Consider the following 51228-nt stretch of genomic DNA (forward strand, 5'->3'; position numbering starts at 1 on the left):
AGGAAAAATTACTTCCTAAAGGTCAAGGTCAAATAGGCAGAAAACTGGCCGATAGGTATTCGGCCAGTTTGCTAAAGGAAATGAGATCGCTAGGCAGAAGCCACAGCATCATTATCATTGGCAGGAAGATCAACAGGTAGGTTATTGATCAGTTTATGGAAGTAAGTTAAACCCTTCCCTGTGATAAGAGTTTTTTTATCTGCATGCAACTCTCCATGCCGATCTTTCCAGCTTCGAGGAATGACCTTAAAATACCCTTGATCAACAAAGCGCTGGTATGGCTCATTGTTGGCCATCAAGAAGCCGCGTTCACGAAGCCAACGGAAAAGCCTGTTTTGGCCTGTACCAAGCTCCTTTGCCACTTCACCTACAGTTTGGCAGTTGATTGCTGCCGCCACATCATCGTGAAACTGCACCTTCGGCGCCTGCTCAGCGACCTTGTGCTCCAACAATACCTTCTGCTCCTCAACCAACTGCCGTTGTTCGAATTGCTCGGCCCAGGCGCGTGCTGCGGCAGCAGGGTTGGAGAAGTCAGGCAAGGCTGGGGCTGCTGCTTTCTGCGCCAACTCCCAGAACGCTTTGACCAACGCTTTCTTGAACTGCCGCACGATGTCGCTGTTGCGCATGTAGGTCAGCAGCAGCGTGGATTGCTGTTCGTTGAGGATGGCAATCTCTCGTTTCTGAACTCCGCCTGGGGTTTCAAAGGGTCGCATTTCAAATGCGACCCCTCCAAACTCCTCAAGATCGCCCAGGTAGGTACGAGCAAGTTGGAGGACTGCACGGTGTTCATTCTGAGTGCCTTCAGCAATAGCCAGGGAGGTGGTGACGGCGGCGCCGTTGATTGTAGTAACCAAGTTCATGCCGCCCCCCTCTCTTGCTCGCGGCGGTCCATTTCGTCAAGCGAGGCCTTGAGCCAGACCAGCATTTTTTTGGTGTCCCCCGTGTACTCAAGACGGCAGGACTCGTCCTCATACATCTCCAGCGAGATGCCCGCAACACGCACCTTGGCCGGTGCGGCTTGACGCTCGTGGGGTTGATCGCTATATTTCATATAGGAATTCCTTTGACTTCGAATGCATTGGATTTCACCTGATGCCTCAGAAGTTGCCGCTTCTGGGGCATCGCTCTTTCTACTGCTTCATTTTGCCAAAGTGGCATACCCGCCACCAAGTGACCGTCACGCGGCTTTTTCAAGTTCCTCCTCCCTCTTCCTGCTATCTTCCAAACGAGCTTGGACCTCCTTGCTAAAGCTGCGGAAATTCAATCGAGCTTTCTCCTTCAAGTAGTGCTTTAACTCAATAGACATCGATACACTAGTGGGCTCTGCCCCTCCTTGAGCGATGCATTCTTTCATCGACCATGCTCCTTTTCGTGGCGAAAATTTTTGATACGATTTATGATCCTCATCATAGTTAGTCATATTTCACAGGTCAATACATTTTATGCGTTTTGATGAGAAATTTGCGTTTAGGTTGCAGTCAGCACGCGCGACCCGCGGACTGTCACAGCAAGATCTTTCTAAGCTCTCTGGCATTGCGCAGGCTCAACTTTCACGCTACGAAGCCGGAACCAACAAGCCTCGACCACAAGTCCTCAACAAGCTTGCAGAGGCATTAGAGGTAAGCCCAGGGTGGCTTTGCACTGGTATTGATACAACTGAGCATGACATAGATGTATATACAGTCTCTTTAAACATCCCATCTTCCCTGTATAGAGAGCTCCGCTCCAGCGCCACGACAAACCAAAGATCACTCAACGATGAAATCCTGCGGCGGCTTGACGATACCTTTCATCCAGATCACTCAGCTCCTGGCACGTCATACAAGTTTCAAGAGGCTGTCGAGGCGATGATGGAGCAAATGACTATTGAATTCAGTCAAAACCTACATCGTGCAATGAAAGATTTGGGGTACTCGGTTACAAGTAACCACCCAGAAGTTCCTGGCGAAGCCCCCCATCCTCCAAAGAAAACCTAGTCTAGCGCCCTGCTGACGCGACTTCCCTTCGGGAATGGGCCCTTTTTTGGGCTATATCCCAAAATTTTCGTTAAATCTGGGCGGCATCGAAGACGCGTGCAGGCAATCGTCAATACAAAATAGGTGTGATGTGGTATCGGCCTTGCTATCTTGATTTGCGTAATACATAATTCAAGTAACAAGCCGCCACATGGAGCAGGACATGGAACTGTTTCACACCTCGCAGGAAGCCATCAGCCAGATCAATGCCCACGGTCGCTATGGCTCGTTCCTGTTCTTCTCCAGCCATGTTTATGCAATGACCGCCGGCAGCTTCAAGGCTTACTCCATCGAACTGGACGAATCGGAATGCATCGGCGCCGGCGAACTGTTCTATCACGACGACGCCGCCAAGCTGGAAGGCCTGGTAGCAGAGCTGGCCACCCGCTACGGGATTGACGAAGACACCGCCGGGGCGCTGATCGATGAATCGAAATCCATCTACGACATCGAATCCAACGTAGAACCGGAAGACCTGGGCGACGCCTCTTGGGACATCCAGCACGCCACCGCCCGCGCCGCCGCTCTGCTGGGCTTCCGCGCGGTGCGCGTGTCCGACGAACAAGGCGCCAGTTATATGGTGGAGATGCTGGGTCGTGAGCAGGAGCTGAAAGAGATAGACGTCGAATGAAATCCAGCAAATCCCAAGCGGCCAAACGCGCTGCCGATCAGGCCTTCGACGTCGATCTAGAGCGCGAGGCCGCCAGACGTTTGCAAAACGCGGACCCTGCAACCCTCATCTCTCATGAAGCAATGCTGGAGCGTGTCCTCCATGGCGGCGCACGGCCAGGGGCTGGTCGCAAGACGTCGAAGAATCCGGCTCGGTCCGGCAGCATCCGTCTGACCCCGGAGCGCTGGGATAAGCTGCGGACGCTGGGCATGGAATGGCTCAGCGACCAGATCGACGCGGCCACATTGCCGGAAAGCGGACGAAAATGAAGGCTACATGGACGCCGGATGAAATAGCACTCCTCCGCAAGCACTACCGACGTATGCCGGCCGAAAAGCTACAAGCGCTCTTGCAGCGCTCGGCGCCGGCCATCCGGGCGAAGGCGAATAGCCTTGGCCTGTCTGGGGACCGACACCGTCCAGTCAGTCAGATCGAGTGGTCCGATGATGAACTGGCATTGCTGGGGAAGGTGTCCGATGCTGAGCTTGGCAAATTGAAGGGGGTAAGCCTGGACGTGGTGAGGCGAAAGCGAGTTAGCCTCAACATCCCGGCTACAGTGCCTGTGGTGTGGCATCAGTGGACTGACGAGGAAGCCGCGCAGTTGGGGACCATGCCCGATGCGAGTCTGGGCAAGAAACTAGGCCGATCTTTGGGGGCGGTTAGAGCCCAGCGTCTGCGGCTTGGCATCCCTGCGTTTGCTCCGCACACAAAGTGGACGCCAGAAATGGATGCCTTGCTCGGCAAAAGCAGCGACAAAACCGTGGCGCAGAAGTTGAGCGTGAGTCTTGACCTCGTCAGACAGCGGCGATCCCGTCTCGGGATTCCCGCACACCCCGAATCGCAGACAGCCATCCACTGGCCTGCATCCATTTTGGAGAGGCTCGGGGCTGTCAAAGATAGTGTGCTGGCAAGAGAGGCAGGCATTCCCGCTCGCACCATCACCCGCAAGCGAAAACAGTTGGGCATTCCGCGCTACCGCACATCGAAGAAACCTCGGCTAGCCCCGGCAAGCGCCAGACCAGAATGGCGCACCGTCATGGATTTGAGCCAGCCGGATTTCTATCGTGCCATATCCGCCCACCACCTGGCCGCCACCGGTCAGCCGCTAACATACGCGGCACTGTCCGAACTTTGCCTGTGGCCTGCCAGCCGCCTGCAAGAATGGCTTACTTCTGGCAGCAATCAACAGCCCATGGCACTGCCGGTCAGGCATCACATTTGGCTAGCGGTTTGCCACGGCCTTACCGCGCGCGATCCGAGTTGAGGATCACCTGGCAGGCACCGAGCCCCTTGGCTGCTTTGTCGGAGTCACTGGCGATTGAGTACTGCTCAACCCCAAATCGCTCAAGAGCCTCTGCAAGTTTTGCTCGCTGCGCTCCAGAAAATTCGGCGCTTGCTTCTCCATCACGCTGGCCGGCGCCGGCGGAAGCTTCGGGCAGACTTCCGGCACCGGCGGCGCGCTGGTCGCGCAGCCGGAGAGCAGCGCGCAGACGAGCAACAGCCCCCTGCTGTTCAATTTTCCCATTCTCCAGTTCCTTCTGGTATGCGGCTGCTGCCGCGTTGTCACTGCGAGCGGTTGCCTGTTCCTGTGCCCTGGCCGCCTTCTCGCCGGCCGCAACCCGCTCCGCCGCTACGGCGCGCTGGCCCGCGGCGTCACGCTCGGCCAGCACCTGGCGGTAGTGCCAGCCGGCAGCGGCCACGGCCGCCACCAGCCCCCCCCCAGCCAGCAGTTTCAATTGCGCAAACATAGATCCCTTTCCGCGGCACGCCGCTTGACCAGGCCCGGCAGTTGCACGCCCTTCGCGTAGCTCCAGCGGGGCAGCTCATTGCACGCGCCGCGCCAGTCGCCGGCGTTCAGCTTGCGCAACATGCTGGAGCGCGCGAACGCCGTTTCGCCGACGTTGTAGACGAACGAGCCCAGCGCCGCCTTGCGCGTGTCCGGCAGCGGCACCTTGACCAGGCGATCTACCGCGGCCATCGACTTACCCAGCTCCCCCGCCAGCAACTCCTTGCACTCCTCCACCGTCCGCGTCTGCCCCATCTTCACCCCGGCCGTGCTGCCGTAGCAGATCGTCGGGATACCCACCGGGTCGAGGTACGCCTTGGTCCTCAGCCCCTCGAATTGCGATACGATGGCCAGACCCAGCGCCAGAGCACCGGTCACGATGATTTTCGCCTTGCTCATTTCCCCGTCCTCCATTCCTTGATCACCGCCACGTAGCGCCGCGCCGCCGCGACGACCTTCGGTCCCGATGTAAAGAACAGCATCAGCAGGTAGGCGATGGTCAGGATACTGACCCAGTCCGCTACGCTGATGCCGTACAAGCTGACCGCGCTAATCGTCACCGGCGGCGCAGCCTTGACCGCTTCCGATGCGAACTCCCCCGCTTTGCCCATGTCCCGCATTTCCCCTCCCAGAAATAAAAAATGGGCCGGAGGCCCAGGTGGTGAATCTATTCGTTTGCGTGCATCTATTTCTCAAAAAGCCAAACAATCATATGTTGACAAAATAGAATCAATGAACATGTCTGCGTACTGTCTGACCAGAGACATTAAAGACGGGAAAGCTGCAGGAACCATTCAAGGAATAATTTATGCTGTTGAAAAAGAGACAGAACTTGAATCATTAAATGAAAGACGTAAATTATTCAAGAAGTATTTGTAAGCAAAAAACCCCGCTGAAACGGGGTTTCGGATGACAAGCCAAACTAGTTGGCAATGTTCCTGCAGGGGTGAGCAACTAGTTCATCCCACTTTTTTTGTACGAGAAAATCTTCAATCTTTCCTATTTTTTTAAATGCCAATCTATCACTAGGGTAGTAGCACACCGCATACAAATTACCCGCAGAGACATCTATATTCAGTTTGAATTTTTTAGTGTGAAGCCAGCCTGGGCCAGTAACTCCACCTGTAGTCCAAACCAAATCCACACCTAAAACATGCCTCCCAGGTAAAACTGTAGTTTGTATAGTGGATTGCATTCCGGTTGGAGCGACTTTGTTATTATCAACCGTGTCCATCATCATGTTGACAGAGCCTTCTTTTAGAGAAGTTATCCAGTCAAGTTGAATTAATGCAATCTCGCCATATGGTTTTTTCGCTCCGGGGTACATTTGAACAGGGTTTGGCCCGGTTGCACAGCCAGTAATCGCCAAGGGGAGGAGTAAGCCAAGCAATCTAAGGTTCATCATGGATCAAGTAGTTATTTTGAAGTGGTATTCTCGGTGTAAACCTCACAATTCGCAATAGAGGGTCAGGCAAAGCAGATTGGCGCATCGTCAAAAACAAGTTGCCTAGTCACCGGGTGGACCGCGACGTGCGTTGCTCCCGCAGGCCACAAAGTTCCGGTACCGGCGACAAGATCGACAACGCCGTATGTCACAAGCTCAAGCCCGATGCTGGTCGCAGCAGTTACTAATCCATCGCCAACTATCGTGAACTGAATGTCTCGGCTCCAAATAAAATTTGGGGCCTGGAGAACACCGGATTGAATCTGTCGCACCAAGGTAGTGATCATCCCCATCGGCGACGTTTCTTGTTCTGCCCAATATTGGCCCAGCTTAACCGAGCCGATCCTCCACTCGAACAATGCCTTGTAGCGCGTTTTAGCACCTGATACGCCTGGCACCTCGGGGATTTCCTCTACTGATGAGGATAGGATCACGGATTCACATATCGCGGGCACAACACCCTCCTCGTACACGAATCCAGCAACACCCAGCCTCCGCTCATACATGTGCCCGGACTGAGCGCCCCAGCCGCTGTGTTCTGCGATAGTGATACTTGCGCCATTTTGTGTAAGCTGCAGAGTTACCGCATAGATATTCAGTTTCCCGATGAACGAAAGCACCGCGGCATTGCCGCTGGGCGACACCGCGGCGAGGCCCCATTTCCAGCCGGTGTTCGGCTTGAATGCATCCGCCACCGCGCCCCAGTTCAAGGGAAACGACTTGGTGCCCGGCCGGTTCAGGCATTTAAGCGTAAGCCCGCTGGCGGTGATGCCAACCGCCCACACGTCGTTCACGCCGAACGCAACAAACCAGTCGCAGTTGTTGATCAAGCGGCCGTACAGATAGCAGCCGTCAAAGTTTTTGTAGCGCTGGTAAATCGCATACGGCAGCCAGCGATAGCCGGTGACCGGGTCGTATTGCTCCTGCCCCTCCCAGCCCGGCACCTGCAGCTTTGTCGAAATCCCCAGCACGCTGTACGGCACAACGCGGCCATTCGGCAGCGTCAGTCCCTGCTTAACAAGGCCATGGAATGGATGGCCGGCCGCGGTCGGCCGCGCCACCGGCAACGGCGAACGGGTGTCCAGCTTCATGGCGCGGCGTACTCCATCACCACCGTTTTACCGTTGGCGTCGGTCAGCGTGACTTGTTTGATGGGCTGGACTTTGATCACGAACAGCCCGTCGCTCGTCGTCATGTTCGTCTCAGCGTGGTACTGCCGCAGGCTCACGTCCTTCTCTACCAGCGGGCCGGCAATGGCGCCGGTAGACGCCGTCGGCGCGCTTACCGTACCGTGGCCGGCTCCGGTCTTAGCCGGCAGCGCTCCTGGGGCGGGCAGCTTCGGCAAAGCGGCCTTGGCCTGGCCCGCGCGCCGCGTCTGCTCCAGCGTCTGCGCCAGCATCTTAGCGTCGGACTGCTTCATGTCTGGATCACCTCCCCGAGCGTCAAAGTCACATTCGACCACGCGCCGTTGCTGCCGGCGTGGTCCCAGCACACCCAGATTTCGAGCGCGTTCTCCGCACCGCCCTGGAGCGGTGCCGGCAACTCCAGCGCGCCGCCGGGCGGCGCCGTTTCCAGCGCCGCTTCGGTCCTGGCCAACCGGATCGACTCAATCGGCTCCCCGCTGCCGGCGCTGAGAGGTGCCAGCTGCAGCGGCGGCGAGCCCGGGTTGAACGTGCCGGGGTCGGGCGAGCCCAGCCAGAACCGCGCGGCCAGGCGCTGGCCATCCGCCGCCATTCTCAGCGGCAGGCCGGCCAGCTTCACGGTCAGCGCCGCGTCGCTGTAAAACCCCAAAGTCACCGCCATGCCTAACCTCTCTTCAATGTGATGATGTCCGCCGGCACGCCCACCCGGTACGACACCGTCGCCGGCGCGGTCAGCGGGTCGCGCGTGCTGGCCGGGATCTCCGGAACGGTGATGCGGAACTCTGACGCTCGCGTTGCATCCTCCGTTGACGGCTTGTCCGAAAAGCCCAGGAAGCCGTCATGCGTTGCCATCGATGTGTTGCTGACGTCGAGCGTCGTCTGCCCGCTGCCGGTGGTACTCATCGGCGGCTGTGGGATCTCCGGCTTCTTCGGCGCTGGCAAAGGATCAACCGGCACCGTCCCCACCGCCAGCGCGCCGAACAGCACCATCGTGATTTCGTCGACCGCGCGGCCGCTGCCAGTGTCGAGGGTGGTCACCACCCGCTGCACTTTGCCGACGGCGTCGACTTGCGGATGCTCGACAGCTACGGTGTGGCACACGTCCAGCTCCGAATGCGCCGGCGCCTGAAACGTCAGGGTCGCATTACGGTGACTCGCGGCGATCTGCGCAGCGGACTCGGCAAGAAGGCATTGCAGCGCGACATTAACCTGCGCGCGGCCCTGGCCGGGCAGCCAATCCAGATCCGGCAGCGGGCCGTCAAACGTCGCTTCGCCTTTCTCCCAGCCGCTGGTATCGACCTCGACCGCCAGTTGCCCGCTGTTGCCTTCCTTCTTGCGGGCGCCATAGGCGGCCACTGAGTCAGGCGCCACCGCCACCACCTTGATTTCTTCCGTGATCTGCTGGGCGCATCGCCACTTGAGATCTACTTCGGCCCGGCTGCAGTAGGGGTCTGCCTCCGGGGTGCTGGTGAACGGGTTCTTCCAAAAGTACAGCACGCCGTTTTCTGAAAAATACTGCTGGGGCGGACTGGGCAGATAAGTCGTGTTCACCACCGTCCAGCCCGTACCGCTGGCGGCGCCGGCGACAGCTGATTTCTCCGGATAGCGGAATTTGCCAAGGAAGAAGTCCGCCAGCCGCTGGCTGTTCTCCCACGTGAACCGGTGCCGGCATTCGTTCAGCCGCGGGAAGCGAAATTCGAACTTCGCTTCCACGGTGTTGAACAGCTCCGCCAGCCGGTTCGTTTTCAACTGCAGCGACTGATCGAGGATCACTCCGGCGTCGAAGCGAAACGCCGGCGGCCCGGCGCGCCACGGCGTCACCCGCTGGTTTCCGTACACGTCCAGATCGAACGAGGCCTGCACCGTCGACAGCCGGTCCTCGGCGTAGCGCAGCGAATCCGCGTCCGGGCTGAACACTAAGTCGGACCAGTGTCCACCCAGCAATGCCGCCAAGTCCGCCCGCGGCTTGCGCGCCAGCAAATCGCGGCGGCCGTCAGTGGCGTGCAGCGTCAACACGCCGGTGGCGCTACTCAGCTCCGGCATTTCGATGCGCCCAGTGAATCGCCGATACCATGCGCCGCCGGGCTCGCACTGCAGGTCCACCGTGAGCCGCTTTCCGCTGACGCTGGCCAGCGTGTACGGCGCGCCGGGCAGCAGTTGGATTTCACAGATCCGCGCCAGCCCTTCCTCGGCTTCAATCCGAACGGAGCCGGTCAGCCAGGCGCTGACATCCTGCTGCTCCAGCACCGCGCGCACATCCCATTGCCCGGCGTGCCGCGGGCTGCCCAGCGCCACCAAGTGCAGCGGCAAGGACAGCGCCACCGCGCCTTTTGACAGCACCAGCGGCAGGCTCACAACGCCACGCTCGCCCGGGCTCTTGCTCGGGCCAGGCAGCGCCGCCAGCGGCGCGCCGGCAATGGGGGTCAGAATCATGGGAGTCTCAGCTCATTCAAAACGTAGGCCGCCGGCGGCGTGCTGGTATCGCCCCACATCGAGGGCACGTGCATCGCCAGATCCAGATACCACGCCCGGGTCTGGCCCGGACCCATCTGCGGCGGCACGACCGCCGAGCCGTCCTTGTTTTTGATCGTGCCGTCGTTCTGCAGCGTGAAGACGTTGCCGCTGTTGTTTGCAACAACGAAGGAGCAGCGCGGCCAGGCCAACGCCTTGGTGTTTGGTGCATAGACAAAGCACTCGGTGCCGGCCGGCAGCCCGCTCAGATCGAACAGCACCGCCGGCGCCGTCGGCATCGCTTCGGCTTCAAATGCCTGGGCCGGTCGTTTCAACAGCGCGCTCAGCGACGCTGCGGACTGCGTGACGAAGGCTTGGCAGGCCACGCCGTCCCAGTTGTGTTGCTGCTGCTGCATCTCTCCGCCGACGCGCACAGGCTCAGCGGCTCGGTTGATAAAGAACTCCTGAAAGTCCAGGTGCATCAGCTCGGCCTTGCTGCCGTCGTTTGCGCGAAAACACACCACCGTCCGCCGGTTTCGCTTATCCGCCGGCTGCATCGTGATGCCGAACGCCCGCAGCATCAGCATGTCCGGGTTTCCCATCTGCATCGGGGACAAGCCGGTGGGCAGATCCGCCTTGAGGTCGTTCCAGTAGATGTCCATCACACTTCCTCGCAGTTGAGCGTCCACTGAAAATTGCCGGCGGCCAGGTCACCTGTTTCCGTCAGCTCAGCAAAAACGGTCAGCACCGGCCAGTAGCTGACCTGATAGCCGACCGCGCCCGGCACCGGCGCGAGACTGGCCACCGCGCCGGATACTTCCACCACGGTTTCCACCGTCTCGCCGCCGACCAGCACCGCGACACCGTAAACGCCCATGTCCTGGCGATGCGCCGGCAGCGCGATACTGGCGGCCGGGCTGGCGATGGCGCGCGGCGACGCGCACCACAGCTCCAGCGGCTGGGACAGGTCCAGCGCGGACAGACCGGCCGGCAGCCAGCCGCCGCCCTGGAGCGTGGTCTTCAACCGTGTCCAGCGCGTTTGCCGGAAGCCGGCACCGCCGGCCGCGCGCAGGGTGACCCTGGCCGCCAGCTGCTCATAGCTCTGAGTAAAATCCAGATGCGACAACAGTGGGCAGACCAGCCCGCCAATCTGGAACATGGGTGCGTTCATACCACCTCTTTACATTTTGAGTTGCAGCCGACGCATGTCGGCCATGAAGTCGCCGGCTTCGCTGGGATCGGCCTGCACCGACAGTTGCCGGCCGCCTACTTGCAGGAGCAGCGTACCCAGAGCCTTGGCCGCCGGCTGCGCCAGCCCGCCAACACCCGGCAGACTGATGCGGTCGGCGAACGTCGGCAGCGCGGCGCCGACTAGGCCGCCGTTGGCGTAGCCGCGCCAGTCCTGCAGCGCGCCCATGCCGCGGCGGTGGAAGTCCCACATAAAAGCCAGCGCGCCGGGCTCGCGCATCCGCTCTTGCGTTTGCACGAACTCGCCGCCGTGGACGATGCCGGCCGGCTCGAACTTGCCGCCGGGTCCGGTCCAGCCGCCACCGGAGAAGCCGGGCCCTTTCTCTGGCAAACCAACTTGCCGGCGAGCTTCTGCCAATGAGGCAGGTGGGGGCATTCCATCACTGACGAATTTCACCGGGACTTGAACCGGTTGGTTCTGGGCCAGTTGCTGCGAATCGGTCAGCAATTTGTTGAGATCCGCTTTTCCTGCCTCTTGGTCGAAACCAATCGGCAGTTTGCTTGCCCCTGCGTCGCCGCTTGGTAAGCCAACCTGGCGGCGCGCTTCCGCCAAGTTCTGAGCCTCCTGCTGTTGCCTGGCTCTGGCCGCCTCCGCTTGTGGATCCGAAGCACCTCCACCGACAGAAACACCTGATGGTGGGCGTTCCGGCAAGCCAAGGGTCTGGCGCGCATCACTCAGATACTTGCCATCTGGCCCAACATACTGAACCGGCACCTTCACCGGCTTGGACTGAGCTGCTGCCTGGAACTGCGATAGTAAGCTATCCAGGTCTGCAATTCCCTTGGCTGCGTCGAAGCCGATCTGCAGCTTCTTGACGCTCTCGGCCGCTTGCTTAAGAGCTTCAACCTTTTCCATAGCCTGTTGGAGCTGATCTTTGGCTTTGTTGACGGTTTTTTCATCAAACCCGTCTTGGGCCCGGCCCGCCTGCTCATTGAAGAAGTTGAACTCCCCCTCTGTGATCTTGCCGGCCTCGCGCAGCTTGTTGATGGTGTCCATCAGGCTTTCGAAGGCCTTCTCCGTCGTCGTGGCGTCGCGCGCGGCCTGCCGAAGGTCGGCGTCCTTCCCCGTCTTGGCCGCCTGGGCTTGGCTCTCCTGCGCCTTCCGCCCGAGGGCATTCGCTTTCGACAATCCTTCGTAGTAGTCGGTGACGCCCATGGTCGCCGGGTCTTTGGCCTTCTTCGCCGGGTCCACGGCCTTGTTGCCATACCAAGAATCCTGATGCTTCTTGCGGCGGTCAACCGCGTCCTTGAATGCATCGTTGGCCTTGTCGTACAGCTGCTGCTCTTTGGCGAGCTTGCTGGCCAGATCATTCAGCACGCCGTTGCGTACCGCCTCCACCTTTTCCTTGAAGTCCTTCTCTGCAGCAATCCGCCGGGTGCTGTAGTTGTTGACCATGGTGATGGCTTCGCTGTAGATCTTGGCCATCTTGAAAGCTTCTTTTGCCTCCGGCGAGTCCCATTGTTTCCGGGCTTCAGCATCCAACTTTGCGCGCCAGTAGGTTTGCGCCAGCTTCAGCATTTCCAGGTAATGCTTGCGTGAGGCATCCGTCATCTGGTCAACAGCAGCAGCGCCTTCGACCACGACGTTTGAATAGCCCTTGGTCTGGGCCATGGTGCGCTGAAGCTTTTCAAGGCTCCTCTCCGTTGCATAAGCAGCCTCTGCATAGTTGTCCCAGGCGTACTTGGCTAGTTTGGTTATGGAGACGGCCCCAGCAATTGCTGCGCCGAAGATGCCAAGACGCGCGACCACCGCCCATAACCCCGCCGAAGCAGTAACGCCAAATGCTGTAAAACTGCCAGCCATCGAGGCCAAAGCAGTACGCACAACACCGGCAGTCGTTGTCAGCGCACCTTTTGCAGCAGTTGCTCCACCTTCAAGCGCAGCCCCAGCTGCTACGCTGGCAGCAGCTCCTGCTGCTCCAGTAGCGCCAGCACTCCCAGCGGAAGAGCTTGATTTTCTTTTACCAGCGGCCGCCGCGGCCATATCGCCGAGCGTTTCCGCATTCTTTACCTCCTTGATCAGTTTGGAAGCTTTACCCGCAGCTTCGGCAAACTTGATCAAGTCGGACGTTAAAGAAACGACCAGCCCTTTTGCCTTAAAGCCAAGGTAAATTGCCATCATGCTGGCAATCGCCTCCTTGTGCTCAACGATGAACTTGGCCGTACCGATGGCGATTTGCCCCAGCGCCTGCAACGATTCCGCAATATCGCGCGCCAGTTGGCCCAACTCTCCGGTTTCCTTCATCCTGTTGAGCGCTTCGGTCAAATCGGTGATCGCCTTTTTGGCGAACTCCAGCAGGCCGGCCTGACCGATGTCGTCCAGGAACTGTTGCCAAAGGTCAATGGCGTTGGACACCACGCCGTTCCAGGTCATCATCTGGGCTGCGGCGGCCCCGGCGGCATCCTGTTCCATTGTCTCCATCAAGGCATTGATGGCATTGCGCCCCAACTGACCTTTCTGAGACAGGTCCTGCAGTTCCGCGGTGGTCTTGTTCAACTTCTTGCCCAGCAACTCCCAAACGGGTACGCCGGCTTCAATCAGTTGTAAGGCCTCCTCGCCCTGCAGCTTTTCTTTACTCCAAGCCTGGCCCAGCGCCAACGAGATGCGTGTCAAGGTTTCCTGGCTGCCACCCAGCTTCGACGCCTGGTCGATCACCGCTTGCATGGAGCCGGCGGTGGGGTCCAGGCCAAAGTTCTTCAGCTGGATATAGGTTTTTGTCAAACCGTTTACTTGGAACGGCGTATTGACGGCCAGGTCCTTGACGTACTGGAATGCGGCCTTGCCCTTCTCTGCGGACTTCTCCACCGAGTTCAGTTGAGTGCGTAACGTCTCGAACTCCCCTGCTGTGGTCAGGATGCTTTTGGTCAGTCCAATGGCTGCATTCAACGAGATGAAGCCGGCTGCCATCGCCGCCAGCTTGCCGGCGCCCGTGCTCAAAAAGCTGGTGGTGGGAATGCCGCCGGCCAGTTCTGCCCGCAGTTCCGCGACCCGGGCGCGCGCCGCCTGTGCTGCCCTCATTTGCTCGGACATCGACATCGTTCCACTTTGCGCCAAGCGCGCGTAAGCCGCCTGGGTTTGCACAATCTCCCGCTCAATCTCTGGGTTAGAACGAATCCCGATTACATCACGCGCGGCATCAAGCCTGCGAGCGGGCATGACACGACGGGAGGTGGCAGCGACTTTTGCCGACATCTCCGCCTGGGCCGCGGCCAGATTCCGCGAGTCGACGCCGGCGGCGCTCAGCTCTTTGCGCAGACCCTGGACCGAGTCTATCTGCCGGCGCATGGATTTCTCGGCGCGGTCGAGCGCCTTGTCCGTGGTCGCCAAGGCCTTCTCAAGATCCTTGGTCGGCCCGGTCGCCATGGCGATGGCCTTCTGATACGCCTCGCTCTCCTTCTTCAGCTTGAAGAATTCGGCGGCTGCCTTTTTCGCGCTTTCCTGGGCCTTGCCAAGCAGTTCCATCTTGGCCGCGGTAGCCGACATACCCTGCAGCGCGCTGCCGAATTTCTGCTCCGCAGCCACCACCTCTTTCAGGAACGGTGATGCATCACCGGCCATCACCATCCGAATCAGCATGTCGTTATTGTTTGCCATGGGCGGCCTCGGCTTCGTCTATCGCGTGTTGGAACTGGGAATGGGTGTAATGCCAGGCCTCGCTATGACCCAATCGGATCAAAGCCGAAACCAGCATGTCGAATTGCTTCAGGACCTCGCCGCTGCGAGCAGCTTTTCGAGGCGGGCCTGCATGTCGAAAAAATACGGGTTGACCTCCCGGCAGTCGGCCAGGACTTTTTCAAGCTGCGACGGCGGCAGCGCCGCCATTTCTTCCAGCGACAAGTCGGTCATGGCGGCCAGCTCGGTCAGCGAGATGCCAGGCAGGAGAAACGCATCGACTTGATCCGCCGGCGTGTACTCAAACAACGCGCGGATCTCGGCGACTGTCAGTTCGCGGCAGACCACATCACGGTCGATATCCAGCGTGGTGATTTTGCTTTTTTTCATTTCGGGACCAGGTAAGAAAGCAAGCAAAGCAGGCAAAGGACAACAACAAGCTTGATGAACGACAGCAAGCTCAGCTCTTGAACCCGCCGGATCAGAAATAGAACGGAAACCATGAAAAGGACAATCATCGTCGTGACTTTCCAGTAAGCGTTAGCGCCGACTATCGCGTCACGACAAAACAAATTCCTATTGTGGGATTTCCGCTCCTTGCCCGGCGGCCTCGCCGGCACTGGCATCACGACGTCTTCGTCGCCATTACCACCTGGAAATACATCGACTTGCCGATAGGTTTGGTACGGTCAGCCAGCACTGCCCCCTTGAGTTTCAGCGTGGCGAAGTCGTCGCCGATCAGCGCCAGGTCGTCAATCGGGCTGGGCTTGAAGCGATGGATTGTGAGGTTGACCTTGGCGCCACTCTGCGCCTCGTTGAGACCTTCGAAGATCAACTTGTACTCGGTGCCCAGCTGGGTCAACGCCTCGATGGTCGCTTCCTTGCTCGTCGCGTCGATGGAGATGTCGCCCTGAACACCGAGCGCGATGTTGTCCGGCGACAGCTCGCGCAGATCCATTTCGACATCGACCGAGCTGATGCGAACGACCTTGTTGGCCGTGCCGCCACCGCCGCGGGTGTAGTCCACCAACTTCTTTTCGTCGGTACTGATTTTGAGGCTCAGCGCCGAGCAGTTGCCGAACTCGCGCGCGGGGTCCGCACCCTTTTGCACTTTCACCACGCCGTTGCCGATGTAGCTGAATTCCTGAATCGCTGCCATTTCCGTCTCCTGTAGGCATAAAAAAAACCGCCTGCCGGCGGTGATGGATTGTGTTGCTGGGTGGATCAGGGCTCCTCAGCCCTGCGTCTAAATTTGACCTCGATGGCAAGGTCTACAACGTAGGTCATCTCCTCGCGGTTGAAGCCGTAGCGCGTGCCCGTTTCGGTCAGTTCCAGGATGTGGTGGACGCCGCCCAGGTTGTGGTCGGCGAACAGCGCCTGGCGCAGCGCGCCCATGTGCGGCTCCAGCCGCGAATAGACCTGGCCGGGGATTGCGTCGACAACCGTCGTCAGCCGCAGCTGGGTCCGGTCATTGCGCACGGCCAGCCCCTTCTTATCTTCTGGCTGGTGGTCATCGAGATGGATAACCGTCATCGGTTCGGCCACGTCCTCGGGCTCCAGCACCAGCACGCCAAGTACCACCCGGCCGGGTAGCGCCGGTTCCAGCCGCTGGTAAACCGCGCGGGCAATGTCGAAATCTTTCACAGCCTGGCCTCCACCATTTTGAGCAGCACCTCGCGCGCGCCGGCGAGGACCGCCGCCTTCGCTTCATCCCCAACTTCATCCACCGCGCGCGATAGGTAGGGCTCTGGGTTCATTTTTCTGGTCCCCAATTCCACAAATCGGCCGTAGTACGCGGTCACCACATCGACCTTGCGCCCCTTGCTGGCCTTGGCCGCCAGCTTGGCGCGGCTCAACTCGCCGGCGCGGTTGCGCTTGGCTCTGGTTGCCACGGTGACAAAGCCGGTTAGCGGTGCATCGGTTTTGCGGACGTTGGTCCATGCGATGATCTGCGACCGCAGGAAACCACTGTCCCGCGGCACCAGTTGCTTGGCGCGCCGCATGATAATTTTGACGCCGGCCAGTAGCGGCCGGCTGAGTTCGCGGCGTTCTTCCACCGCGCCGGCCAGCCCTTCCAGTCGCGCGAAAATCCGGGACCGGGCGTCATCGGCTTTGAGGCTGACGTCCATCGTCCAACTCCAATATCAGTTCCATGTCGCGGCGCCGGCCGTCGCGGTCTATCGGCGGCGCTTTGACGGTGTAGGTTCTGGTCACGCCGTCTTTGACGTAGACCAGGCGCATGCCGGCCTCGATGCCTGACCGCCAACGCAGGAAGGCGCGGGCGTCGATTTGGTGCAGCGTGACATCGCCGATCCGGTCGCGGCCGGTGATGTCGGCTACGTTTGCCCGGGTCTTGCAGACCAACTCCCAGCCGCTGACGTTCTCGCCGTGGTCGTTTTTGCGCTTTACCTCGCGCTGGATCTGGACCAAGTGTCGCAGACGGCCGGCTCTCATAGCGCCACCACTTGCATTACGTAAGGCGTCAGCATCTCGTCAACGAACGATTTCGGCAGGTCGGTCACGATGGTCCCGGCGATGAACTGCTCGCGGAACTCGTAGAACGTGCCGACTCGGTACAGCAGCCACTGCTGAATATCCTCCGGGACACGGTCGCCAGCGGCTCCGAACCCTGCCATGTAGGTGATCTGGATCGCATCCGGCGCGGCGTCGATCTTCGGCCACGCCGCGCGCGGCCGGATGAACAGGTGCGGCCCGTCTTCCAGTGCTACGAAGTCGCGCCATTCCACCACTTGGCCGGCCTGGCGCAGCATGATGGATTGCACCGACTTGGCATTCGCGGTCTGCAGCAGCAACGAAGGGATCAACGGCCACTGGCCGAAGGTCTCGCGGTAGCTCGCCGTCAGCAACGGCCCCTTGAGCTTCCCCTCGCATGCGCGCACCGCTGCACGCTCCATCAGCGTCAGCAGCTCGTCGTCATCGGTCATGTCGAGATCGATGTTGCACTGCTGTTTGATTTGCCCCAGCGTCAACACCGCCGCCGCGCTGCGCTGGGTCACCACGGCGGCCATGATCAGTTGGCCTCGCCGGCAGCGCCACGGCGGCCGTTGCTGCCTTGCCGCTTGTTAGCGTCGCCGCCTTCGTCCGCCTTGTCGGCTTTATACGGCTCAACTACACCGGTCTTGGCCAGCCCCTCCAGCCACTCCACGCGCGACACATCGAAGCCGGCGATATCGCCAGGGGAGTAGATGCCGTGGGGCTTCAAGAATTTGACTCCGATTTTTTCCATCTCTACCTCCAGATTGAGTTGTTCGCGGCCGGATACCCGGCCGCTATTGCCTTACTTGCCCCACTTCACCCCGGTGCCGATGGAGACCGACTCGCGGTGACGCGGGCCAAAATCGTGTTTGGCGACCACGCGAATCAGGGTTTGGTTACGCTGGAATGCGCTGATGACGTTGCCGTCGCCGTCCTTGTAAGTCGCCTCCTTGGAGAAGTCGATCATCAAGGCCTGGTCCTCACCGATGAAGCAATCGGCGAAATCAGCGAAATACAGTTCGGATTCATCGAAGCCGGCGCCCAGGTTGTTCGGGATCTGGGTAGTCAGGCCGACCGGGTAGCCTTTCAACTGCTTCTGAGCCAATTCCGGGTATACCTTATTGCCCTTCATGTCGCGCAGGCCTTCCAGGAAACGGAAAGTGCGCGGCGACATCACCCAGCCCGGCTGCACCATGTTGGCGTCAACGCCTTCCAGCGCCAGGATCAGCGTATTGAGGAACAACTCGATGGCCTGCAGTGCAGCGGCGTCGATGGTGGCAATCACCGGCGCCGGGAATACATTGCTCGGCAGCACCCAGTGGCGCAGACCTTTGGGCAGGTTGCCGCTGCCGTCATCGCGCAGAAACGCCTTGTCCTCGCGCGCGCCGACGGCCGAGGTCAGATCGTCCACCACAACGCGGTCCACGTTGGGGGTGATACCCGAGTTGGCCAGCAAGTCATTGCTTATCGGCACCAATGCGGACAAGGTTTTGGAAGACAGCTTCAGGTCGTCGAACTGTGCGCCGGTGGCCGGGGCGTCGGTGTCGGTGCCGATGTAGCCGACCTGCGCACCGCCCTTCAGACGCGGAATGGTCAAGTTGCCGTTGTTGAGCGGCAGCGAACGGGCGCCCATTCGGCGGACCACGGCTTTTGGGCGCAGCAACTCAATTACTTCGCTCGACAGGTTGGTCGGCACCAGCACACCGCCGGCAGAGGGAGTGGCGGTATTCAGCGCAGCGGCCACTTCAGCGCCATAGCCACGCTGGTCAGCGATGTTGGCGGCCGATTGATAGTTGCCTTGCGCTTCGATCAAGGCAATCGCCATATGAGCGAGGGCAGCTCCCTTGACTTTCGGACCGGCGGGCTGGGCAAACGGCTTGTTCTCCGGCGGTGAGCCTTGAGCGTTCAGGCTCTCCACCTGGGCGGCAGCGGCCGCCTGCATCTGCTCGGCAGCTTCCAGCCGTTGCAGTTGCGCGCCGAGCTGGTTGAACTCGGCGTGCATAGCATTGATTTGCTCGATCTGCTCGGCGCTCATCACCTCGCCGGCAGTCTCCAGGGCGGCCATCTCGGCCACCTTGGCGGACAGCTCAGCACGGCGGCGCTTCAGTTCTACGATCTTCGACATTCGGTTTTCTCCAGACGAAAAAAAACCGCCTCTCGGCGGTAGAAATAAAAAAAGCTCCTTTCGGAGCTGGGTTGTCGTCGCCGTGCGGCGGCGCGTTGGATCAGAGTTTGAGGTTCAGGCTCATGGCCATGGATGCGGCAATGGCCTGAGAGCTGCCGCGTGCTTTCGGCGCACGGGCACGCTTGGCGGCGACGCTGGCGGCAATGCGGTTCACCGCCTGCTGCTGGCTCTCCAGGCCGTCGGCCAGACCGGCCTCAATTGCCTTGCCGCCGTAGAACAGCCCGGCTTCGGTATCCTTCACGGCGGACACCTTCATGCCGCGGTTCTGCGCGACGGTGTCGCAGAACATTTCGTAGTAGTGGTCCAGCATGCTGTCCGCGGCGGCCATGGCCTCCTCGCTCAGCGGCCCGGTCTGCGACATATCGTCTTTGCGAGCGCCGCGGTAGAGAGTCGTTACCTTCACCCCCTCGTTTTCCAGCTTCTGGCTAAAATCGGCGTGCTTCATGATCACGCCGATGGAGCCGACGCCGGACGTTTTCGACAGCACGATGTCGCTGCAGGCGCTGGCGATGGCGTAGCCGGCGCTGAATGCGTTGTAATGCACCAGCGCCGTAATCGGTTTGATGTCGCGGCCGGCGCGGATATCGTCCACGAACTCGAAGCAGCCGGACACCGCGCCGCCGGGCGTGGCCAGGTCGATAACGATGTGTTCAATGCTCGGGTCGTTGAGGCCGGCATTCAGCTGGCTGCGCAGGCCTTCATAGCTAGCCTGGTTCGAGCACAGCCCGACATCGTTGGTCCGCGGCACCAAGATGCCGGCGACTGGCATTACAAGCACGCCGCTGCCGCGCGCGGCCTCCATGCGCCGGTCCTCGGCGGACACTGCCTGCACTGCGCCGTGGTCGCTGTCATCCTTCCAGGCCGTCATCGGCAAACCGATGTTGACCTGTTGCAGGTTGACGCCCATGCGCTGGCCAGCCCAGGCCACCGCTTCATGCAGCATGTCCGGCAGCACCATGTGCGGCGTGTTGAACAGCTGGTGAAGGAAAAGATGCTTTCTCATTGGGTCTCCAGGATCTTGTGAATGGCGTCGATGGCTTCGGCCGAAGCCCCCGCCCCTTTCGGCAGCCCCGCGCCGGCGTGAACCATGTTCAGCGGTTGCAAATAGATGTCGCCGCCCGGGATCGGCGGCAAGTTCTCCAGCCGGCGGATGTCGTTGACCGAGAGCCAGCCCCATTGCCGCCCCACCGCATACGCGGCATAGCGGGTCTGCGTGTCGCCGCGCAGCAGGCCGCCCACGTTGAACTCGATGTAGTACTCGTCACGTTCATTCGGCAGCAGCAGGTCGCGCATCATGGCCTGCTCGTGCCGGCGCAACCACGGCAGCAGGCAGTAGACGACGAATTCAATCGCCTGGTGCTCGATGTTGTTGTTGGTTGCCCGGTCCAGCAACCCCACCTTGTGAGGAGGCATCTTGTAGATCTGGGCGATCTCCAGCGCCGACAGCTTGCGGCTGTCGATCAGTTGCGCATCCTCATTGGTCATCGACAGCGGCCGGAACGACATGCCGTCTTGCAGTACCGCCACCTTCATCGCGTTGCTGGTGCCGGCGTACTCCGCCCGCCAGCTATCTTTGATGTCCTGAACTCGGTCTTTCTTCAACGGCTCCAATGTGGTTTGCCCCACCACCGCCGGCCGCTCCAACACGCCGGCTAGATGGGTGCCGTTGGCAAAAACCTGGCTGGCGTGGTCTTGCGTTGCAAGGGCCAACCCGATGGTGTCGCAGTGCAGTTGCACCGGACTCACGCCGGTGTAGCCGTTGAGGGTGAACCAGCGGACGTGATGAATCATCCGCATCGGCATCGCCGGGTTGCTGCCAATCCGGTAGTACGGCAGCAAGTCCTCGCCTTTCAGGACCGTTACTTTGGGGTGGTCCAGCGGAATCAGCGCCACCGGGTAGCCTGCCGCATCACGCTCAATAAAGCTGTAAGCGGCACCACGCAGCCCTGCCGATATCTGCTGCTGCTCACGGTATTCAAACGAGGTCTGCCACTGGTTAGGCGCATGATGAATCAGCGGGTAAACCGGGTGCTCCGTTGCCCGAACTCGGTTTTCTCCATCACGCCGGTACAGCTCGCAGGGGAGCTGGGCAACAGATTCGGCGATCTGCGTCACGCACGCCTGCAGTGTGGTCAACGCCAGCGCCTTTTCAGGCGAAACCCGAACGCCAGCTGCGCTGCGCGCCCCGGCTCCCATCAGGCTGGAGATCCACCCGCGCTCCGGGTTGGCAGCGTCCTGAACGCCAAACTGCTGTGAGGAGAACATTAGCCAGCCCTCCCGGCAGCCGCCCGGGCCGTCATGAACGACCACACCAGGGCAAAACCGCCGCCGACCATCCAGCCCGCGGCGGAATGAAGAAGGGCCGCCCCGGTCGTAACCGCAGCGGCCCCCGCCAGGCCCACCAGCATGGTGAGCTTGTCCGTGTTGCTCATATATAAACCTCGTCCTCGTAGGCGGACTTGAAACCGCTGTCCGGCTGCTCCGGATTCATCGCGCGCGTCATGCCGATGATCAGCGCCACGGCGCCGTCGATCTTGTTCTGCGCGCTCTGCTTGTCCGGGAACAGGTTGTCGTTTTTGTCCGCCCGTGCGGTGACGTTGGACATCATCCACGCCAGCACCGGGTCGCCGTTGTGATGCAACCGGCCCGAGCGCAGCGCCGCCTCGATCTCGCGCATCGCCGGCGTCAGATACATGGCCTTCATCGGCACGTCCACCACGGTGGCGCCGCCAGCGGTCAGCTGCTGGGCGATCCAGGCAGCGCCGAACTTGTCCTGGCAGAACTCACGGACTTGGAACCGCGTCGGGATGTCCTCAAGATCCTGCAGGATCATGGCGAAGTCGTTCTCCGTCCCATCGTGCTGCTCGATCCAGCCGGCGTTTCGCCACCGCACCAAGGCAGCCCGGTTCGGGTTGTCCTCGGCCTCCAGTGTCGCCTCGGGCAGATAGTGGTGCGCGAAAACGTAGTAGTGAGTCCGTCCGGTTTCCGCGTGCTTGCGAGCAAAGATTTTCACCCGCGTTGCAAAGTCCAATTTGCTGGCCAGGTCATACGCGGCCACGCACTCTTCACCGAGGAAGTCTTCCTCCCTCAGCGTCTCGTCGCCGGCGGCGTGCCACTCCGCCATGTTGATCCAGGCCGATTTCGCCGAGCACCAGATGTTCAGGTGCTTCGTCTTGAAACGAACTTGCAAGCCGGCGTTCTGCGCGGCCTGTCTCTGCTGGCTGAGCATGAAATCCGGATCAACGGATATGCCCCAGTTCGGGTTTGCCTTGATCAGCGTTTCCGGCGCATAGGGGTCGTCATCCTCGTCGGCGCTGAACATGATGCAGAACAGTTCGTTGTTCTCCACCAGCCCCTGCAGCACCTTCTCGGCCTCCACCCTCTTCTCATAACACGGACCTGCCAGGTTGTAGCCTGCGGTCGTGATGATGAAGGCCAGCGGCTGCTCGCGTGCCCCCATGCCGGAAATCATTGTGTCGTACAGATCAGACGAGTCGTGCTCGTGGTATTCGTCGATCAGCGCGCAGGATGGCGACGCACCGTCGCCCGGCTTCCCAATCACAGGCTCGAATCGGCTGCCATCCTCAGGGATGGCCATGGCCTTCGCGTAGACCTCCGCGCCGGAGGCGTCGAGCAGATCCTGTGTCCTCTCCAGCATCTGCTTGGCCGGTCGGAAAACCTCCCAGGCCTGCTTTTCGCTGGAAGCACCCGAATACACCTCGGCGCCAAACTCCCCGTCCGCAACAAAGCAGTACAGGCCGACGCCGGCCGCCAACACCGACTTGCCGTTCTTCCGTGGGATCTCGTTGTACGCCTCGCGGAAGCGCCGGAGCCCAGTCTTTTTATGGACCCAGCCGAAGACGTTGACGAAGATGAAGCACTGCCAGGCGCCGAGCTTGATAGTCTCGGCCGACCGCGCCCACTTGCCCTTTGTGTGCGGAAGCTCTTCGACGAAGCAGCAGGAGCGCTCGGCCTCCGCCTTGTCCAGCTTGTACGGGAAGCCTTTGGTTTTTGCGCGGTCTAGGTCATCAAGGAAGCGCTGGGCGGCAAGCCGCGTCCACTTCCCGGCGGGGAATCGGCCTGCCACCACATCACGCGCCCACCTGGTAGCCGCGGTGACGTGGGGGTATGCCATCGTTTCATGACGCTTTCTTTTTCAGCAGCCCGGTAAACCGGTTGGTTGTCTTCGTGGCCGCGCCGGCCGTTCCCAGCCTGCTTCGGCTGGAAGGGTCCAGGCCAAGCATGGCGCCGAAGGCGGCCAGCTGCCGGCTGGTCTCGTTGATGACGGTGCAGGCCGGGTTCTTCTTCGGCCCGAACGGCGTGTCAACAATCACGCCATTCTTGCTGACGCTATCCTCGGCTTCCCGCCAGCGCGCATAGGCCTGGCAGAACACTTCGAGGTTGTGCAGGTCGACATCGGTCAACACCTTGGTGCCGGCCAGTAGCGGCGCCAGCTCTTCCCACTTCTCAACGGCTAGCGGCGAAAGCCAGTCAGGCGGCGGCGCGGCCGGCACGGATGAATACTCCGGCTCCGCCTTGTTCAGCGCGCGCTTACCCGGGTTGCCGGTGACGATTTTGAGATGGGTCGGCTTCGGCTTCCGCCCTCCCCCTGGCGCTCGGGCCATCGCACCCCCAAATTTATTATTTCGCGGGAAAAAATAAAGTCTGAAGCACGCGGTTCCGGCTGGCCGAATCCCGCGAAGGATTTACCCCCCCTACCCCCTGGCATGGTTCAAGCGCGAACAGTTCGCGCCGCAGCAGACTCAAGCGTCCGTCTTCCACCAGCGATCAACGCCATCAGTGCATTCGTGTCGCTCGACCTTGGCCTTGTGGGTGATGTACACCTTCCCGGCAGGCATCAGCTGCCACTGGTATCCAATCTCGCCCGTCGGGCGGCATGCAGGGGACTCACCGCAGCCTGCCAGCAGGGCCAAGACAATCGCCACGATCAACCGCATCAGCGTCTCCCATTCCCGAATCCACCATCCTCGCGGGCGGTCTTCTCCGAGTGGCAAGTCCCACATAGCGCCTGCCAGTTGGTCTTGTCCCAGAACAGTTCCTGGTCGCCACCATGCGGTTTGATATGGTCCACGCACTCCGATGGCACCAGCCGGCCCGCGCGCTTGCAGATCACGCACCATTTGTTCTTGCGGCGGTAGCCGATGGAGGCCTTGGTCCACGCGTTCGTATAGCCACGCTTGGTGCGGGTGCCGCGCCGCGCGTCAGCCTCGGCGGCCAGCTTACGCTCGCTCTCAGCATGCGTTGGGCAGTAGCGCGCCGGCGGCGTCACCAGGGCGCCGCAACCGGGCCGGCCACATAGCCGTTTGGGTGAGCCCGCCATCAGAACCTGACGCCCTGGCGGACCTGCTCCCGCGACAACTCGACCAGCTCGCGCTGGCGCAGGCCCAGGTACTCGAACACGATGGAGTGCAGCTTGATCTCGGCGACGCGCGCGGCCTGGCCGGACGGCATCAGGACATGCTGGCCGTGGGCCAGCCCCAGGGCGTCATGAACAACCCGCGTTTGCCGCATGTGCATACCGCCTCCGGAAATAAAAAAGGCCCGACAGAGTTAACTGTCGGGCCAGGTCGTCTTTGTTGTGCGTAGCTTCGCCACCACACCGTCAATATAGCGAATCCCCGTGGTTACTGGAATAGAGCTCCGCTTTCCGCATATATGCCGGTTCAGCGCCCATCCCAGCGAAATTCTTCAATTGAGCGGCCCTGAGTATCCTTTTTCACCAAATGGCACTGCAAACTCTTTGTAAGCGGCCTTACTGGCTGTGTTTCACTAAGTTCTGCTTTACAGATCAGTTCACCTTGCGCATTGAAAATCTCGTACGAGTAAATCTCGGTTTGACCAAGATGTCCTTTATCCCTGCGGCCAACTTGTTTGATTTCATCGGTGGGTTCCAGCTTGAGGTGTTCCCTGATTTTTTCCATGTCATTTCCTTTTGTCTGAGTTAGATGCACATGGAATTTTGCGCCAACATATAGGCTCTGGCAACCTTCCGCCCAGGTCCAGCCCGGTCCCGCAGCTCCGTCTTTGCCTTTCCTGCGCGTTGCAGCTTCACCAGCACCGACATAATCTCGGCCGCTCCATGCTGGAAGTCCAGGGCCGCCTCGATCTCCCCCAGGAACATGGGGCGCGGGGCGTCCGCCAGTACATCGCAGATCTTCGAGGCCAGGCCATTGCCGCGGGGACGCTTCACCTTACGCCGCCTTCCTGCTCTGCTCGCGCCACGCCCGGCCAAAGCGCACCGTGGCCGCCAGCAGCAGGGTGTCGAAGGCCCTGGCACTCATGGCCAGCCGGCGCGCGATGTCCTCGTCCGCCAGATGCGGGTAGTGGACGTGGCGCGCGCGGAGCGCTGCCTTCTCGCCCTGATGCAACTGGTTCACCATCTGCTCCACCTGGCTGGCGATCAGCGGGCTATAGCGGACCTCGCAGCGGCGCCTCGCCGTCTCGGCATCCTCGGCGAACCGGTAGCGTTCCGGGTCGCTGGCGTAGCGCCCCTCAATCGAAAACGTGGTGCCGCGCCAGCTGCCGCTGTCGTTCAGCCACTTGCCCCACTGCGCCAATGCTGCCGCCGGTTCGATCATAGCCGCCTCACGCCGCAAACAGCGCGCCGGCGATCTCGCGCACGGTCACTTCCACGCCGGGCTTATCCGCGTAGCGCTTCCGCACGACGATGTCGCACGCCTGGACGTCATCCACCCAGACCACGCCGTTGATGCCGTCGAAGATGGCCTTGATCACGTTGTCCGCGTCCGGCTTCTTCGTCGGGTACACCTGGCCCTGCAGCGCGGCCGCCTGCTTCTTCTTGCTCCAACTGGTCGGCACCGGCAGGAACATGGAGATTTCAACGTCAGCAGGGCCAGAGATCAGCGGGTTGCCGTCCATTGCCTCCTGCGCCGCCAGGGCGATGAGGGATTCATAGTTCGCGGTCTTCTCCGGCGTGTACATTCTGGCGAACTTGCCGCCGCGGCTGCTCACCTTGGGGCGGCCCTTGCCCACCGGCGCGCCTGGCACAAAAAACGAAATGTTCATCACTGCCCTTTCTTGTTCGTGTTGGCGTAGTGCTCCTCGCACCGCGCCATGTGATCCTGGGCCGGGCCGGCGCCAACCGAGAGCATGGCCCCCTCCGGCGTGAACGCCCGGTAGATCGAGTCGCCGCTGGCGCCGTGGCCGTACTTCACGACGCTATAGCCGCGCCACTCCCTCGTGTCGTCGGCGGTCTTGACCCATTCGGTCACGCGGCTTCCTCCCCGTGGTCATTGGCGGCATGCATCATGCTCGACCCCTGCAGGTACTGGACCAGCGCCGGCGGCACCTGCTTACCCGAATCCCGGATGGCCTCCGCGGCCATGCGCTTGCCGATCATCCCGCCGCGATACACGCCCCTGCCGGCCTCCTCGGCAATCCTGAACGCCCAATCCAACTTACGGGCGCTGTCTGCCGGGAAGGCCATGCTGCGAGCCGCGCGCTTGACCTCGGCCATATGAGCCACGGATTCTTCACGGCTCATCCTCGGCCCGGTGAGCTGGTTCGGGTTGTACTCCGGCGCCGGCGGTTGAAACTCTCGGGTGCAGCAGGCCATCACGAACTCATCCGCGCTTGGCGGGTACTTAAAGCGGCAAGTCAGGCCATGCTGGATGTCCGCGTTGTTCAATTTCCGGAGCTCGTAGGCCCAGACGTCCATGGCCTCCAGCAAGCCAGGGTCAACCATCCTCCCCGTGACGGAATCGAGCACCTTCTCGTCATCGGTCCGGAACTTGTCCACGAAGCCGTTTCCAAAGCGACCGCGCAGAGTGCGGAAGACGAAGCGGATGGTTTGCGAATCAGCGGAACTCATTGGCGGCCTCCAAGTACGGGACTTCACGGTATTGGGAACCCACGCCAAGCGCGGCACAGTCAGCGGCACGGCTGGATTGCTTGGTCTGCATTCGGGACTCGGTCACCTTGTCCCGGTCGGCGTTGTACTGCTGCTGGTCCAGCATCCACTTGCGGAACTGGGCCTCCCAGGCCTTGAGGTCGGCACGGGTTTCGCTTCTCGCCTGGTAGTGAGCGACGAAGCGCTCAACCTCGGTATCCAGGTTCAGGCCAAGGGATGGTGCCTTTGCCGCGTCAACCCTGGCCGGTTGAAAGTCATCAGGGACAGGGATGCCGGGTTGTCCCCTTGCCCGCGCGTCACCCACTACGGAAGACACGTTAGTGTCTGTAGTAGTGGGTTTATCTATATCCCTGTCCCTTGGATCGTGTTTCCCGAGGGACTTTGGCGGGACATCGACTGCTTGTCCCCCCTTATTATCTAGGATGTCCCTAGGGACATTTGATTGCTGTCCCTCGGGACGATTCTGGGACAACCACTCCTCAAAAGACGGGAGGTTGTATGGCTGCTTCTTCCGTTGGCAGTACTTCTTGATGCGTGCGCACTCTGTGGCCCAGCGCTGCTTCAGCTTTGACTTCCAGGCCTCTGCCGCCTTCTCTGCAATCACTGGATGGTAAAGGCGCCCATCGCTGCACTTGATCCAACCACGCAGGGCACCTTCGCGCACCTTTTGCCACTCCTTCACTACGCGACCATAGCCCGCAAGTCGAGCAAGGACCGTGTCGTCGTCAGGCAGGCTTGATGCCGGCACCTGATGCCAACTCGCGCACCATAACAACAGGCCTGCGCGAAACTCCTCGCCATCGGACAGGGCAGCGAAATCGCTATCCCGAAGCCGCGAGACATCAAGGGGCATGAACGCGAAATCGCGCAGGTCGCAATCTGGGGAGATTAAGGGGGCGTTGCTCATCATCGGCCCTCTCGTTATCCCCTTACCTGCTGGGCATCATCCACCTTCGCGAACTCCAGCTCCCAGCCGGCCAGCTGCCCGGCGATCTGGCGCATGGCCTGGCGCGCGTGCTTGATCTGCTCGCGGTCGTCGTGGTCCACCTTGCCGTCCGCGATGATCTCGGCGAGGTGTACGAACAGGTCCGCGGTGGTGCGCATCGTGGCGCCCAGCGTTGCCGCGTCGGCGGTGGTGTCGTTGGCCACCGCCAGCATGCCGTGGACCTTGAGGAGATCCGCCAGGCAGCCGTCGCGATATTTCCCCTCCAACGTGGCCACCCAGGCGTCCAGGATCTCCAGGGGAATCTTAATTGCCCGTTTGATCCATCGCTCCACCGCCAGCGCGTTCTTGGCCTTAATCGCGTAAAACTCATCCGTGCTGCCATCCAGAGGGATTTCGTCCAGCGGGCAAGTCCGGCGCGCCTCCGGCGTCATCGCCAGATAGTTGTCGGTCAGCGCCTCGGAAAACTTGGTCAGGGGCTGCTTGGTCTCGGCCATTTGCTGCTTGGCCCAGGCAATCAAGGTGTCAGTCGGGGACTGAAAGTGTTGGGCGCTCATCGTGGTATGCCTTGTTTGCGATGTCATAATTGGCTCATTGAGTTTGACTTGCGTTGCTAGCATCTACGCAGTCAGCCTTATCCAGGTCATAAAGAGCTGGAAATCGTTGGATCAATTGGTAGGCGCTTCCATCCGGGACAAACTCACGCCACTTAGCCACAGCGGCAGTTGAAACCCCGAGAGCTCGGGCGATTCTTGACTTTGCGCCGCGGCCACCACCGAAAAAGGAAACAACTGTAGAGGTCTTCATGAATAGAATGGTAACTTCAGTTCGCATGAGTTGCAACCCAAGGTTTTCACTCGATGCGCTAACCTTGGTTACCATGGAACACACACTCGGTGCGCGAATCCGCAGAGCGCTTGATGCGTTGACTGCTCGGAGCGGAGCAAAGAAGACTCCAAACTGGCTTGCAGGCCAAGTTGGAGTGTCGCGAAATGCTGCTTACAAATGGATGAACAACCCCAACGCGGGGATTGATGGAGAAAACCTATACAAAGCCGCAAAGGCGCTGCAGGTAAGTTCTGATTGGCTGGCTTCTGGAAAAGGAGAGATGGAGCCAGACGCCAACAACGGCAACTACGTAGTGGCCGAGACAATGGAAGACCTTGTTCGTCAGGTCAAAGCCCGTGGTCATGATGAAGTGCTGGAGCTGATCAAACTGCTGGCCGACAACAAGGATGAAATCCTCAACAAAAAAAGCGACTGAAGCCAGTCGCTTTTTCCGCTCTACCTCAACTCAATCCCCTTCAAAATCTCCCGTGCAGCAGCCAACATACCTGCTACATCTCCCCCGTAGTTCATGATCTTTTTCCCATCCCGTCTTACTGCAAGATAGAAAAAACTGACCAGATCATCGGCGCCGCCAGTTTGAGTCCGTGGCCTGAAGTGATGGCAGGAAACTGTGTGGACACAAGGCGCGCCAGGGTCGTGGGGTACATCGGTGTTGCCGCAGTGCATTTCTTACTCCGTTTCGTCGTCGAGCTAAGGGCCTATCTGTCATGTGTCAGTTCTGACATGTGAGGGTCATACTGATCTTGAATGCAAATATTGTCCCATCTGACATCGTTCAGAGTCACTGTGTAAAATTCTAGTTAACAGAAATATTCTGTACTGATCGCGAGTTTAGTAAAACTTAACAAGCTATGAGTTTTCCCCTGCTCCCAATTTGAACATCAGCTGTTCCATCCTGGTACATCCGTACTCGGCTTTCAGCTGGTCAAGGCTGTATCGCAGCCCATTCAAAGACATGTTTAATTGTAATGCTGCCTGCCTCTGTGTTAAGCCTTGGTTCAGTATCAGGTTTATTATCATTCTCTGATTGACTGTCATTTTTGCTAGTAATCTGTTTGAAGCAAAAACTCTATAGGCAACGTCGGCGAAATCAGGCATCAGTATTTCAAGCAGCTCGCGCGCCGGGCGCTGAGTCTCGACCTCTTCCCCGATCAGGGACAGAATCAGCCGACAGTCTGGCCATGCCGCTTTGTAGGACAGGCCATGAGTCATTCCACTTGCGACCACGCCGCGGTGGAATCTCTCCTCCAGCGGCGTCTGCGGCTTCATGCCCAGTAGTAAGGGCGACCAGGGGAACACAATGCCTGCGGGGCCGAGGGCGACGGGATCTACGGTGTCAAAGCGCGCGGCCGCGTACTGGTCAAGCCAGGCGGCCGGCCAGCCCAGATTAATGTGCATCCCCTCATCGAAGCCGTCATCCCCGAAGAACGCGACGAGGATCAGTGGCGCGCCGCCAGTCGTCACCCGCACCAGGGACAAGGCCGCCGCCAGGTCATCCTTTGTTTTGACCCGGATCAGCAGCCGGCGAAGCACCGCGGTGTCGTGGACGGCGGCGCCGGCACGGTTGCGGAACAGCTCGATGGCTTCAGGGAGATTCGACAGGGTTATCTGCATTAAATGGCCTCCTCATTGTTCAAGGTAGGTCATTCGAGCACGCAAAAAAACCCTTCCGCGCGTAGCGCTTTCAGCGCGCGGTTTTAAGGAGGAGCTGAACCAGCTGCCAGACTTCGTCCGGCCCTTTGCTCAGCATCTGCTCTGCGACGTCTTCAATCGAATCTGCGGAAAGATAGGGCTGGTCGGAGGAGGCCGGCGGCATCTTGCTGCCCTTCCCCGTCTCCAGCCACTGCGGCGTGACCCCAAGGGCCCGGGCAATGTCCAGGATCCGGGTAGTGTCGCGGTTGCGGCCGTTCTCCAGATCACCGATCAAGCCGCGGCTCACGCCAGCCTTGCGCGCCAGGTCTTCCTGGCGCCACTTGCGGCGCACGCGCTCCGCCCTTATACGTTCACCTCGTCCATTCATTACTCCATTTTCTGGCACGGGTGCGACGTGATGGCAGCTTGCTGCGACGTGATGCCGGAGTTTTGACGGAAGGGGGTGAAAATGGAAAACCCGCCGAACTCGGCGGGCTGAGGTGTTAGGTATATGTCTCGCTATGGCACAGTAAGCAACTTATGCCGCGACTCTATGAGGAAGATCCTCTCCAGACTCGTTCATGTCTCTTACAACATCTTTTACGACGTTTACAATTCCGGCAAGTGCCGCCTCCTGAGTGCCATCAACCCAAGACAGATATGGGAACTCTTCGCAGAGTCCAACGTACTCTTCGTCTTCATGAGACCAGAGTATGCGGTAGGTGTAGTGGCGCACTTCCATTTCAATTACTCCCAAGTTCATCAAGGGCTTCGAGTACTTGCCTTACTTGATACGCTTTCGCTTTACCGGTTCCGTCATTCTGAATGTTGATTCGATGAGCTCGACCAGGGACTTTGTATGTCCTATGACTAGTCGCTTTGTTGCGTGTTGCGCCGAAACGTTCATCACACACCTTCTTTAGGTCGGTGAAGTCAATATTGTTCGGAGAATTGCGCATCTTCTCGATTATTTTTTCGACACTCATCTCGAAAACCTTAGCGATGGTTTGATTGAGGATGGCACGGGGATCCCGTGTCGTCAAATATAAGTTGAAAGCAAAATTGGCCTGCGCGTCGGCTCAATTGTTGGCTGTCTGGACGGCCGGCGCGCTGGCGTTCTTGGCCTTGCGATCCATGGGCTGCCCTGAGTTGACGATCATCATCAGCACCAGGAAGGCTAGGACGCCGACCGCGGCGTACACCGCCCATTGTGGGTACTGCTGTTCTTGCTTCTTAGATTGCATTCCAGATCCACTTAATGATCAGCCCAAAGACCCCCAATAAGAACGCGCCGGCCGCAATTGCCATGATCACCATGCTCAGCCAGTAAAGCGCGGCACCGCCGGCAACAGCTCCGAGTAGGGTCGTGATCACGCGCAGCAACTTGGGCCACTCTGCGCCGCCTATGCTCATGATGAAGGCCCACGTCAACCAGCCGCCGCCGAAGAACCCGATCAACATCCCAAAGCCACGGATACTATCTTCTCTACTCTTATCCTCTGCGGCCTTCATCTCCTGGGCGCTGTTGTAGTGAGCCGTGACGCCGCCGCCGAAGTGTTTACTGTATCTAGTCATGTTCACTCAAACTCTTTGCAGTTGTTGTCCTTCATGCCGTTTTGGACGTAGCGCTCTTGCCACTTGAGGTCTCGGTCCTTTGCGCCGTTGTAGCCTTGGCTTCGCTCCTCGGTATTGTCATCGCGCCAGCTCTTGTAGAACTTGCACTTCCGCTGGTGATCCTTCTTGTCGGCATCCTCTATCGCGTTGCGGTACTCGTTCCTGGCCTGCTGTCGTAGCCGGTCGTTCTCTTTCCGCGCTTCGCGGTTCTGCCGTAGCCGTTCCTGCCGCTGGATGTCGCGGCTGTCGTATTCCATGTAGCCGCTGTCCAGCGTGTGGTGCCGCACCGATCCGCTGCAGGCCACATCCGAGTAAGTCACCTTCCCGTCCGCTCCCACGCATTTGAAGATCGCGTGCGCCGGCGCCGCGGCGACGATGGCGGCAAAGGCCGCGATCAATGAAAGTGTTCTATGCGACATATCTCACCCAGTGGGACTCGGGAATGATGTGGATTTGACGGCCCTTAGTTTGGTACTCCACCGCCTTTTCGATCTTGCTTCCAAACGTGCTGTGCTTCCAGTCTCGGCTGCCAATGGTGCCGATCACTAGAAAGTCCAAATCGACTTTGACGCCAGGTAGCACTACCCCTCCTTTGCTCTCTATCGCTTCCTGCACCTTCTTCCTTGTACCGAATTCAAACGTCCCCGTGACGCAGAACTTACAACCATCAATGGTTAGGTCCGGCAGAGGGCTAGAGAACGGGAGCTCAGTCGAGAGAGAGGCTACGTCGCCGGCAGGATTGCCTCCGGTAATGCCTGAAATGAGGCGGATCAATTCCAGTTGCTCATCTGGGTCCACCACTCCATCGGCCATGATTTCTGGCAATCGCTCAACAACAACATTCAGCGGCCATTGGTCCATTGCTTCTTGATGGGTGTGAAGCCAGTTCGCGATGAACTCCACCTCCTCGGCAACAACGAGGCCGTCAGCGATGACCCCCTTACAGATGCCAACGAATTCTGAGACGTCTCTCTTGATCCGGTCCTTTGACTGGAGGGCGGCGATTGGTTGCCCTTGGTTGTCGAGGTACTTCATGGCGAGCTCCGCATTTTGACATTGTCATTTTAGCCCCGAAGTTGGTGTTGCATAAATGCGAACCATAGTTAACTTTTTTTGGAACCCATGGTTGACATTGATGCGAACCAAGGTTTACATTTCACTCACCAGCCCAGCACCGGGCACAGATCCTTCACAACCCACCAACAGCACCACCCTCGCGGCTTCGGCCTGCAAAACTCGGTTGAGGGAGAGCGCCTGGAATGCGACAGGCGCCAATAGGGCACCGCCAGCAAGACTGCACGGGCCAACGCAAAGGAAGCCAAGCCCACCGTGGCAGAAAACGGGGGAGCGAAGTGTCGGATGTGGTTCCCTATTCAGCTATGTGTTTGACATACTTGAAGCGTAGCCAAACGGGAGTCACTGAATGTCACTTAGAGATGAGTACATCAAGGCAGGAATCATCAAGCCAGCAGCCGAGAAGAATAAGGCTGAGTTTGATGCCTTGGTTGAGGATCTTGAGCGGTTGTTTGGGGTAACCAAGCCATTGCCGGCAGCAACCAAGCAGCCAAAGAAGGAGACGGTACAACCAAAGCCCCAACCCAAGGTCAAGGCCAAAAAGTCCAAAAGAGAACCAACGCTTGCCGATAAGTTGGCGGCCCGAGCGAGGAACCCTTTACCACCAAAACCGTTGACTTGCCCATTATGCGGGGAAGGAATTCGACCAGGTGGAATGCTGGACCACAAGGCGCTTAAGCATGGAGAAAGGGCAATTACACCTTCACCCATCCGGTTAACCCACCCTCCCGAGCGTCCGATTTTTGTTCGAGGGGGATCGCCGGGGCTCAAGAAAAAGTAGTCGTTTAGCCGCTTAGCGATAGGCGGCACATTGAAGCGGCGGCGTGGGAAGCAGACACGCACAGCAGCAGCGCTCCGAGCTGACCTGAAAAACCGGAGACGTGGTTTTCGCCCCGCATAGGGGCGTTGTAAAGATAATCGGCGGAAAAAGCAGCGCCACGACTGCCCGCAGAGAGAAAGGCGATGTCGGCCTTTGAGGATCGCCGGAGTAGCGCCCGGCCCGCTTCAATGTGTGATGCAGAACAACCTACAGCACAAGGAGTAAGCCATGAAAATTCGCATTGGACACCCGGCATACACTGGCCGCAACGCCATGAAATGGCATGAAACCTATGGTGCCGCCCTGCGCGACCTCCTGCAACGCGGCATCAAAATGGCGGAAGCACAACGCGCCCTGTCTCTCGCGAAAAAGAACCCGGGTGCTGTAGCAGATACCGATTACGAGTTCCGCGGCGCTGCCTCTGGCAAGGTCTACACCGAATTCGCATGTGAAGTGATGTTTCAGTAGTAAGGACTGGTGACCACGGCCAGGCAACCCAACAACGGAAGCGAACGGGTGGAGGTGAGTCGTAGCCCACGGAAAGGCGCAGTTTGATGCCAGCTACCGCCCCCTATTGAATCGGCCCGAAGACAAGGGCGGCGCAAGGGCAACTCAGACGGCCGGGCAGTCACCTGGCGCCGGACAACGTAACCAGCAGATGGCCTTGGAAACAGGGCCATCACCAAAGCGCCGTGACAGGACGCTTTGGTGAGGTCATGCATCAGAAGGGTCACAGCATAGCTGTTTAACCAAGGCCTTTCTCATAGACCATTTGCTTTAGCAAATGCGTCAGCAGATATCTTTGGGGGCTGGACTTTGCGCCCATTTGCCTCCTCAACAATGGCATTTGCGAGATCAAACAATGCCTTTGCAATTTCCTTGTCACTTACATATCCATCCCCCTCCATCGAAGCAAGTCGACCAGAAAGAAGTGTTGCTGCTAAAGGTAGCGCCTCTTTAATTTCCACAATGCTTCTCCGTTGAAAAATTTCAAATGCATGAGCACGTTACTACCGCACATCAGGGTGAGTAAACAGACTGATTAGTCAGTTTGCAAAATCAGATTTCATAACGCACAAATGACCAAATCCTGACTTTACTCCGGATAGCGTTGGTCAAGTCAACGAGCAATACACAGGCGAGAGCGGCCTGCACAAGAACGGCTTCCGGGGCCGGCGTGGCCCCACCTAACACCCCGTTGCCCAGCTTCCGCGCTGGGCTTTTTTATTCCCGAGGAGGTTGTATGCATGCACTGAAAGTAGACATGGCGCCGCGGGTGGTGGCCAGCAACACCGATCTGCCGGCGGCGCGCATGGGCGCTTATGTGATCGACCTGCAGCAACCCCGCACCCGCATCCGCCGGACTCAGGACGTTGTCCAGCGCGACCTGGACGCGGCCCTGGCCACCGCCGCGCGGCTGAACCCCGGCTTCCTGATCTCAGGCTGGCGGCCGGCGGCAGGCCGGCAATGATTCGCGCAGCAGCACTCTTTACCTACCGCATGGCCGCCCTCTTCGCGGCCATTGTCCTTCTCTCCATGGTGATCCCCAAATGAAACTCGAACACATCGCCGGCGACCCGGCGCTGATCCAGGCCGCCGGCCTGATCGCGGCATTCGCCGAACGCATAAACGGGCATTTTGAAGGCATGCAGCCCCGCCCCGCTGCGACCATCCGCCACGCCGGCGGCGGCCTGCTGCTGGACATCACCGCGCCGTGGGAGGGTGGCGGCACGATGTCGCGCTCTATCAGCAAGTTGGACTGGGAAGAGGCCGACATCCTGGGCGAGCTGCTGCGCGTGGCGCTGAGCCGCAGCATGGAACGCACGATTGCGCGCCGGCACGAGTTGGCCCTGGCTTGGGCCGGCGCCGCGGCGCGCAGCAAGGTGGCGCCGTCGGCGGTATCGCGGCGTGAGGACGACGGTAGCGCGCCGGCGAACTGGCAACGGGCAGAGGACGCGGCGTGATGGATCTCACGAATGAGTCGTGGTCCTACGTGACCCACAGCTGGGAAGAAACCAGCATCCTTGACGCGGCAGGCACTCGCGTTGCCGTGATCCGCATCAGCTCGGAGGTGATAGAAGACAACCAGCAGGAACTGGAATACCGGATGGAAGCCCAGGCCCGCCGCATCGTGGCCTGCGTGAATGCGCTGGTTGGCTGGGACACTGCCACGCTGGAGCGCTATGCACAGGGTGGCGCGCCGGGCAATCCAAACCTCGGCCAGATGTTCTCCGAGCTGAATATCGCACGCGAGCAGCGGGATCAAGCGTGGGCCGAGCTGCGCGCGATCCGCGAGGCGATTGGAGCTAATCCGGAAGAGTCCACCCTCGACGAGGTGGCCAGTAAGCTGACCTACAACGACGAGGCCGTCAGCAAGCTGATCTCTCAGCGCGACAATCTGCTCTCAGCGCTTGAGCTTATGGTGGAGCGCATCGCCGAGCCTCCTGATGCGAATTGCTCTTGCCACCTCTCGCCCCCCTGCAACGACTGCGTTGACTACGGTGGAGAACGGGAAGCCTTCGAGACGGCGAAGGCCGAAATTGCAGAGGCTCGTAACGCCAAATGATCAGCCACAACACCCAACTGCGCGACTACCTGATCACCGCCCGGCAGGCGCGGTCCAACGAACTGGTGCCGAAGGTCCGCAGCGCGCCAGACTCGCCTGAACTGCGCCGCCGGCGCGACGACGCTTGGGAACGCCGCATCGCCCGCGAGCTCGCCGGCAACGACCCGATAACCGACAAGGCCGCCTAAGCGGCTTTTTTTACGCCCTCTGGGCGAGGAGGCATAGCATTGACCGCAATATCCCGCGATGAATGGCTTGCGCTGCGCAACACCGGAATCGGCGGCAGCGACGCCGGGACGGTGCTGGGCGTGAACCCCTACAAGACTCCCCTGCAGCTGTACTTGGAGAAGCGCAACGAGTTGGAGCCGGACGACATCGGCACCAAAGAGGCAGTCCATTTCGGCAATGTGCTGGAAGACGTGGTGGCGCAAGAGTACAGCCGCCGCACGGGCCGGAAGGTGGAGCGCTGCAACACCATGCTGCGCCATCCCAAGCATGATTTCATGCTGGGTAATCTCGACCGCCTGGTATGGGAAGGCGACAAGCGTCCGCAGCACCGCGGCGAGATCCGCACGCGCCATCTGCTGGAATGCAAGACCGCGCTCGGCCGCTTCATCGACAAGTCAGCCTGGGGGCCAGATGGCTCCGACGAGGTGCCGATCACCTACATGGCGCAATGCCAGCATTACCTGGCAGTGACCGACGCCGAGCAGATCGATTTGGCTGTTCTGTTGTCCGGGCCGGAGTTCCGCATCTACCCCATCCGGCGGGATGACGAGCTGATCGCCGCGATGATCGAGCAAGAGGCGGAGTTCTGGGAGCAGGTGAAAAGCGGCCGCGCGCCGGCGATGAACTATGACCACGCCTCTACGCCCGACCTGCTGGCCAAGCTCTACCCCGGGACAGACGGCAGCGAGATCGTTCTGCCAGACGGCGCGCTGCACTGGCAGCAGGTCATGGCTGAAGCCAAAGAGCAGGCCAAGCACTATGAGGGCGTGGCCACCGGCGCCAAGAACCACCTCCTCCACCTCATGGGCAACGCCGCGATTGGCAAGCTTTCTGACGGGTCGCAGTTCACCCGCAAAGCCATCTCCCGCGGCTCTTACACCGTTGACGGCGTTACCTACATGGATTTCCGCTACAAGAAGGCCAAGGAGCAGGCAGCATGAGCGCCCTGATTGAACACGAAAGCATTGCCGAAGTGCCGGCATTCCACGGTCACCAGACGTCCACCTCCGCATTGGTTTTGGATGATGGCAACATCGACCGCATGATGCGCCTGGCTGAAATCATGGCCAGCGGCAAGGCTACTGTTCCGCAGCACCTCCGGAACAACCCAGGAGACTGCTTGGCCGTAGTGATGCAGGCCATGCAGTGGCGAATGAACCCGTTCGCCGTCGCCCAAAAAACTCACTTGGTCAATGGCGTGTTGGGTTACGAGGCTCAGCTGGTGGCGGCCGTCGTCAATACCAGCGGGGCAACCAAAGACCGGCTGAACGTTGAATGGTTTGGCAATTGGGAAAAGGTCATCGGCAAATTCGACATCCGCAAGGGGGAGAAAGGCGAGTATCGCGTCCCCGGCTGGAAGATGGCCGATGAGGAAGGCCTTGGAGTTCGGATCTCGGCAACCATCAAAGGCGAGGCAGAGCCGCGCGTTCTTGAATTGTTGCTGGCCCAGGCGCGAACCCGTAACTCAACGCTTTGGGCGGACGACCCGAAACAGCAGTTGGCTTACCTCGGTGAAAAACGTTGGGCACGCCTGCATGCCCCTGATGTGCTGCTGGGTGTGTACACCCCGGACGAGCTTGAGCCTTCCGCGCCGGCGGAGCGCGACATCACTCCGCGCGCAGAAGCCACGAAGGAAGCGCCACGCACCCGCGCGGATCAGCTCAAGCAGCGCCTGGCATCCAAGCCTGCACCGGCAGCCCTGCCCGCCCCGAGCCTGGATGACGTTTTGCTTGCCATCAGCACCGCCGGCGGCCGGGCGCAGATGCAGGCCGCGAAGGAGATGGCCGGCCAGCTGAGCGAGCAGGACTACGCCGTCGCCGCGAAGCGCTACCAGCAACGCGTCGATGAATTGCGCGCCCAGGCGGCGCCGGCCACCAGTAGCGCCAGCGGCTTTGATCTCGATGGGTTCAAGAACAAGCTGGCCAGCTGCAACGACATCGACACCTTGGACGTGATGGCCGCCGATGCAAGCAGCCTTGCAGATGGCCCGCAACTGGACGAAGTCAGCCGGCTCTATGCGGCGCGGCGCGCCGAGCTGGGAGCCTGACCATGGCCCGCCCTTCTCTCAGCAACCACGTTCACCAACTCTACACCGCCGACCAGTTCCGCCAGCTGCTGGCCAGCGCGGTGACCAACGCCGCCGGCCGGCCGTGGGACGAACAGTTCATCAGCGACCTGGCGCAGCGCTACCAGCAGCACGGCCAGGAAATGCTGATCAGCATCCTCCAGCGGCACCAGCTGACGCGCATCGCCGGCGCATAGGAGACAAGCCATGTCATTGGCCTTTTACAAAAACCTCTCGCTCTTCCACATTCTGGGCGGCCGCTCCATCGTCCGCCTGGACATTGAGGAGAGTCTGTGTTTCCTGAAGTTCGCGCCGCCCAGCGCGCTGCAACTCACCAGCACCGGCTTTGTGAATCCGCTCACGTTGCAGCCTGATGACGAGCTGACCTATGCGGCCAATCAGTGCGTGTTCTTTGCCCTGCGCACCGACGAGAAGCAGATCCCCAAGGCGGCACTGGATCAACTGGTCGCGGCGAAGGTGGCAGAAGTCGAAGAGAGGGAACAGCGCAAGGTCGGCAAGAAGTGGCGCCGCGAGTTGCGGGATCAAGTTATTGAGTCCGTCCTGCCGACCGCCTTGCCCAAGCAATCGCTATTGCGCGGGTACTTCGACCTCCGCCAGCGGCTGCTCGTGGTGGACTCCACCAGCGCCAGCAAGCTGGACGAACTGACTGGGGCTCTGACCAAAAACCTGTTCTTAAACTCCGGCAACGGTATCAGCTTCCTCGGCTTGAAGGTCGAGCAGAGCGCGGCGGACGAGATGACGCGCTGGGTCAAAGAGGGCGAAGCGCCTTTCGACAGCTTCACCATTGACGACCAAGGCGAAATCATCAAGACCGGCGACGACGCCGGCGCGATCCGCATCGCCCACCTCGACATGCTGGAGCCTGACATCATCAACCTGCTCTGCCCTGGCCGCGCCGTGAACAAACTGGGCCTGACGTGGGACAGCCGGATCTCCTTCGTCATCAGCGCGCAGTTCCAGTTCAGCAAGCTGGCCTGGGGCGAGGTTGTGCAATTGCGCATCGCCGAACAAGGCGCCGAAACCGTCGAGGATCACCGCGACGCCAGCATGACCATCATGACCGGCGACGTCCGCGAGTTGGTCTATCGAACGGGCGAGTGCTTCGGCGGCATCAAAGTGCCGGACGAAGACGAGAAGAACCCGCGACAGATCGAGCAAGAGCCCGTGTCCTATGACGGTGGTGACGCGCTGGCCAGTGAGGCCCTGCGTATCGTCACAATGACCGGCAAAGCCAGCATCAGCCATCTGCAGCGCAATCTGCAGATCGGCTTCAACCGCGCCGCGCGGCTGCTGGAGCATCTTGAATCCGTCGGTGTGGTCAGCCCGATGGACGCCAAAGGCAACCGTGATGTCCTGATTGCAACCGAGAGGGCCGCCGCCGCGTGACCCGCCGCTTGCGTAACTCCCTGCGCCCGTCCTGATGCTGTTTCGGGACGGGGTAGTTTTTGGCGCGGGCGCCGTCGCCGGTGGTGCCGGCGTCGTGTCCCTCCTCCTCATATTCCAGTTCGTCGCGGAAGCGGCGGGAAAGTAAGACTATGACTTTAGCTCTCGTCAATTGGCCGGAACCCGCCGGCCAAACCGGAAGCGATGCCGGCTATATCGAGCGGCTGCAAACCGCATACCGGGACTTAAAACGGGACAACGAAAAGCTGACGCGCGGCATCGCGACCGCAAGCGAAAACGCCGCGCGGCACTTCGCCGCCCACGCCCAGATACAGCGCGAGCTGGCACTCGCCCAAGCCCAGGTGGCTGCAGTTGCTGCTGACTTCGAAATGGAGCGGGCGAACAGCGAGCGCCTGGCCGCCGAGGTTTCCGAATTGCAGAATCGCATCGGCATCCTTGAGCAGGATGTCGAGCTGCGCGACCAGCATCTGGAAGCGCGGGACCGGGAATGTGACGAGTTGACCCAGGCGCTGGCCGTCGCCAAGCTGCCTGCCGCAAGCCGCAACAACGTGATCGACCTGCTGCGGAACGCTGCGTGATGGCCGGCAAATACAACCCGCGCAAAGCAGCCGAGCGCGCGGCCCGGCTGACGGACAACTGCACTTCGAACACGGTCGCGCGCGTCATCGCACAGGTCAACACCATGACACCCGGCCGGCAGTCTGGGCTGATGATGACCCGGGAGCAGATCGAGACCCACAGCATCGGCATGCTGGCCGCGCTGGACCAGCTGCATCACCGCTGGGACAGCTTCGCATACCGTTGCTTGAGCAGCTGGTATCGGATCGCCTACTACACCGCCCACAACCTCAGCCGGCCGGATCTCGACAAGCTGGCGCGCGGCGCCCGCTGCGCGCTGTTCGACCTCAGCAACGACGGCATGCAACCTGTGATGCGCCCCAATCAATACCGCATCCTGCGCGGCATGGTGCTGGCGCTGATCAACGCCTTGCCCTTCGTGCCGGCCAAGCTGATGGACGTCATGCAGCAGCAAAGCCGCGAGCAGTTCGAGCACGACGTCGCGCCGGAGTGGTACGGCGCTCCGGCCTGGGCGCGCGACGCCGTGGTAAAGGTGATCAACGGCGCCAGCATGGCCGCAGCGATGCAGAAGCACGATCTGGGCAACCGCGAAGCGCGCGAACAGGTGATCACTCTCGGCATGGCCGCGCACGCGATGCTGCACGACAGCACCACGCCTATTCCCGAAACCCTCCAGGCTCTGCGGAGTCTGCGCCGGCAGCTGCTGCCGGTGATTGAGCGCTTCAACCGCGGCGACTACCTGCCCGAACCGATGAGAGCCGCGGCCTGATGTCGATTGCAGCCCACCGCCGCCGGATGTGGATTCGCGCGGCACTGAACAAACTGGCCCGCCAAGCGCGGGCCTTGCCTTTGGAGCAGACCCAAATGGATGAAGCGGACGTGCAAGCCTAGCGCCGGATGAACCCCGGCGCGCCCATCAACCAACAGCCCCCCAGCCAACAGAAATAAGGAGTCGCCATGTCGTCTTTCGCCATCATCAAGCAGCCCCGCGAGATCCGCCGCAAGCTCGGTCTGAACCAGCAAGAGTTCTGGAGCCGTGTCGGCGTCACCCAATCCGGCGGCAGCCGCTACGAGAGCGGCCGCAACATGCCCAAGCCGGTGCGGGAACTGGTGCGCCTGGTCCACATTGAGCAGGTAGACCTCGCCGCGGTGACGCGCGCCGACATGGACGTCATCGCGCTGCTGAAAGCCGAGCACCCCGATCTGTTCAAGAGCCTGCGCAAGGCGGCAAAGACCCGCGCGGAAGCGGCCAATCAAGAGCTGCAGGAGCAGGCCGCATGAGCAAGCTTTCCGTCATTGAGGTGATGAAAGCCGTCTCCGCACCGATCTCCATGCAGGCGCTGGCCGACGCCATGGGCATCGAACGCAGCGAGGCCCGCCGCCAGGTGCGCGAGATGACCGCCGCCGGGGCCGTCAGCCCGGTTAAGGTCGGCAATGAAACCCACTACCGGCCGACCGACCATGTTTACCCCACGGCAGCGCCGGCGCCAGAGACCTCCACCGCCACCGAGCAGCTGACGGCAGCGCGCGGCCGCGAGCAGCAGCTGGCGCGCGAGGTGGACGACTTGAATCAGCGGCTGGCCATCGCCGAGCAAGAGCGGGACAAGCAGGCCGGCCTAGCAGAAGAGGCCTTGCAGCTTTGCCAGGAACAGGTAGACCGGCTGGCGCAGATGGAATGCAACGCCGCTGCCTTGGGCTTCTCCCCTTCAGCCGGCATCCCGCTTTTCGATTGGCTTGAACTGTCGCTGGCGGAGCTCGTCCACGAGACGGCTCACATGCAGGCGCTGCAGAGCCAACTGGCCCAGGCCCGGAACCTGAACCGCGGTTTGCGCCTGGCGCTGGAACTCAATCCGGCGGAGCGCGCGGCGCTGGCCGAGTGCATCTCGCCGGCGGTAGAGCAAAAGGCCGCCTAATTCCCACATGCCCAGGCTAATTGCCTGGGCGCTTTGCCGCCCTACGATCATGACCGACTACCTTGAATTCCTGCGCGCCAAGATCCGAATGGCGCGCTTCGCTGGTTTCGCCATCGAACCGGCTGAGATTCACCCGACATTGATGCCCCACCAGAGCGATATCGTTCGCTGGGCCGTTGCCGGTGGCAACCGCGCAATCTTCGCCAGCTTCGGCCTCGGCAAGACCTTCATGCAGACCGAGTGGTGCAAGCAGATCCAGAAGCGCGCCGGCGGCCCTGCCCTAGTGGTAGCTCCGCTTGGCGTCCGGCAAGAGTTCCTGCTCACCACGCCTTCGCTTGGCGTCGAGTTTCAGTTCATCCAGTCGGCCAGAGAAATGCGCGCCGGCAGTGAGTTCTACCTGACGAACTACGAGACTGTCCGCGAAGGCAAGCTCGACCCGCGCCTGTTCGCTGCGGCCAGCCTGGATGAAGCCGCTGTACTGCGATCATTCGGGAGCAAGACCTATCAGGAGTTCCTGCCGCTGTTCGACGGCGTGCAATACAAGCTGGTGAACACCGCCACGCCGAGCCCAAACCGCTACAAAGAGCTGATCCACTACGCCGGTTTCCTCGGGGTGATGGACACCGGGCAGGCGCTGACTCGCTTTTTCCAACGCGACAGCGAGAAGGCCGGCAACCTGACGCTGTACCCGCACAAGGAAGAGGAGTTCTGGCTGTGGGTGTCCAGCTGGGCGGTGTTCATCCAGAAACCCAGCGACCTGGGCTACAGCGACGAAGGCTATGAACTGCCGCCGCTGGACGTGCGCTATCACGAGGTGCCGAGCGACTACAGCGCCGCCGGCGCCGACAAGATCGGCCAGAACCTTCTGTTCCCTGATCCTGCGCTTGGCCTGTCCGCGGCATCCGCCGAGAAGCGCGACAGCCTGCCGGCGCGCGTGGCCAAGGCCTGCGAGATCGTCAACGCGGATAGCACTGACCACTTCGTGCTTTGGCACGACCTTGAGTCAGAGCGCCATGCGATACAGGCCGCACTACCCGAGGCTGTCAGTGTGTGGGGCAGTCAGGAGCTGGGAGAACGCGAACAGCGCATCGTCGACTTTGGCGCCGGCCTTTACCGCCTGTTGTCCACCAAGCCGATCATCGCCGGCAGTGGCTGTAACTTTCAACGCCATTGCCACCGCGAGGTGTTCGTCGGCATCGGCTTCAAGTTCAACGACTTCATCCAGGCGATCCACCGTGTTCAGCGCTTCCAGCAGCAGCACCCGGTACGCATCGACATCATCTACAGCGAGGCGGAGCGCGAAGTACTGCGCACCCTGCAGCAGAAGTGGGTACAGCATGAAGAAATGGTGCAGAAAATGACCGAGATCATCCGCAAGTACGGCTTGAATCAGCTGGCCATGCAGGAGACGCTGGCGCGCGCCATCGGCGTGCAGCGCATAGAGGTGAGCGGCGAACGCTTCGTGGTGGCCAATAACGACTGCGTGGATGAAGCGCGTCGCCAGCCCTCCAACAATGTCGATCTGATCGTTACCTCGATCCCGTTCGCCAATCACTACGAATACAGCCCCAGCTATAACGACTTCGGCCACACCGAGGACAACGGGCACTTCTGGCAGCAGATGGACTATCTGACGCCGGAGCTGCTGCGGATCTTGAAGCCTGGCCGGCTGTACTGCTGCCACGTCAAAGACCGAATCCTGTTCGGCAACGTCACCGGCGCCGGCGCGCCGACGGTAAGCCCGTTTCACGCGGAGGCGATTTTCCACGCACGCCGGCATGGCTTCGACTACATGGGCATGATCACCATCGTGACCGACGTGGTTCGCGAGAACAACCAGACCTACCGCTTGGGCTGGTCCGAACAGTGCAAGGACGGCACCAAGATGGGCGTTGGCTCGCCGGAATACGTCCTGCTGTTCCGCAAGCCGCAGACCGACCGGAGCCGCGGCTACGCTGACGAGCCGGTGGCCAAGGATAAGGCCAACTATACCCGGGCGCGCTGGCAGGTCGACGCACATGCGTTCTGGCGCTCCAGCGGCAACCGCCTGCTATCGGCTGACGAGATGGCCGGCTACGGCCCGGCCAAGCTCGCCAAGCTGTTCACAGACTACAGCCTGGCCGGCGTCTACGACTACGAACACCACGTTCGTGTTGGCGAGGAGCTGGAAGCCCGCGGCGCGCTGCCGTCGACCTTCATGTCTCTGGCCCCAGGAAGCCATAGCCCAGACGTGTGGCATGACGTGAATCGCATGCGCACGCTGAACGGCGACCAGGCAAAGCGCAACGTGGAGCAGCACGTTTGCCCGCTGCAGTTCGACATCGTCGACCGGTTGATCGAGCGCTACAGCAGCCCGGATGAACTGGTTTACGACCCGTTTGGCGGGCTGATGACCGTACCTTACCGCGCGATCTTGAAAGGCCGACTCGGCCAGGCCAGTGAGCTGAACCCCGCCTACTTCCTCGACGGTGCCCACTACTGCAAGGCCGCTGAGGCGGAATTCAGCATGCCGTCGCTCTTCGATTTTGAAAACCATCAGGAGGCCGCATGAACCCGCAACACCTGCACGAAGCACCCGACACCGGCGCGGCGATTGCCGCAGTCAACGAAGCCCACGCAAGTGGGCTTTTTAACGCCCGCGAGGAGCCCGTATGACCTTGCAGCCAGTGGCCGCCTTGTTTGTCCGCGCCGACAGCGTCTACAAGCAGATGGTCGGCGTAGATGCTTGGGACGCAGAGCGTGATGCTATGGCGTGGCCCGGCGGCTGCCCAGTCGTGGCTCATCCTCCATGCAGAGCCTGGGGCCGGCTGCGGCAGTTTGCAAAACCCCGCTCGGGTGAAAAGGAGTTGGCGCTCTTTGCTCTGCGGCAAATCCGCCAATTCGGTGGTGTGCTTGAGCATCCGGCGGAAAGCTCACTGTGGAATGAGGCGTTTCTACCAAAGCCCGGTGAGTTTCAAGACGAGTATGGCGGCTGGAGTATTGCGGTCGAGCAGTTCCACTGGGGGCATCGCGCCGAGAAAGCGACGTGGCTCTACATCGTTGGCTGCGCGCCGCGTGACTTGCCGCCCATCCCGTTCCGCCCGGGCCGCCCAACCCACTGCGTCCGTCCCACGAAGTCTTACCCTCGGCTGCCATCCATAACTAAGGCCGAGCGCGAGCATACGCCGCCGGCGTTTGCTGAGTGGCTCGTCCAGGTCGCACAGCTCTGTGCAAAGCAGAACGAAAGGGCCGCCGCATGACCGGCCGCTGGGTCCGCACCGGCTATCGAGATGGCCGGATGGTAATTCGATGGGTCGCCGCGGCGGCCCAATTTCATTGAGAGGCACACATGGTTCAGGCTTGGATAAAATTGTACCGGCTGACGAAATCATTGATGGCGAAGCCTACTTCTTAGCAGTTGATCGCGGAACCGGCTTGTGCCGCAGCTATATGTTCTACAGCACAGACATCAAAGGAAAAAAATCCTCAGTTCCAAACCTGGCATTGCAATTCATGTTGCCGGAAACGAAAAGTTGAGGACGATTTTGCGAGAAAAACCTGACCACGTTGCAATTCAGATACCCGCAGACGCAGATCGACGCTGGGCGCGCCGCAAAAAAAGGACATGGAAGCGCTCTACTTAAAGCGTCAAGAAAACTACAGGGCCGCACGCGGCCCTTACTTATTGGGAGTGAGCATGAAAGAACGCCCGATTTTGTTCAGCGGCGAGATGATCCGCGCGCTGCTGGCCGGCGCCAAAACCCAGACGCGGCGGATCATCAAGCCGCAACCCGACGTAACCCAAGAGCGACTGCGAGAACTGGACGCATGGATCGATGGATTTACGCTGAGCCAGCAAGTCGATGGGGCGTGGCAACACGGATTCATCGACGCCCAATGCCCCTACGGCCAGCCCGGCGACCGGCTGATTGTTTCCAAGGGAATCCCGCACGTTGGCAGAAATTACTGCGCCGGTAGTGATGGGGTTATCTACTCGCGCGCCAGGGGGGACTGGCGACCGTTAAAAGCCCATGGCAATGCTAATGGCTACCCGTCAGTCACCATTATGGACGGCAGCCGAAAAACAACTAGAACGGTGCACTCATTAGTCTGTGAAGCATTCTACGGGGCAGCCCCATTTGACAGCGCACAAGTTCGCCATCTTGATGGCAATCCTGAAAATAGTCTTCCTGAAAATCTAGCGTGGGGTACACAGGCTGAAAATTGGCGCGACAGAAAGTTCCATGGAAATGGTATTGAGGGAGAAAAGCATCATTCCGCCAAGCTTTCCGATGTTGAGCGCGAGCACGTCAGATGGGGGATTGAGCGCGGGCTTTTCAGCCAGCGCCATGCGGCAAGAATGCTTGGCATGACCCAATCTGCCATATGCCAACTTGTATCAGGCGCAGAGCTTGAAATCATTGAGCCGAACACCCCGACAGATCGAATTCCCACCATCCTGCTGGAGATAACCGATGTCCGCGTTGAGCGGCTGCAGGACATCACCTTCGCTGACGCTCAGGACGAAGGCTGGCCGCCAATGGTCGACGGCAAGCCCAATCCTCACGACCCAATTACATGGTTCAAGCTGCTATGGGTAGAGCTCTACGGCGCCGGCAGCTGGGATGCGAACCCGTATGTGTGGCGAATTTCGTTCAAAAAAGTGGAGGCGTGAGCATGCATACACCGGAACCGTGGTGCGTGGCCGAAACCTACGACAACGATGGCCATCTGGAAACCGTCATCAGTGCCATGGGAGATCAAGCAGCCGTGGCAGTTGCGTTGGACTTCGGAGCCAACAATCCCCGAATGAGAGCCGCGAACTGCCGCCGCATCGTGGCCTGCGTCAACGCCCTGAAAGGTGTCCCGACTGAAGCGCTGGAAGACGGCGGCCAGATTCGCCTTGCCGTTGATAAGCAGGTCGCGAAGAAGCTGGCAGAGCATTCCCAACTGCTCGCCGCACTCGAAAACCTGCTGGCTACCGTAAAGGGCGACAAGCCGGGGGCGTTTTCCGATGCCGAACGCCAAGCACTGGCCGCAATTACCGCGGCAAAACTGGAGTAAGGAGGCATGACAATGCAACAGAACCTGATCGACGCCGCGCGCGCCGTCATCGCAGCCGACCGAGCCGGCGAGCTGACCGACGAACTGATCAACGCGCTGGAGAAGGAGTTGACGCGCGCCGAGACACCGCGCGGCCGCGGCCCCTACGGCGTAGACACCGGCTATTTCGACCGCAAGCTGGCGCGCGTCATCCCGGCGCTGGACAACTACACGCCGGCGGATCTGGCGCGCGAGTTCGCTCGAATGGCCGCTGTTGCTGACCGTGATGCGGCGCTCGCAGAGCTGTCCCACTCCTCCCATGACCATCCCGCAGAGCGACGGTAACGCCATAGGAACTACACCATGAAATCTCTCTTCATCGGCGGCCCTGCCGACGGCAAACACATAGACGTGGCAGACGGCCAGGTGCAGGTCAAAATTCCCCCGCCATTGCCTGCTCTGGAACGCATCACCCACGCTAATGCCACGCCGAAGAACACCACGTTTGAAGACGTCCCCTACTACGCGGGGAGGCTTCGGAACCACAGAGGCGAGTCCTTCCGCGTTTTTCATACGCGCGACATCGAAGACGTGGTCAACGCGCTGATTGATGGCTATCGCCAGCCTTTGCATGATGTTGATCACCTCGCAGCAGAGTTGGAAAACGCCAAACACGAACTCTCCGTTCTTGCCAAAGCCATCCGCAGCGCTGCGGTTAAAGCCGGCATCTGCCGCGCCGATGCGGCATTGACCGGCCCGCATCTGCTGATGCTGTGCGATGACCTGGCTGAGGCAGCCCGAGAGGTTCCGGCCGGCGAGCCGGTGGCGTGGCGGTACATCCGGCGAGCAAATGGCGAAGTGATTCTTGACTCCATAGAGCTGAGGCCTTGGAAGCCTGAACTGTTGGAAGACATCCGCCAGCACTACGACGTCGAGGAAATTCCGCTCTACGCCGCACCGCCAGTTCCTGCATGGAAGTCATACAAGCAGGGAACGCTGGATTTTGTTTATGGCTGGAATTCATGCCGAGGCGCAATGCTGGCCGGCAAGGAGAAGCAACATGACTGAACTGGAAAAGCAGCTGTTCGATGCACTGAAGCATATCTCTAGCGCGATTGAACGCCAGCTGGAATTGATCGCTGAGCGGGCGCCGGGTCAGATTCTCGATAAGCGCCCGGTTGTTCAGGCGCTGAGGTCGCATGCTCAAAAGGCAAACGCCGCCATCGCAGCCGCCGAGGCCGCTCCGCAACCGGCCCAACAGCCAGCATTCCTACAGGTATATCGCGCCAAGCTGAAATCTAGAAAGCAGATGGAGAGAGACATCCCGCCAGGCATGCGCGGCTGGTGGTTCGACGTTTCTGCTGGATGTGAGCTGCGCTTGCGCCAGGCAACTCAGTCGGATGTAGACCGTTGCACGCTGGCAGACGAAGCGAGCCGCAACCAGGACGACTATATGTGCGAAATATTCGAGCGAGGCTCTCTAGTCTCCAAAATTGCCATCGAATTCATGAATGCGGAGCGGAACGTATTTGTAGCCGCGCCGCAGCCGAAGGAAGGGGGCGAGTGATGGCGTGCGAGCACTGCACTGGGCTGGAGGGAATCCCGCTGTATCCGAATTACGGCCACGCCCCGCACGTCCACACCAGTGGCGGCACAGTCTTCGTCGGAGAGCCGCCTGACAACTTCGTCCCTGACCCGGACGCGCCGGGCCTGGGAACCTACTACTGCCCGAGCTGCAAGGCAGGCATGGAAGGAGAGATATGAAAACCGCAGTTGAACAAGGCGCGGCGTTGATCGGCCGCGAGGTCAAGATTGGCGAGCGGCAGGGCACGATTGAAGCAGTTCGCAAGGGCCGGCCGCTGACCGACATCTACACCGAGGCGGTGGACAGCGACACCGTTCAGTTCCAGCTGCGTCTGGCTGGCGGCCGTACTTGGTGGAGTGACAGCTACCCGCGGAAGGAGAGCTAACATGCTGACTCCTGACGAGTTGGATGCAATACGCGGCGCTGCGGCAAATGGTTTCGTAATGTCGCAAGCCATCATCGCCCACATCGACGGCCTTGCAGCGCGCATCGCCGAACTGGAACTGGACGCTGCGCGGTACTTCCGCCTTCGTGACGGACTTGTCGCCCATGCCAAAGGGTTTGAGCACTACGTCGGAAATGCCGTTGGCGAGGTGCTGGCCAGAGGCCTGCCAACAGAGCAGATGCTAGATGGCATTGACGCGGCCATCGACGCTGCTATGACCACCTAGGCCGCCACCGAGCGGCCTTAATTTTGAGGTGATGATGATCCCCGATCAACGAGTTATCCAGCTGGCCGGCGAGCACGGGCTCGCGTTGTCCGGTGCCGCCGTGCAGGGCAGCCGCCACGCCCTCCTCCAGACCATCCGCTCCGCCGTTGCAGAGTCGGTCCCTACCACGCCATTCCATCTGCAGCTGGTCAACGAGATCCGCGACGAGTTGCTGGCCGCCACCGCGCGCGCTGCGCAGCTTGAGCGCGATATCCAGACCCTGTTGCAGATGACCGTCGGCGGAGTCCGTTGGCCGGAGGGGCAAGACGCCGCGGCCGTTGCCCACTACATCGCGCAGCTGCGGCAGCAAAACATCCTGGGCGTTGACCAGCTGAAGCCCGGCAATCGCTATTGGGCACGCTGCGGCCCGCCGATGAAGTGGGCGCTGATCGATGTCAGCCACTTGGAAGGCATCCGCTACGGGATGAAGGACTGGGAGTTTGTCGGCCCCGTTCTTCCACCTACGGTTGGCACGGTGGTTTAGCGCCAACTGGAAACTAGTATTTGACTAATTATGAGACTGCTTCGGCGGTCTTTTTTATTTTGAGGGCAACCATGTATAGGTTCGTCACCATCGAAAGGTTTGCAGAGCAGACCGGATATACGCCGGTTGCCATCAGAACCAAAATCCGGGACGGCATTTGGAAGTAAGGTGTCGTTTGGAGGAAAGCGCCTGATGATCGGGTGCTGATTGACACGGAGGGTTATCAGGAATGGGTACAGAACGGGAGTACGACGGCGTTCGGGCCGCTTCGGCCTCAACGATCGAAATCGATTTCTACTATGCGGGAGAGCGCTGCAGGGAGCGGATCAAGCTTCAGCCCACCCCCGCTAATATGAAACGCGCGGCCCAACACCGGGCCGCCGTTTTGATTGCAATTGAGCAAGGTACTTTTGATTACGCAACGACATTTCCGAATTCGAAACGAGCCTCAACATTGGCGAGAGCGACTTCTGGCAAAATGTTGGCGAGCGACTATTTAGTTATCTGGCTAGAAAAGAAATCATTGACTATTAAGTCAAGCACAATAAATGGATATCGGAAAATAATTTACGGCCACTTAATTGCCACCCTCGGCAATGATTCATTGGCTGATGTTTCTCGAAGTTCTCTGAGGGATAAATTCTCCAACATCGCCTGCAAGAATAAAACCCTTGCCAATATTCAATCTGTTTTACGGGCCGCATTAACAGATGCACTTGAGGAGGGCTTAATAAGTTCCAATCCAATTGCAGATTGGACTTACCGAAAGGTCGAGCCA

The 51228-nt window shown here is 60.2% G+C and carries 79 protein-coding genes and 1 pseudogene (2 of these 80 only partly in view); 33 read left to right on the forward strand and 47 right to left on the reverse strand.

Going from position 1 to position 51228, the window contains the following annotated elements:
• A protein-coding gene (locus tag GYH29_RS13065; RefSeq protein WP_161523892.1) for a KAP family P-loop NTPase fold protein crosses the window boundary here: on the forward strand, positions 1-19 show its end. The gene continues 1313 nt to the left of window position 1, outside the view; the window shows 19 of its 1332 coding nt (coding positions 1314-1332); its start codon lies beyond the left edge, outside the window; it ends in the stop codon at positions 17-19.
• 70 nt (positions 20-89) lie between these two features.
• Here GYH29_RS13065 and GYH29_RS13070 read toward each other — a convergent pair whose 3' ends face one another.
• The 3 genes from GYH29_RS13070 to GYH29_RS13080 all read right to left on the reverse strand — a co-directional run bounded on the left by GYH29_RS13070 (position 90) and on the right by GYH29_RS13080 (position 1354).
• Positions 90-860: a phage antirepressor KilAC domain-containing protein gene (locus GYH29_RS13070; RefSeq protein ID WP_161523893.1), complete on the reverse strand. Its 771-nt coding sequence runs from the start codon at positions 858-860 to the stop codon at positions 90-92.
• Positions 857-1051 (reverse strand): hypothetical protein, encoded by a 195-nt coding sequence (locus GYH29_RS13075; protein ID WP_161523894.1) that lies wholly within the window; start codon positions 1049-1051, stop codon positions 857-859. Before GYH29_RS13075 ends, GYH29_RS13070 begins: the two co-directional genes overlap by 4 nt.
• Positions 1052-1177: 126 nt before the next feature.
• Positions 1178-1354, reverse strand: coding sequence for a TraY domain-containing protein (locus GYH29_RS13080; RefSeq protein ID WP_161523895.1), 177 nt, complete (start codon positions 1352-1354; stop codon positions 1178-1180).
• Between the two features lie 88 nt (positions 1355-1442).
• On the opposite strand from GYH29_RS13080, the gene GYH29_RS13085 reads away from it, so the two are divergent.
• From GYH29_RS13085 to GYH29_RS13100, 4 genes are all read left to right on the forward strand, one after another.
• Entirely contained in the window at positions 1443-1976 is a 534-nt protein-coding gene (locus tag GYH29_RS13085; RefSeq protein WP_161523896.1) for a helix-turn-helix domain-containing protein, read from the forward strand.
• Between the two features lie 202 nt (positions 1977-2178).
• Positions 2179-2646, forward strand: a complete 468-nt coding sequence (locus tag GYH29_RS13090; protein WP_161523897.1) for an AcrIF11 family anti-CRISPR ADP-ribosyltransferase — start codon at positions 2179-2181, stop codon at positions 2644-2646.
• The gene (locus tag GYH29_RS13095; RefSeq protein ID WP_161523898.1) at positions 2643-2954 is read left to right on the forward strand and encodes a hypothetical protein; all 312 of its coding nucleotides are present in this window, start codon (positions 2643-2645) and stop codon (positions 2952-2954) included. Before GYH29_RS13090 ends, GYH29_RS13095 begins: the two co-directional genes overlap by 4 nt.
• On the forward strand, positions 2951-3949 hold the full coding sequence (locus tag GYH29_RS13100; protein ID WP_161523899.1) for a hypothetical protein: 999 nt from the start codon (positions 2951-2953) through the stop codon (positions 3947-3949). The genes GYH29_RS13095 and GYH29_RS13100 overlap by 4 nt, the downstream gene beginning before the upstream one ends.
• On the opposite strand, the gene GYH29_RS13105 is transcribed toward GYH29_RS13100, so the two are convergent.
• From GYH29_RS13105 to GYH29_RS13115, 3 genes are read right to left on the reverse strand one after another with little or no spacing between them, the layout of a single operon-like run.
• Entirely contained in the window at positions 3927-4433 is a 507-nt protein-coding gene (locus tag GYH29_RS13105) for a hypothetical protein (protein ID WP_161523900.1), read from the reverse strand. The two genes, GYH29_RS13100 and GYH29_RS13105, sit on opposite strands and share 23 nt — an antisense overlap.
• Positions 4418-4870, reverse strand: coding sequence for a lysozyme (locus GYH29_RS13110; protein ID WP_161523901.1), 453 nt, complete (start codon positions 4868-4870; stop codon positions 4418-4420). The genes GYH29_RS13105 and GYH29_RS13110 overlap by 16 nt, the downstream gene beginning before the upstream one ends.
• Complete coding sequence (locus GYH29_RS13115) at positions 4867-5091, reverse strand: hypothetical protein (protein WP_157222068.1); 225 nt, start codon at positions 5089-5091, stop codon at positions 4867-4869. Before GYH29_RS13115 ends, GYH29_RS13110 begins: the two co-directional genes overlap by 4 nt.
• Between GYH29_RS13115 and GYH29_RS13120 the strand changes: the two genes are divergently transcribed.
• The gene (locus GYH29_RS13120; RefSeq protein WP_161523902.1) at positions 5081-5350 is read left to right on the forward strand and encodes a hypothetical protein; all 270 of its coding nucleotides are present in this window, start codon (positions 5081-5083) and stop codon (positions 5348-5350) included. The two genes, GYH29_RS13115 and GYH29_RS13120, sit on opposite strands and share 11 nt — an antisense overlap.
• A gap of 43 nt (positions 5351-5393) precedes the next feature.
• Here the strand turns inward: GYH29_RS13120 and GYH29_RS13125 are convergent, their stop codons facing one another.
• The 33 genes from GYH29_RS13125 to GYH29_RS25165 all read right to left on the reverse strand — a co-directional run bounded on the left by GYH29_RS13125 (position 5394) and on the right by GYH29_RS25165 (position 28766).
• Positions 5394-5876 carry a hypothetical protein gene (locus GYH29_RS13125; RefSeq protein WP_161523903.1) on the reverse strand — a complete coding sequence of 161 codons (483 nt, stop codon included), beginning with the start codon at positions 5874-5876 and terminating at the stop codon, positions 5394-5396.
• A gap of 62 nt (positions 5877-5938) precedes the next feature.
• The gene (locus tag GYH29_RS13130) at positions 5939-7006 is read right to left on the reverse strand and encodes a hypothetical protein (protein ID WP_161523904.1); all 1068 of its coding nucleotides are present in this window, start codon (positions 7004-7006) and stop codon (positions 5939-5941) included.
• A complete protein-coding gene (locus tag GYH29_RS13135) occupies positions 7003-7335 on the reverse strand; it encodes a hypothetical protein (protein ID WP_161523905.1) in 333 nt (110 codons plus the stop codon). The genes GYH29_RS13130 and GYH29_RS13135 overlap by 4 nt, the downstream gene beginning before the upstream one ends.
• On the reverse strand, positions 7332-7718 hold the full coding sequence (locus tag GYH29_RS13140; protein ID WP_161523906.1) for a hypothetical protein: 387 nt from the start codon (positions 7716-7718) through the stop codon (positions 7332-7334). Before GYH29_RS13140 ends, GYH29_RS13135 begins: the two co-directional genes overlap by 4 nt.
• A gap of 2 nt (positions 7719-7720) precedes the next feature.
• Positions 7721-9490 (reverse strand): hypothetical protein, encoded by a 1770-nt coding sequence (locus GYH29_RS13145; protein WP_161523907.1) that lies wholly within the window; start codon positions 9488-9490, stop codon positions 7721-7723.
• The gene (locus tag GYH29_RS13150) at positions 9487-10170 is read right to left on the reverse strand and encodes a hypothetical protein (RefSeq protein WP_161523908.1); all 684 of its coding nucleotides are present in this window, start codon (positions 10168-10170) and stop codon (positions 9487-9489) included. Before GYH29_RS13150 ends, GYH29_RS13145 begins: the two co-directional genes overlap by 4 nt.
• On the reverse strand, positions 10170-10679 hold the full coding sequence (locus GYH29_RS13155; RefSeq protein WP_161523909.1) for a hypothetical protein: 510 nt from the start codon (positions 10677-10679) through the stop codon (positions 10170-10172). The genes GYH29_RS13150 and GYH29_RS13155 overlap by 1 nt, the downstream gene beginning before the upstream one ends.
• Before the next feature lie 9 nt (positions 10680-10688).
• Entirely contained in the window at positions 10689-14351 is a 3663-nt protein-coding gene (locus GYH29_RS13160; RefSeq protein ID WP_161523910.1) for a tape measure protein, read from the reverse strand.
• Positions 14352-14459: 108 nt separating this feature from the next.
• The gene (locus GYH29_RS13165; RefSeq protein WP_161523911.1) at positions 14460-14759 is read right to left on the reverse strand and encodes a hypothetical protein; all 300 of its coding nucleotides are present in this window, start codon (positions 14757-14759) and stop codon (positions 14460-14462) included.
• A 235-nt stretch (positions 14760-14994) separates the two neighbouring features.
• A complete protein-coding gene (locus GYH29_RS13170) occupies positions 14995-15528 on the reverse strand; it encodes a hypothetical protein (RefSeq protein WP_161523912.1) in 534 nt (177 codons plus the stop codon).
• 65 nt (positions 15529-15593) lie between these two features.
• The gene (locus tag GYH29_RS13175) at positions 15594-16013 is read right to left on the reverse strand and encodes a hypothetical protein (protein WP_161523913.1); all 420 of its coding nucleotides are present in this window, start codon (positions 16011-16013) and stop codon (positions 15594-15596) included.
• The gene (locus tag GYH29_RS13180) at positions 16010-16498 is read right to left on the reverse strand and encodes an HK97 gp10 family phage protein (RefSeq protein ID WP_161523914.1); all 489 of its coding nucleotides are present in this window, start codon (positions 16496-16498) and stop codon (positions 16010-16012) included. The genes GYH29_RS13175 and GYH29_RS13180 overlap by 4 nt, the downstream gene beginning before the upstream one ends.
• A complete protein-coding gene (locus tag GYH29_RS13185; RefSeq protein ID WP_161523915.1) occupies positions 16473-16823 on the reverse strand; it encodes a head-tail adaptor protein in 351 nt (116 codons plus the stop codon). Before GYH29_RS13185 ends, GYH29_RS13180 begins: the two co-directional genes overlap by 26 nt.
• Positions 16820-17398, reverse strand: coding sequence for a head-tail connector protein (locus GYH29_RS13190; protein ID WP_161523916.1), 579 nt, complete (start codon positions 17396-17398; stop codon positions 16820-16822). Before GYH29_RS13190 ends, GYH29_RS13185 begins: the two co-directional genes overlap by 4 nt.
• Before the next feature lie 2 nt (positions 17399-17400).
• Positions 17401-17616: a hypothetical protein gene (locus tag GYH29_RS13195; protein WP_161523917.1), complete on the reverse strand. Its 216-nt coding sequence runs from the start codon at positions 17614-17616 to the stop codon at positions 17401-17403.
• 51 nt (positions 17617-17667) lie between these two features.
• On the reverse strand, positions 17668-18990 hold the full coding sequence (locus GYH29_RS13200; RefSeq protein WP_161523918.1) for a phage major capsid protein: 1323 nt from the start codon (positions 18988-18990) through the stop codon (positions 17668-17670).
• Between the two features lie 100 nt (positions 18991-19090).
• Positions 19091-20053, reverse strand: coding sequence for a S49 family peptidase (locus GYH29_RS13205; protein ID WP_161523919.1), 963 nt, complete (start codon positions 20051-20053; stop codon positions 19091-19093).
• Positions 20050-21315, reverse strand: coding sequence for a phage portal protein (locus GYH29_RS13210; protein ID WP_161523920.1), 1266 nt, complete (start codon positions 21313-21315; stop codon positions 20050-20052). Before GYH29_RS13210 ends, GYH29_RS13205 begins: the two co-directional genes overlap by 4 nt.
• Positions 21315-21482: a hypothetical protein gene (locus GYH29_RS24560; RefSeq protein ID WP_162533440.1), complete on the reverse strand. Its 168-nt coding sequence runs from the start codon at positions 21480-21482 to the stop codon at positions 21315-21317. Before GYH29_RS24560 ends, GYH29_RS13210 begins: the two co-directional genes overlap by 1 nt.
• Positions 21479-23185 (reverse strand): terminase large subunit, encoded by a 1707-nt coding sequence (locus tag GYH29_RS13215; protein ID WP_161523921.1) that lies wholly within the window; start codon positions 23183-23185, stop codon positions 21479-21481. The genes GYH29_RS24560 and GYH29_RS13215 overlap by 4 nt, the downstream gene beginning before the upstream one ends.
• Before the next feature lie 4 nt (positions 23186-23189).
• Positions 23190-23675, reverse strand: coding sequence for a phage terminase small subunit P27 family (locus GYH29_RS13220; RefSeq protein WP_161523922.1), 486 nt, complete (start codon positions 23673-23675; stop codon positions 23190-23192).
• Between the two features lie 138 nt (positions 23676-23813).
• Positions 23814-24008 (reverse strand): hypothetical protein, encoded by a 195-nt coding sequence (locus GYH29_RS13225; protein WP_161523923.1) that lies wholly within the window; start codon positions 24006-24008, stop codon positions 23814-23816.
• On the reverse strand, positions 24008-24391 hold the full coding sequence (locus GYH29_RS13230) for an HNH endonuclease signature motif containing protein (protein ID WP_161523924.1): 384 nt from the start codon (positions 24389-24391) through the stop codon (positions 24008-24010). The genes GYH29_RS13225 and GYH29_RS13230 overlap by 1 nt, the downstream gene beginning before the upstream one ends.
• Positions 24391-24588: a hypothetical protein gene (locus tag GYH29_RS13235; RefSeq protein WP_019100044.1), complete on the reverse strand. Its 198-nt coding sequence runs from the start codon at positions 24586-24588 to the stop codon at positions 24391-24393. The genes GYH29_RS13230 and GYH29_RS13235 overlap by 1 nt, the downstream gene beginning before the upstream one ends.
• Before the next feature lie 146 nt (positions 24589-24734).
• Positions 24735-24992, reverse strand: a complete 258-nt coding sequence (locus GYH29_RS13240; protein WP_161523925.1) for a hypothetical protein — start codon at positions 24990-24992, stop codon at positions 24735-24737.
• A 20-nt stretch (positions 24993-25012) separates the two neighbouring features.
• Positions 25013-25261, reverse strand: a complete 249-nt coding sequence (locus GYH29_RS13245; protein ID WP_161523926.1) for a hypothetical protein — start codon at positions 25259-25261, stop codon at positions 25013-25015.
• Between the two features lies 1 nt (position 25262).
• On the reverse strand, positions 25263-25649 hold the full coding sequence (locus GYH29_RS13250) for a hypothetical protein (RefSeq protein ID WP_161523927.1): 387 nt from the start codon (positions 25647-25649) through the stop codon (positions 25263-25265).
• Between the two features lie 7 nt (positions 25650-25656).
• A complete protein-coding gene (locus GYH29_RS13255) occupies positions 25657-26097 on the reverse strand; it encodes a RusA family crossover junction endodeoxyribonuclease (protein ID WP_161523928.1) in 441 nt (146 codons plus the stop codon).
• Complete coding sequence (locus GYH29_RS13260) at positions 26097-26303, reverse strand: hypothetical protein (protein WP_161523929.1); 207 nt, start codon at positions 26301-26303, stop codon at positions 26097-26099. Before GYH29_RS13260 ends, GYH29_RS13255 begins: the two co-directional genes overlap by 1 nt.
• Positions 26300-26902: a hypothetical protein gene (locus GYH29_RS13265; RefSeq protein ID WP_161523930.1), complete on the reverse strand. Its 603-nt coding sequence runs from the start codon at positions 26900-26902 to the stop codon at positions 26300-26302. The genes GYH29_RS13260 and GYH29_RS13265 overlap by 4 nt, the downstream gene beginning before the upstream one ends.
• Entirely contained in the window at positions 26889-27851 is a 963-nt protein-coding gene (locus GYH29_RS13270; RefSeq protein ID WP_198001582.1) for a DUF1376 domain-containing protein, read from the reverse strand. The genes GYH29_RS13265 and GYH29_RS13270 overlap by 14 nt, the downstream gene beginning before the upstream one ends.
• Positions 27852-27862: 11 nt before the next feature.
• Positions 27863-28441, reverse strand: coding sequence for a hypothetical protein (locus GYH29_RS13275; protein ID WP_161523931.1), 579 nt, complete (start codon positions 28439-28441; stop codon positions 27863-27865).
• A 34-nt stretch (positions 28442-28475) separates the two neighbouring features.
• Complete coding sequence (locus GYH29_RS25165) at positions 28476-28766, reverse strand: Cro/CI family transcriptional regulator (protein WP_081546587.1); 291 nt, start codon at positions 28764-28766, stop codon at positions 28476-28478.
• Between GYH29_RS25165 and GYH29_RS13285 the strand changes: the two genes are divergently transcribed.
• Positions 28765-29148 carry a helix-turn-helix domain-containing protein gene (locus GYH29_RS13285; protein ID WP_161523932.1) on the forward strand — a complete coding sequence of 128 codons (384 nt, stop codon included), beginning with the start codon at positions 28765-28767 and terminating at the stop codon, positions 29146-29148. The two genes, GYH29_RS25165 and GYH29_RS13285, sit on opposite strands and share 2 nt — an antisense overlap.
• A gap of 434 nt (positions 29149-29582) precedes the next feature.
• Here GYH29_RS13285 and GYH29_RS13290 read toward each other — a convergent pair whose 3' ends face one another.
• The 7 genes from GYH29_RS13290 to GYH29_RS13320 all read right to left on the reverse strand — a co-directional run bounded on the left by GYH29_RS13290 (position 29583) and on the right by GYH29_RS13320 (position 33014).
• Positions 29583-30347 carry an autoinducer binding domain-containing protein gene (locus tag GYH29_RS13290; protein WP_161523933.1) on the reverse strand — a complete coding sequence of 255 codons (765 nt, stop codon included), beginning with the start codon at positions 30345-30347 and terminating at the stop codon, positions 29583-29585.
• Between the two features lie 70 nt (positions 30348-30417).
• Positions 30418-30753, reverse strand: a complete 336-nt coding sequence (locus GYH29_RS13295) for a helix-turn-helix domain-containing protein (protein ID WP_161523934.1) — start codon at positions 30751-30753, stop codon at positions 30418-30420.
• 150 nt (positions 30754-30903) lie between these two features.
• Positions 30904-31128, reverse strand: a complete 225-nt coding sequence (locus GYH29_RS13300) for a hypothetical protein (protein WP_161523935.1) — start codon at positions 31126-31128, stop codon at positions 30904-30906.
• A gap of 316 nt (positions 31129-31444) precedes the next feature.
• Positions 31445-31609 (reverse strand): hypothetical protein, encoded by a 165-nt coding sequence (locus GYH29_RS13305; protein ID WP_161523936.1) that lies wholly within the window; start codon positions 31607-31609, stop codon positions 31445-31447.
• Entirely contained in the window at positions 31599-31946 is a 348-nt protein-coding gene (locus GYH29_RS13310) for a hypothetical protein (protein ID WP_161523937.1), read from the reverse strand. The genes GYH29_RS13305 and GYH29_RS13310 overlap by 11 nt, the downstream gene beginning before the upstream one ends.
• Positions 31943-32377 carry a DUF4124 domain-containing protein gene (locus GYH29_RS13315; RefSeq protein ID WP_161523938.1) on the reverse strand — a complete coding sequence of 145 codons (435 nt, stop codon included), beginning with the start codon at positions 32375-32377 and terminating at the stop codon, positions 31943-31945. Before GYH29_RS13315 ends, GYH29_RS13310 begins: the two co-directional genes overlap by 4 nt.
• Positions 32378-32387: 10 nt before the next feature.
• A complete protein-coding gene (locus GYH29_RS13320; RefSeq protein ID WP_161523939.1) occupies positions 32388-33014 on the reverse strand; it encodes a BRCT domain-containing protein in 627 nt (208 codons plus the stop codon).
• 388 nt (positions 33015-33402) lie between these two features.
• Between GYH29_RS13320 and GYH29_RS13325 the strand changes: the two genes are divergently transcribed.
• Both GYH29_RS13325 and GYH29_RS13330 read left to right on the forward strand, forming a co-directional pair.
• The gene (locus GYH29_RS13325; RefSeq protein WP_161523940.1) at positions 33403-33834 is read left to right on the forward strand and encodes a hypothetical protein; all 432 of its coding nucleotides are present in this window, start codon (positions 33403-33405) and stop codon (positions 33832-33834) included.
• A gap of 267 nt (positions 33835-34101) precedes the next feature.
• Positions 34102-34341, forward strand: a complete 240-nt coding sequence (locus GYH29_RS13330; protein ID WP_161523941.1) for a hypothetical protein — start codon at positions 34102-34104, stop codon at positions 34339-34341.
• 293 nt (positions 34342-34634) lie between these two features.
• On the opposite strand, the gene GYH29_RS13335 is transcribed toward GYH29_RS13330, so the two are convergent.
• Positions 34635-34841 (reverse strand): hypothetical protein, encoded by a 207-nt coding sequence (locus GYH29_RS13335; protein ID WP_161523942.1) that lies wholly within the window; start codon positions 34839-34841, stop codon positions 34635-34637.
• A 275-nt stretch (positions 34842-35116) separates the two neighbouring features.
• Between GYH29_RS13335 and GYH29_RS13340 the strand changes: the two genes are divergently transcribed.
• The 24 genes and pseudogenes from GYH29_RS13340 to GYH29_RS13455 form a co-directional block, all read left to right on the forward strand.
• On the forward strand, positions 35117-35344 hold the full coding sequence (locus GYH29_RS13340; protein WP_146176129.1) for a hypothetical protein: 228 nt from the start codon (positions 35117-35119) through the stop codon (positions 35342-35344).
• Between the two features lie 79 nt (positions 35345-35423).
• A complete protein-coding gene (locus tag GYH29_RS13345; RefSeq protein ID WP_161523943.1) occupies positions 35424-35837 on the forward strand; it encodes a hypothetical protein in 414 nt (137 codons plus the stop codon).
• The gene (locus tag GYH29_RS13350; protein ID WP_161523944.1) at positions 35837-36439 is read left to right on the forward strand and encodes a hypothetical protein; all 603 of its coding nucleotides are present in this window, start codon (positions 35837-35839) and stop codon (positions 36437-36439) included. The genes GYH29_RS13345 and GYH29_RS13350 overlap by 1 nt, the downstream gene beginning before the upstream one ends.
• The gene (locus GYH29_RS13355) at positions 36436-36627 is read left to right on the forward strand and encodes a hypothetical protein (RefSeq protein WP_019103069.1); all 192 of its coding nucleotides are present in this window, start codon (positions 36436-36438) and stop codon (positions 36625-36627) included. The genes GYH29_RS13350 and GYH29_RS13355 overlap by 4 nt, the downstream gene beginning before the upstream one ends.
• Positions 36628-36666: 39 nt before the next feature.
• Positions 36667-37608, forward strand: coding sequence for a YqaJ viral recombinase family nuclease (locus tag GYH29_RS13360; protein WP_161523945.1), 942 nt, complete (start codon positions 36667-36669; stop codon positions 37606-37608).
• 56 nt (positions 37609-37664) lie between these two features.
• Positions 37665-38291 (forward strand): annotated as a pseudogene (locus tag GYH29_RS25170) (RecT family recombinase); the annotation flags it as partial.
• A gap of 425 nt (positions 38292-38716) precedes the next feature.
• Positions 38717-38929: a hypothetical protein gene (locus GYH29_RS13370; protein ID WP_161523947.1), complete on the forward strand. Its 213-nt coding sequence runs from the start codon at positions 38717-38719 to the stop codon at positions 38927-38929.
• Positions 38930-38939: 10 nt separating this feature from the next.
• Positions 38940-40139 carry a recombination-associated protein RdgC gene (rdgC, locus tag GYH29_RS24870; protein ID WP_161523948.1) on the forward strand — a complete coding sequence of 400 codons (1200 nt, stop codon included), beginning with the start codon at positions 38940-38942 and terminating at the stop codon, positions 40137-40139.
• A 149-nt stretch (positions 40140-40288) separates the two neighbouring features.
• On the forward strand, positions 40289-40735 hold the full coding sequence (locus GYH29_RS13380; RefSeq protein ID WP_161523949.1) for a hypothetical protein: 447 nt from the start codon (positions 40289-40291) through the stop codon (positions 40733-40735).
• On the forward strand, positions 40732-41505 hold the full coding sequence (locus tag GYH29_RS13385) for a hypothetical protein (RefSeq protein ID WP_161523950.1): 774 nt from the start codon (positions 40732-40734) through the stop codon (positions 41503-41505). Before GYH29_RS13380 ends, GYH29_RS13385 begins: the two co-directional genes overlap by 4 nt.
• A 188-nt stretch (positions 41506-41693) precedes the next feature.
• Entirely contained in the window at positions 41694-42017 is a 324-nt protein-coding gene (locus GYH29_RS13390; protein ID WP_161523951.1) for a helix-turn-helix domain-containing protein, read from the forward strand.
• Entirely contained in the window at positions 42014-42649 is a 636-nt protein-coding gene (locus GYH29_RS13395) for a hypothetical protein (RefSeq protein ID WP_161523952.1), read from the forward strand. The genes GYH29_RS13390 and GYH29_RS13395 overlap by 4 nt, the downstream gene beginning before the upstream one ends.
• 49 nt (positions 42650-42698) lie before the next feature.
• Positions 42699-45200 (forward strand): DNA methyltransferase, encoded by a 2502-nt coding sequence (locus GYH29_RS13400; protein ID WP_161523953.1) that lies wholly within the window; start codon positions 42699-42701, stop codon positions 45198-45200.
• A gap of 100 nt (positions 45201-45300) precedes the next feature.
• Positions 45301-45888, forward strand: a complete 588-nt coding sequence (locus tag GYH29_RS13405; RefSeq protein ID WP_198001583.1) for a hypothetical protein — start codon at positions 45301-45303, stop codon at positions 45886-45888.
• Between the two features lie 49 nt (positions 45889-45937).
• Positions 45938-46165 (forward strand): hypothetical protein, encoded by a 228-nt coding sequence (locus GYH29_RS13410; protein WP_161523954.1) that lies wholly within the window; start codon positions 45938-45940, stop codon positions 46163-46165.
• Between the two features lie 160 nt (positions 46166-46325).
• Positions 46326-47303 carry an HNH endonuclease gene (locus tag GYH29_RS13415; RefSeq protein WP_161523313.1) on the forward strand — a complete coding sequence of 326 codons (978 nt, stop codon included), beginning with the start codon at positions 46326-46328 and terminating at the stop codon, positions 47301-47303.
• 2 nt (positions 47304-47305) lie between these two features.
• Positions 47306-47692 (forward strand): hypothetical protein, encoded by a 387-nt coding sequence (locus tag GYH29_RS13420; protein WP_161523314.1) that lies wholly within the window; start codon positions 47306-47308, stop codon positions 47690-47692.
• A 12-nt stretch (positions 47693-47704) separates the two neighbouring features.
• Positions 47705-48016 carry a hypothetical protein gene (locus GYH29_RS13425; protein WP_161523955.1) on the forward strand — a complete coding sequence of 104 codons (312 nt, stop codon included), beginning with the start codon at positions 47705-47707 and terminating at the stop codon, positions 48014-48016.
• A gap of 18 nt (positions 48017-48034) precedes the next feature.
• Positions 48035-48739 (forward strand): hypothetical protein, encoded by a 705-nt coding sequence (locus GYH29_RS13430; RefSeq protein ID WP_161523956.1) that lies wholly within the window; start codon positions 48035-48037, stop codon positions 48737-48739.
• On the forward strand, positions 48732-49238 hold the full coding sequence (locus GYH29_RS13435; protein WP_161523957.1) for a hypothetical protein: 507 nt from the start codon (positions 48732-48734) through the stop codon (positions 49236-49238). The genes GYH29_RS13430 and GYH29_RS13435 overlap by 8 nt, the downstream gene beginning before the upstream one ends.
• A gap of 193 nt (positions 49239-49431) precedes the next feature.
• The gene (locus GYH29_RS13440; protein WP_161523958.1) at positions 49432-49641 is read left to right on the forward strand and encodes a hypothetical protein; all 210 of its coding nucleotides are present in this window, start codon (positions 49432-49434) and stop codon (positions 49639-49641) included.
• A gap of 1 nt (position 49642) precedes the next feature.
• Positions 49643-49927: a hypothetical protein gene (locus GYH29_RS13445; protein ID WP_161523959.1), complete on the forward strand. Its 285-nt coding sequence runs from the start codon at positions 49643-49645 to the stop codon at positions 49925-49927.
• A gap of 31 nt (positions 49928-49958) precedes the next feature.
• A complete protein-coding gene (locus GYH29_RS13450; protein ID WP_161523960.1) occupies positions 49959-50450 on the forward strand; it encodes a hypothetical protein in 492 nt (163 codons plus the stop codon).
• 229 nt (positions 50451-50679) lie between these two features.
• Positions 50680-51228 carry the 5' end (the start) of a tyrosine-type recombinase/integrase gene (locus GYH29_RS13455; RefSeq protein WP_161523961.1) on the forward strand. 627 nt of this gene lie beyond the right edge of the window, so 549 of the gene's 1176 nt are visible here — the first part of the coding sequence; the start codon lies at positions 50680-50682; the stop codon falls past the right edge of the window.

This window comes from Chromobacterium haemolyticum, assembly GCF_009936155.1.
Classification (GTDB): Bacteria; Pseudomonadota; Gammaproteobacteria; order Burkholderiales; family Chromobacteriaceae; genus Chromobacterium; species Chromobacterium haemolyticum.

Bases quoted from the DNA above. Each gene is read 5' to 3' on its own strand.
- GYH29_RS13070 (WP_161523893.1), bottom strand. From the start codon at position 860: ATGAACTTGGTTACTACAATCAACGGCGCCGCCGTCACCACCTCCCTG.
- GYH29_RS13075 (WP_161523894.1), bottom strand. From the start codon at position 1,051: ATGAAATATAGCGATCAACCCCACGAGCGTCAAGCCGCACCGGCCAAG.
- GYH29_RS13080 (WP_161523895.1), bottom strand. From the start codon at position 1,354: ATGAAAGAATGCATCGCTCAAGGAGGGGCAGAGCCCACTAGTGTATCG.
- GYH29_RS13085 (WP_161523896.1), top strand. From the start codon at position 1,443: ATGCGTTTTGATGAGAAATTTGCGTTTAGGTTGCAGTCAGCACGCGCG.
- GYH29_RS13090 (WP_161523897.1), top strand. From the start codon at position 2,179: ATGGAACTGTTTCACACCTCGCAGGAAGCCATCAGCCAGATCAATGCC.
- GYH29_RS13095 (WP_161523898.1), top strand. From the start codon at position 2,643: ATGAAATCCAGCAAATCCCAAGCGGCCAAACGCGCTGCCGATCAGGCC.
- GYH29_RS13100 (WP_161523899.1), top strand. From the start codon at position 2,951: ATGAAGGCTACATGGACGCCGGATGAAATAGCACTCCTCCGCAAGCAC.
- GYH29_RS13105 (WP_161523900.1), bottom strand. From the start codon at position 4,433: ATGTTTGCGCAATTGAAACTGCTGGCTGGGGGGGGGCTGGTGGCGGCC.
- GYH29_RS13110 (WP_161523901.1), bottom strand. From the start codon at position 4,870: ATGAGCAAGGCGAAAATCATCGTGACCGGTGCTCTGGCGCTGGGTCTG.
- GYH29_RS13120 (WP_161523902.1), top strand. From the start codon at position 5,081: ATGTCCCGCATTTCCCCTCCCAGAAATAAAAAATGGGCCGGAGGCCCA.
- GYH29_RS13115 (WP_157222068.1), bottom strand. From the start codon at position 5,091: ATGCGGGACATGGGCAAAGCGGGGGAGTTCGCATCGGAAGCGGTCAAG.
- GYH29_RS13125 (WP_161523903.1), bottom strand. From the start codon at position 5,876: ATGATGAACCTTAGATTGCTTGGCTTACTCCTCCCCTTGGCGATTACT.
- GYH29_RS13130 (WP_161523904.1), bottom strand. From the start codon at position 7,006: ATGAAGCTGGACACCCGTTCGCCGTTGCCGGTGGCGCGGCCGACCGCG.
- GYH29_RS13135 (WP_161523905.1), bottom strand. From the start codon at position 7,335: ATGAAGCAGTCCGACGCTAAGATGCTGGCGCAGACGCTGGAGCAGACG.
- GYH29_RS13140 (WP_161523906.1), bottom strand. From the start codon at position 7,718: ATGGCGGTGACTTTGGGGTTTTACAGCGACGCGGCGCTGACCGTGAAG.
- GYH29_RS13145 (WP_161523907.1), bottom strand. From the start codon at position 9,490: ATGATTCTGACCCCCATTGCCGGCGCGCCGCTGGCGGCGCTGCCTGGC.
- GYH29_RS13150 (WP_161523908.1), bottom strand. From the start codon at position 10,170: ATGGACATCTACTGGAACGACCTCAAGGCGGATCTGCCCACCGGCTTG.
- GYH29_RS13155 (WP_161523909.1), bottom strand. From the start codon at position 10,679: ATGAACGCACCCATGTTCCAGATTGGCGGGCTGGTCTGCCCACTGTTG.
- GYH29_RS13160 (WP_161523910.1), bottom strand. From the start codon at position 14,351: ATGGCAAACAATAACGACATGCTGATTCGGATGGTGATGGCCGGTGAT.
- GYH29_RS13165 (WP_161523911.1), bottom strand. From the start codon at position 14,759: ATGAAAAAAAGCAAAATCACCACGCTGGATATCGACCGTGATGTGGTC.
- GYH29_RS13170 (WP_161523912.1), bottom strand. From the start codon at position 15,528: ATGGCAGCGATTCAGGAATTCAGCTACATCGGCAACGGCGTGGTGAAA.
- GYH29_RS13180 (WP_161523914.1), bottom strand. From the start codon at position 16,498: ATGGACGTCAGCCTCAAAGCCGATGACGCCCGGTCCCGGATTTTCGCG.
- GYH29_RS13185 (WP_161523915.1), bottom strand. From the start codon at position 16,823: ATGAGAGCCGGCCGTCTGCGACACTTGGTCCAGATCCAGCGCGAGGTA.
- GYH29_RS13190 (WP_161523916.1), bottom strand. From the start codon at position 17,398: ATGGCCGCCGTGGTGACCCAGCGCAGCGCGGCGGCGGTGTTGACGCTG.
- GYH29_RS13195 (WP_161523917.1), bottom strand. From the start codon at position 17,616: ATGGAAAAAATCGGAGTCAAATTCTTGAAGCCCCACGGCATCTACTCC.
- GYH29_RS13200 (WP_161523918.1), bottom strand. From the start codon at position 18,990: ATGTCGAAGATCGTAGAACTGAAGCGCCGCCGTGCTGAGCTGTCCGCC.
- GYH29_RS13205 (WP_161523919.1), bottom strand. From the start codon at position 20,053: ATGAGAAAGCATCTTTTCCTTCACCAGCTGTTCAACACGCCGCACATG.
- GYH29_RS13210 (WP_161523920.1), bottom strand. From the start codon at position 21,315: ATGTTCTCCTCACAGCAGTTTGGCGTTCAGGACGCTGCCAACCCGGAG.
- GYH29_RS24560 (WP_162533440.1), bottom strand. From the start codon at position 21,482: ATGAGCAACACGGACAAGCTCACCATGCTGGTGGGCCTGGCGGGGGCC.
- GYH29_RS13215 (WP_161523921.1), bottom strand. From the start codon at position 23,185: ATGGCATACCCCCACGTCACCGCGGCTACCAGGTGGGCGCGTGATGTG.
- GYH29_RS13220 (WP_161523922.1), bottom strand. From the start codon at position 23,675: ATGGCCCGAGCGCCAGGGGGAGGGCGGAAGCCGAAGCCGACCCATCTC.
- GYH29_RS13225 (WP_161523923.1), bottom strand. From the start codon at position 24,008: ATGCGGTTGATCGTGGCGATTGTCTTGGCCCTGCTGGCAGGCTGCGGT.
- GYH29_RS13230 (WP_161523924.1), bottom strand. From the start codon at position 24,391: ATGGCGGGCTCACCCAAACGGCTATGTGGCCGGCCCGGTTGCGGCGCC.
- GYH29_RS13235 (WP_019100044.1), bottom strand. From the start codon at position 24,588: ATGCACATGCGGCAAACGCGGGTTGTTCATGACGCCCTGGGGCTGGCC.
- GYH29_RS13240 (WP_161523925.1), bottom strand. From the start codon at position 24,992: ATGGAAAAAATCAGGGAACACCTCAAGCTGGAACCCACCGATGAAATC.
- GYH29_RS13250 (WP_161523927.1), bottom strand. From the start codon at position 25,649: ATGATCGAACCGGCGGCAGCATTGGCGCAGTGGGGCAAGTGGCTGAAC.
- GYH29_RS13255 (WP_161523928.1), bottom strand. From the start codon at position 26,097: ATGAACATTTCGTTTTTTGTGCCAGGCGCGCCGGTGGGCAAGGGCCGC.
- GYH29_RS13265 (WP_161523930.1), bottom strand. From the start codon at position 26,902: ATGAGTTCCGCTGATTCGCAAACCATCCGCTTCGTCTTCCGCACTCTG.
- GYH29_RS13270 (WP_198001582.1), bottom strand. From the start codon at position 27,851: ATGATGAGCAACGCCCCCTTAATCTCCCCAGATTGCGACCTGCGCGAT.
- GYH29_RS13275 (WP_161523931.1), bottom strand. From the start codon at position 28,441: ATGAGCGCCCAACACTTTCAGTCCCCGACTGACACCTTGATTGCCTGG.
- GYH29_RS13285 (WP_161523932.1), top strand. From the start codon at position 28,765: ATGGAACACACACTCGGTGCGCGAATCCGCAGAGCGCTTGATGCGTTG.
- GYH29_RS25165 (WP_081546587.1), bottom strand. From the start codon at position 28,766: ATGGTAACCAAGGTTAGCGCATCGAGTGAAAACCTTGGGTTGCAACTC.
- GYH29_RS13290 (WP_161523933.1), bottom strand. From the start codon at position 30,347: ATGCAGATAACCCTGTCGAATCTCCCTGAAGCCATCGAGCTGTTCCGC.
- GYH29_RS13295 (WP_161523934.1), bottom strand. From the start codon at position 30,753: ATGAATGGACGAGGTGAACGTATAAGGGCGGAGCGCGTGCGCCGCAAG.
- GYH29_RS13300 (WP_161523935.1), bottom strand. From the start codon at position 31,128: ATGAACTTGGGAGTAATTGAAATGGAAGTGCGCCACTACACCTACCGC.
- GYH29_RS13305 (WP_161523936.1), bottom strand. From the start codon at position 31,609: ATGCAATCTAAGAAGCAAGAACAGCAGTACCCACAATGGGCGGTGTAC.
- GYH29_RS13320 (WP_161523939.1), bottom strand. From the start codon at position 33,014: ATGAAGTACCTCGACAACCAAGGGCAACCAATCGCCGCCCTCCAGTCA.
- GYH29_RS13325 (WP_161523940.1), top strand. From the start codon at position 33,403: ATGTCACTTAGAGATGAGTACATCAAGGCAGGAATCATCAAGCCAGCA.
- GYH29_RS13330 (WP_161523941.1), top strand. From the start codon at position 34,102: ATGAAAATTCGCATTGGACACCCGGCATACACTGGCCGCAACGCCATG.
- GYH29_RS13340 (WP_146176129.1), top strand. From the start codon at position 35,117: ATGCATGCACTGAAAGTAGACATGGCGCCGCGGGTGGTGGCCAGCAAC.
- GYH29_RS13345 (WP_161523943.1), top strand. From the start codon at position 35,424: ATGAAACTCGAACACATCGCCGGCGACCCGGCGCTGATCCAGGCCGCC.
- GYH29_RS13350 (WP_161523944.1), top strand. From the start codon at position 35,837: ATGGATCTCACGAATGAGTCGTGGTCCTACGTGACCCACAGCTGGGAA.
- GYH29_RS13355 (WP_019103069.1), top strand. From the start codon at position 36,436: ATGATCAGCCACAACACCCAACTGCGCGACTACCTGATCACCGCCCGG.
- GYH29_RS13370 (WP_161523947.1), top strand. From the start codon at position 38,717: ATGGCCCGCCCTTCTCTCAGCAACCACGTTCACCAACTCTACACCGCC.
- rdgC (WP_161523948.1), top strand. From the start codon at position 38,940: ATGTCATTGGCCTTTTACAAAAACCTCTCGCTCTTCCACATTCTGGGC.
- GYH29_RS13380 (WP_161523949.1), top strand. From the start codon at position 40,289: ATGACTTTAGCTCTCGTCAATTGGCCGGAACCCGCCGGCCAAACCGGA.
- GYH29_RS13390 (WP_161523951.1), top strand. From the start codon at position 41,694: ATGTCGTCTTTCGCCATCATCAAGCAGCCCCGCGAGATCCGCCGCAAG.
- GYH29_RS13395 (WP_161523952.1), top strand. From the start codon at position 42,014: ATGAGCAAGCTTTCCGTCATTGAGGTGATGAAAGCCGTCTCCGCACCG.
- GYH29_RS13400 (WP_161523953.1), top strand. From the start codon at position 42,699: ATGACCGACTACCTTGAATTCCTGCGCGCCAAGATCCGAATGGCGCGC.
- GYH29_RS13405 (WP_198001583.1), top strand. From the start codon at position 45,301: ATGACCTTGCAGCCAGTGGCCGCCTTGTTTGTCCGCGCCGACAGCGTC.
- GYH29_RS13410 (WP_161523954.1), top strand. From the start codon at position 45,938: ATGGGTCGCCGCGGCGGCCCAATTTCATTGAGAGGCACACATGGTTCA.
- GYH29_RS13415 (WP_161523313.1), top strand. From the start codon at position 46,326: ATGAAAGAACGCCCGATTTTGTTCAGCGGCGAGATGATCCGCGCGCTG.
- GYH29_RS13420 (WP_161523314.1), top strand. From the start codon at position 47,306: ATGCATACACCGGAACCGTGGTGCGTGGCCGAAACCTACGACAACGAT.
- GYH29_RS13425 (WP_161523955.1), top strand. From the start codon at position 47,705: ATGCAACAGAACCTGATCGACGCCGCGCGCGCCGTCATCGCAGCCGAC.
- GYH29_RS13430 (WP_161523956.1), top strand. From the start codon at position 48,035: ATGAAATCTCTCTTCATCGGCGGCCCTGCCGACGGCAAACACATAGAC.
- GYH29_RS13435 (WP_161523957.1), top strand. From the start codon at position 48,732: ATGACTGAACTGGAAAAGCAGCTGTTCGATGCACTGAAGCATATCTCT.
- GYH29_RS13440 (WP_161523958.1), top strand. From the start codon at position 49,432: ATGAAAACCGCAGTTGAACAAGGCGCGGCGTTGATCGGCCGCGAGGTC.
- GYH29_RS13445 (WP_161523959.1), top strand. From the start codon at position 49,643: ATGCTGACTCCTGACGAGTTGGATGCAATACGCGGCGCTGCGGCAAAT.
- GYH29_RS13450 (WP_161523960.1), top strand. From the start codon at position 49,959: ATGATGATCCCCGATCAACGAGTTATCCAGCTGGCCGGCGAGCACGGG.